At 46.2% G+C, this 56,693-nt stretch carries 60 protein-coding genes, 7 pseudogenes, 3 riboswitches and 1 other annotated feature (1 of these 71 running past the window's edge); of the genes and pseudogenes, 45 read left to right on the forward strand and 22 right to left on the reverse strand.

The genetic code is table 11. The annotated features are described in order from the left end of the window. The 16 genes from AXI59_RS20010 to AXI59_RS10675 form a co-directional block, all read left to right on the forward strand. A partial coding sequence (locus AXI59_RS20010; protein ID WP_476693141.1) for a lysozyme family protein occupies positions 1–459 on the forward strand: 459 nt, incomplete at its 5' end. Beyond that, on the forward strand, positions 452–1,111 hold the full coding sequence (locus AXI59_RS10605) for a LysM peptidoglycan-binding domain-containing protein (RefSeq protein ID WP_061523456.1): 660 nt from the start codon (positions 452–454) through the stop codon (positions 1,109–1,111). The genes AXI59_RS20010 and AXI59_RS10605, both read left to right, overlap by 8 nt. 14 nt (positions 1,112–1,125) lie before the next feature. Next, positions 1,126–2,103, forward strand: coding sequence for an XkdQ/YqbQ family protein (locus tag AXI59_RS10610; protein WP_061528161.1), 978 nt, complete (start codon positions 1,126–1,128; stop codon positions 2,101–2,103). Beyond that, positions 2,103–2,369, forward strand: coding sequence for a DUF2577 family protein (locus AXI59_RS10615; protein WP_061528162.1), 267 nt, complete (start codon positions 2,103–2,105; stop codon positions 2,367–2,369). The genes AXI59_RS10610 and AXI59_RS10615 overlap by 1 nt, the downstream gene beginning before the upstream one ends. A 38-nt stretch (positions 2,370–2,407) precedes the next feature. Further along, the gene (locus tag AXI59_RS10620; protein ID WP_061528163.1) at positions 2,408–2,785 is read left to right on the forward strand and encodes a VOC family protein; all 378 of its coding nucleotides are present in this window, start codon (positions 2,408–2,410) and stop codon (positions 2,783–2,785) included. A gap of 75 nt (positions 2,786–2,860) precedes the next feature. After that, the gene (locus AXI59_RS10625) at positions 2,861–3,286 is read left to right on the forward strand and encodes a DUF2634 domain-containing protein (RefSeq protein WP_061523459.1); all 426 of its coding nucleotides are present in this window, start codon (positions 2,861–2,863) and stop codon (positions 3,284–3,286) included. Next, a complete protein-coding gene (locus tag AXI59_RS10630) occupies positions 3,279–4,325 on the forward strand; it encodes a baseplate J/gp47 family protein (RefSeq protein WP_061528164.1) in 1,047 nt (348 codons plus the stop codon). Before AXI59_RS10625 ends, AXI59_RS10630 begins: the two co-directional genes overlap by 8 nt. Beyond that, positions 4,309–4,887 (forward strand): YmfQ family protein, encoded by a 579-nt coding sequence (locus AXI59_RS10635; protein WP_061528165.1) that lies wholly within the window; start codon positions 4,309–4,311, stop codon positions 4,885–4,887. Before AXI59_RS10630 ends, AXI59_RS10635 begins: the two co-directional genes overlap by 17 nt. Next, positions 4,884–5,156, forward strand: coding sequence for a hypothetical protein (locus tag AXI59_RS10640; RefSeq protein WP_061523462.1), 273 nt, complete (start codon positions 4,884–4,886; stop codon positions 5,154–5,156). The genes AXI59_RS10635 and AXI59_RS10640 overlap by 4 nt, the downstream gene beginning before the upstream one ends. A gap of 2 nt (positions 5,157–5,158) precedes the next feature. Further along, complete coding sequence (locus AXI59_RS20880) at positions 5,159–6,922, forward strand: hypothetical protein (RefSeq protein ID WP_061528166.1); 1,764 nt, start codon at positions 5,159–5,161, stop codon at positions 6,920–6,922. Between the two features lie 14 nt (positions 6,923–6,936). Then, positions 6,937–7,263, forward strand: coding sequence for an XkdW family protein (locus AXI59_RS10650; RefSeq protein ID WP_061528167.1), 327 nt, complete (start codon positions 6,937–6,939; stop codon positions 7,261–7,263). Continuing rightward, a complete protein-coding gene (locus AXI59_RS10655; protein WP_061528168.1) occupies positions 7,263–7,427 on the forward strand; it encodes an XkdX family protein in 165 nt (54 codons plus the stop codon). The genes AXI59_RS10650 and AXI59_RS10655 overlap by 1 nt, the downstream gene beginning before the upstream one ends. Positions 7,428–7,481: 54 nt before the next feature. Further along, complete coding sequence (gene xepA / locus AXI59_RS10660) at positions 7,482–8,282, forward strand: phage-like element PBSX protein XepA (RefSeq protein ID WP_061528169.1); 801 nt, start codon at positions 7,482–7,484, stop codon at positions 8,280–8,282. A gap of 54 nt (positions 8,283–8,336) precedes the next feature. Further along, positions 8,337–8,600 carry a hemolysin XhlA family protein gene (locus tag AXI59_RS10665; protein WP_061523467.1) on the forward strand — a complete coding sequence of 88 codons (264 nt, stop codon included), beginning with the start codon at positions 8,337–8,339 and terminating at the stop codon, positions 8,598–8,600. Between the two features lie 14 nt (positions 8,601–8,614). Beyond that, complete coding sequence (locus tag AXI59_RS10670) at positions 8,615–8,878, forward strand: phage holin (RefSeq protein WP_061528170.1); 264 nt, start codon at positions 8,615–8,617, stop codon at positions 8,876–8,878. Positions 8,879–8,890: 12 nt separating this feature from the next. Continuing rightward, positions 8,891–9,772: an N-acetylmuramoyl-L-alanine amidase gene (locus AXI59_RS10675; protein WP_061523469.1), complete on the forward strand. Its 882-nt coding sequence runs from the start codon at positions 8,891–8,893 to the stop codon at positions 9,770–9,772. Positions 9,773–9,803: 31 nt separating this feature from the next. On the opposite strand, the gene AXI59_RS20725 is transcribed toward AXI59_RS10675, so the two are convergent. The 6 genes from AXI59_RS20725 to AXI59_RS10705 form a co-directional block, all read right to left on the reverse strand. Next, positions 9,804–9,926 (reverse strand): hypothetical protein, encoded by a 123-nt coding sequence (locus AXI59_RS20725; RefSeq protein WP_240491510.1) that lies wholly within the window; start codon positions 9,924–9,926, stop codon positions 9,804–9,806. A 97-nt stretch (positions 9,927–10,023) separates the two neighbouring features. After that, positions 10,024–10,194, reverse strand: coding sequence for a type II toxin-antitoxin system SpoIISB family antitoxin (locus AXI59_RS10685; RefSeq protein WP_061523471.1), 171 nt, complete (start codon positions 10,192–10,194; stop codon positions 10,024–10,026). Next, positions 10,194–10,940 carry a type II toxin-antitoxin system SpoIISA family toxin gene (locus tag AXI59_RS10690; protein ID WP_061523472.1) on the reverse strand — a complete coding sequence of 249 codons (747 nt, stop codon included), beginning with the start codon at positions 10,938–10,940 and terminating at the stop codon, positions 10,194–10,196. The genes AXI59_RS10685 and AXI59_RS10690 overlap by 1 nt, the downstream gene beginning before the upstream one ends. Positions 10,941–11,045: 105 nt before the next feature. After that, positions 11,046–12,044 carry an inorganic phosphate transporter gene (locus tag AXI59_RS10695; RefSeq protein WP_061523473.1) on the reverse strand — a complete coding sequence of 333 codons (999 nt, stop codon included), beginning with the start codon at positions 12,042–12,044 and terminating at the stop codon, positions 11,046–11,048. A 12-nt stretch (positions 12,045–12,056) separates the two neighbouring features. Next, entirely contained in the window at positions 12,057–12,674 is a 618-nt protein-coding gene (locus AXI59_RS10700; RefSeq protein ID WP_003154804.1) for a DUF47 domain-containing protein, read from the reverse strand. 289 nt (positions 12,675–12,963) lie between these two features. Next, positions 12,964–14,274 carry an APC family permease gene (locus tag AXI59_RS10705; protein WP_061523474.1) on the reverse strand — a complete coding sequence of 437 codons (1,311 nt, stop codon included), beginning with the start codon at positions 14,272–14,274 and terminating at the stop codon, positions 12,964–12,966. 326 nt (positions 14,275–14,600) lie between these two features. On the opposite strand from AXI59_RS10705, the gene AXI59_RS10710 reads away from it, so the two are divergent. The 3 genes from AXI59_RS10710 (at position 14,601) to AXI59_RS10720 (ending at position 18,908) form a co-directional block, all read left to right on the forward strand. Next, the gene (locus tag AXI59_RS10710) at positions 14,601–15,551 is read left to right on the forward strand and encodes a ring-cleaving dioxygenase (protein WP_061528172.1); all 951 of its coding nucleotides are present in this window, start codon (positions 14,601–14,603) and stop codon (positions 15,549–15,551) included. Between the two features lie 213 nt (positions 15,552–15,764). Then, positions 15,765–17,921, forward strand: coding sequence for a glycosyltransferase family 39 protein (locus AXI59_RS10715; RefSeq protein ID WP_061528173.1), 2,157 nt, complete (start codon positions 15,765–15,767; stop codon positions 17,919–17,921). Between the two features lie 15 nt (positions 17,922–17,936). After that, positions 17,937–18,908 (forward strand): glycosyltransferase family 2 protein, encoded by a 972-nt coding sequence (locus AXI59_RS10720; RefSeq protein WP_061528174.1) that lies wholly within the window; start codon positions 17,937–17,939, stop codon positions 18,906–18,908. 147 nt (positions 18,909–19,055) lie between these two features. Here the strand turns inward: AXI59_RS10720 and AXI59_RS20015 are convergent, their stop codons facing one another. After that, positions 19,056–19,232, reverse strand: a complete 177-nt coding sequence (locus AXI59_RS20015) for a hypothetical protein (RefSeq protein ID WP_167348372.1) — start codon at positions 19,230–19,232, stop codon at positions 19,056–19,058. Between the two features lie 107 nt (positions 19,233–19,339). Further along, a complete protein-coding gene (gene htrA, locus AXI59_RS10725; RefSeq protein ID WP_061523478.1) occupies positions 19,340–20,707 on the reverse strand; it encodes a serine protease HtrA in 1,368 nt (455 codons plus the stop codon). A 179-nt stretch (positions 20,708–20,886) separates the two neighbouring features. On the opposite strand from htrA, the gene proG reads away from it, so the two are divergent. The 10 genes from proG (at position 20,887) to AXI59_RS10775 (ending at position 31,219) form a co-directional block, all read left to right on the forward strand. Continuing rightward, the gene (gene proG / locus AXI59_RS10730; RefSeq protein ID WP_061528175.1) at positions 20,887–21,705 is read left to right on the forward strand and encodes a pyrroline-5-carboxylate reductase ProG; all 819 of its coding nucleotides are present in this window, start codon (positions 20,887–20,889) and stop codon (positions 21,703–21,705) included. A 136-nt stretch (positions 21,706–21,841) separates the two neighbouring features. Next, a complete protein-coding gene (locus tag AXI59_RS10735; protein WP_061523480.1) occupies positions 21,842–22,666 on the forward strand; it encodes a M55 family metallopeptidase in 825 nt (274 codons plus the stop codon). 14 nt (positions 22,667–22,680) lie between these two features. Further along, the gene (locus AXI59_RS10740) at positions 22,681–23,607 is read left to right on the forward strand and encodes an ABC transporter permease (RefSeq protein WP_061523481.1); all 927 of its coding nucleotides are present in this window, start codon (positions 22,681–22,683) and stop codon (positions 23,605–23,607) included. A gap of 5 nt (positions 23,608–23,612) precedes the next feature. Further along, on the forward strand, positions 23,613–24,563 hold the full coding sequence (locus AXI59_RS10745; protein WP_061528176.1) for an ABC transporter permease: 951 nt from the start codon (positions 23,613–23,615) through the stop codon (positions 24,561–24,563). A 2-nt stretch (positions 24,564–24,565) separates the two neighbouring features. Next, complete coding sequence (locus AXI59_RS10750; protein ID WP_061528177.1) at positions 24,566–25,570, forward strand: ABC transporter ATP-binding protein; 1,005 nt, start codon at positions 24,566–24,568, stop codon at positions 25,568–25,570. After that, positions 25,567–27,219, forward strand: a complete 1,653-nt coding sequence (locus tag AXI59_RS10755) for a peptide ABC transporter substrate-binding protein (protein ID WP_156476267.1) — start codon at positions 25,567–25,569, stop codon at positions 27,217–27,219. Before AXI59_RS10750 ends, AXI59_RS10755 begins: the two co-directional genes overlap by 4 nt. Positions 27,220–27,310: 91 nt before the next feature. After that, positions 27,311–28,237, forward strand: coding sequence for a S66 peptidase family protein (locus AXI59_RS10760; RefSeq protein ID WP_061528194.1), 927 nt, complete (start codon positions 27,311–27,313; stop codon positions 28,235–28,237). Between the two features lie 14 nt (positions 28,238–28,251). After that, on the forward strand, positions 28,252–29,349 hold the full coding sequence (gene ykfB, locus AXI59_RS10765) for an L-Ala-D/L-Glu epimerase (RefSeq protein WP_061528179.1): 1,098 nt from the start codon (positions 28,252–28,254) through the stop codon (positions 29,347–29,349). Further along, entirely contained in the window at positions 29,346–30,251 is a 906-nt protein-coding gene (locus tag AXI59_RS10770; RefSeq protein WP_061528180.1) for a C40 family peptidase, read from the forward strand. The genes ykfB and AXI59_RS10770 overlap by 4 nt, the downstream gene beginning before the upstream one ends. Beyond that, positions 30,248–31,219 carry an ABC transporter ATP-binding protein gene (locus tag AXI59_RS10775; protein ID WP_061528181.1) on the forward strand — a complete coding sequence of 324 codons (972 nt, stop codon included), beginning with the start codon at positions 30,248–30,250 and terminating at the stop codon, positions 31,217–31,219. Before AXI59_RS10770 ends, AXI59_RS10775 begins: the two co-directional genes overlap by 4 nt. Positions 31,220–31,243: 24 nt before the next feature. Here AXI59_RS10775 and AXI59_RS10780 read toward each other — a convergent pair whose 3' ends face one another. Together AXI59_RS10780 and AXI59_RS10785 are read right to left on the reverse strand one after the other, a co-directional pair. Continuing rightward, positions 31,244–32,293: a lactonase family protein gene (locus AXI59_RS10780; RefSeq protein WP_061528182.1), complete on the reverse strand. Its 1,050-nt coding sequence runs from the start codon at positions 32,291–32,293 to the stop codon at positions 31,244–31,246. A gap of 71 nt (positions 32,294–32,364) precedes the next feature. Beyond that, positions 32,365–33,211, reverse strand: a pseudogene (locus AXI59_RS10785) (dimethylarginine dimethylaminohydrolase family protein). 186 nt (positions 33,212–33,397) lie between these two features. Here AXI59_RS10785 and AXI59_RS10790 point away from each other — a divergent pair. The 8 genes from AXI59_RS10790 (at position 33,398) to AXI59_RS10825 (ending at position 39,643) form a co-directional block, all read left to right on the forward strand. Beyond that, positions 33,398–33,916 (forward strand): acyl-CoA thioesterase, encoded by a 519-nt coding sequence (locus AXI59_RS10790; RefSeq protein ID WP_061523489.1) that lies wholly within the window; start codon positions 33,398–33,400, stop codon positions 33,914–33,916. A gap of 97 nt (positions 33,917–34,013) precedes the next feature. Next, on the forward strand, positions 34,014–34,541 hold the full coding sequence (locus AXI59_RS10795; protein WP_061528183.1) for a GNAT family N-acetyltransferase: 528 nt from the start codon (positions 34,014–34,016) through the stop codon (positions 34,539–34,541). A 31-nt stretch (positions 34,542–34,572) separates the two neighbouring features. Continuing rightward, a riboswitch (guanidine-I (ykkC/yxkD leader) is annotated at positions 34,573–34,681 on the forward strand. A gap of 67 nt (positions 34,682–34,748) precedes the next feature. Then, positions 34,749–35,087, forward strand: coding sequence for a DMT family transporter (locus AXI59_RS10800; protein ID WP_061528184.1), 339 nt, complete (start codon positions 34,749–34,751; stop codon positions 35,085–35,087). Continuing rightward, positions 35,084–35,401, forward strand: coding sequence for a DMT family transporter (locus tag AXI59_RS10805; protein WP_156476264.1), 318 nt, complete (start codon positions 35,084–35,086; stop codon positions 35,399–35,401). Before AXI59_RS10800 ends, AXI59_RS10805 begins: the two co-directional genes overlap by 4 nt. A 71-nt stretch (positions 35,402–35,472) precedes the next feature. After that, complete coding sequence (gene purU, locus AXI59_RS10810) at positions 35,473–36,375, forward strand: formyltetrahydrofolate deformylase (protein WP_061523492.1); 903 nt, start codon at positions 35,473–35,475, stop codon at positions 36,373–36,375. 89 nt (positions 36,376–36,464) lie between these two features. Next, positions 36,465–36,677: a binding site (T-box leader), on the forward strand. 66 nt (positions 36,678–36,743) lie between these two features. Then, on the forward strand, positions 36,744–37,856 hold the full coding sequence (gene proB / locus AXI59_RS10815; protein ID WP_061523493.1) for a glutamate 5-kinase: 1,113 nt from the start codon (positions 36,744–36,746) through the stop codon (positions 37,854–37,856). Further along, the gene (gene proA / locus AXI59_RS10820) at positions 37,853–39,100 is read left to right on the forward strand and encodes a glutamate-5-semialdehyde dehydrogenase (RefSeq protein ID WP_061528185.1); all 1,248 of its coding nucleotides are present in this window, start codon (positions 37,853–37,855) and stop codon (positions 39,098–39,100) included. The genes proB and proA overlap by 4 nt, the downstream gene beginning before the upstream one ends. Before the next feature lie 117 nt (positions 39,101–39,217). Then, positions 39,218–39,643, forward strand: a complete 426-nt coding sequence (locus tag AXI59_RS10825) for an organic hydroperoxide resistance protein (protein WP_061528186.1) — start codon at positions 39,218–39,220, stop codon at positions 39,641–39,643. 30 nt (positions 39,644–39,673) lie between these two features. Here AXI59_RS10825 and AXI59_RS10830 read toward each other — a convergent pair whose 3' ends face one another. Then, positions 39,674–40,120, reverse strand: coding sequence for a MarR family winged helix-turn-helix transcriptional regulator (locus tag AXI59_RS10830; RefSeq protein WP_061528187.1), 447 nt, complete (start codon positions 40,118–40,120; stop codon positions 39,674–39,676). 131 nt (positions 40,121–40,251) lie between these two features. Between AXI59_RS10830 and ohrB the strand changes: the two are divergent. The 4 genes and pseudogenes from ohrB to AXI59_RS10850 all read left to right on the forward strand — a co-directional run. Next, positions 40,252–40,661, forward strand: a pseudogene (ohrB, locus tag AXI59_RS10835) (organic hydroperoxide resistance protein OhrB). A 129-nt stretch (positions 40,662–40,790) separates the two neighbouring features. Further along, the gene (locus tag AXI59_RS10840) at positions 40,791–41,309 is read left to right on the forward strand and encodes an alpha-helical endospore appendage domain-containing protein (RefSeq protein WP_061528188.1); all 519 of its coding nucleotides are present in this window, start codon (positions 40,791–40,793) and stop codon (positions 41,307–41,309) included. A 22-nt stretch (positions 41,310–41,331) separates the two neighbouring features. Then, complete coding sequence (locus tag AXI59_RS10845) at positions 41,332–41,805, forward strand: hypothetical protein (protein ID WP_061528189.1); 474 nt, start codon at positions 41,332–41,334, stop codon at positions 41,803–41,805. Between the two features lie 4 nt (positions 41,806–41,809). After that, positions 41,810–42,933, forward strand: a pseudogene (locus tag AXI59_RS10850) (glycosyltransferase); the annotation flags it as partial. 11 nt (positions 42,934–42,944) lie between these two features. Here the strand turns inward: AXI59_RS10850 and AXI59_RS20630 are convergent. The 4 genes and pseudogenes from AXI59_RS20630 to AXI59_RS10865 all read right to left on the reverse strand — a co-directional run bounded on the left by AXI59_RS20630 (position 42,945) and on the right by AXI59_RS10865 (position 45,090). Beyond that, positions 42,945–43,714, reverse strand: a pseudogene (locus AXI59_RS20630) (BclA C-terminal domain-containing protein). A gap of 133 nt (positions 43,715–43,847) precedes the next feature. Then, a pseudogene (locus AXI59_RS20160) lies at positions 43,848–44,195 on the reverse strand (deaminase); the annotation flags it as partial. Between the two features lie 177 nt (positions 44,196–44,372). Next, entirely contained in the window at positions 44,373–44,741 is a 369-nt protein-coding gene (locus tag AXI59_RS20730; protein WP_061523500.1) for an S-Ena type endospore appendage, read from the reverse strand. 25 nt (positions 44,742–44,766) lie between these two features. Next, on the reverse strand, positions 44,767–45,090 hold the full coding sequence (locus tag AXI59_RS10865; RefSeq protein ID WP_061523501.1) for an S-Ena type endospore appendage: 324 nt from the start codon (positions 45,088–45,090) through the stop codon (positions 44,767–44,769). A gap of 207 nt (positions 45,091–45,297) precedes the next feature. Here AXI59_RS10865 and AXI59_RS10870 point away from each other — a divergent pair, with 207 nt between their 5' ends. Then, positions 45,298–46,122, forward strand: coding sequence for a CotY/CotZ family spore coat protein (locus AXI59_RS10870; RefSeq protein ID WP_061523502.1), 825 nt, complete (start codon positions 45,298–45,300; stop codon positions 46,120–46,122). A gap of 270 nt (positions 46,123–46,392) precedes the next feature. On the opposite strand, the gene AXI59_RS10875 is transcribed toward AXI59_RS10870, so the two are convergent. Together AXI59_RS10875 and guaD are read right to left on the reverse strand one after the other, a co-directional pair. Then, positions 46,393–46,740 (reverse strand): S-Ena type endospore appendage, encoded by a 348-nt coding sequence (locus AXI59_RS10875; protein ID WP_061528190.1) that lies wholly within the window; start codon positions 46,738–46,740, stop codon positions 46,393–46,395. A gap of 420 nt (positions 46,741–47,160) precedes the next feature. Then, positions 47,161–47,343, reverse strand: a pseudogene (guaD, locus tag AXI59_RS10880) (guanine deaminase); the annotation flags it as partial. Between the two features lie 134 nt (positions 47,344–47,477). Between guaD and AXI59_RS10885 the strand changes: the two are divergent. Further along, the gene (locus AXI59_RS10885; protein ID WP_061523504.1) at positions 47,478–48,104 is read left to right on the forward strand and encodes a histidine phosphatase family protein; all 627 of its coding nucleotides are present in this window, start codon (positions 47,478–47,480) and stop codon (positions 48,102–48,104) included. Between the two features lie 40 nt (positions 48,105–48,144). Here AXI59_RS10885 and metE read toward each other — a convergent pair whose 3' ends face one another. Both metE and AXI59_RS10895 read right to left on the reverse strand, forming a co-directional pair. Beyond that, the gene (gene metE, locus AXI59_RS10890) at positions 48,145–50,433 is read right to left on the reverse strand and encodes a 5-methyltetrahydropteroyltriglutamate--homocysteine S-methyltransferase (RefSeq protein ID WP_061528191.1); all 2,289 of its coding nucleotides are present in this window, start codon (positions 50,431–50,433) and stop codon (positions 48,145–48,147) included. Positions 50,434–50,516: 83 nt separating this feature from the next. Next, positions 50,517–50,673, reverse strand: a riboswitch (SAM riboswitch). Positions 50,674–50,812: 139 nt separating this feature from the next. Continuing rightward, on the reverse strand, positions 50,813–51,772 hold the full coding sequence (locus AXI59_RS10895) for a S8 family peptidase (RefSeq protein WP_061523506.1): 960 nt from the start codon (positions 51,770–51,772) through the stop codon (positions 50,813–50,815). 219 nt (positions 51,773–51,991) lie between these two features. Here AXI59_RS10895 and AXI59_RS10905 point away from each other — a divergent pair, with 219 nt between their 5' ends. Then, on the forward strand, positions 51,992–52,825 hold the full coding sequence (locus AXI59_RS10905; protein WP_061523508.1) for an STAS domain-containing protein: 834 nt from the start codon (positions 51,992–51,994) through the stop codon (positions 52,823–52,825). A gap of 53 nt (positions 52,826–52,878) precedes the next feature. Here the strand turns inward: AXI59_RS10905 and AXI59_RS10910 are convergent, their stop codons facing one another. Genes AXI59_RS10910 through AXI59_RS10920 form a run of 3 tightly spaced genes read right to left on the reverse strand, consistent with a single transcriptional unit; the run spans position 52,879 to position 55,838 of the window. Beyond that, a complete protein-coding gene (locus tag AXI59_RS10910) occupies positions 52,879–53,640 on the reverse strand; it encodes an energy-coupling factor transporter transmembrane component T family protein (protein ID WP_061528192.1) in 762 nt (253 codons plus the stop codon). Then, positions 53,615–55,252, reverse strand: coding sequence for an ABC transporter ATP-binding protein (locus AXI59_RS10915; RefSeq protein WP_061528193.1), 1,638 nt, complete (start codon positions 55,250–55,252; stop codon positions 53,615–53,617). Before AXI59_RS10915 ends, AXI59_RS10910 begins: the two co-directional genes overlap by 26 nt. Then, positions 55,239–55,838: an ECF transporter S component gene (locus AXI59_RS10920; protein WP_061523511.1), complete on the reverse strand. Its 600-nt coding sequence runs from the start codon at positions 55,836–55,838 to the stop codon at positions 55,239–55,241. The genes AXI59_RS10915 and AXI59_RS10920 overlap by 14 nt, the downstream gene beginning before the upstream one ends. Before the next feature lie 184 nt (positions 55,839–56,022). Then, positions 56,023–56,134: riboswitch (TPP riboswitch) on the reverse strand. A gap of 161 nt (positions 56,135–56,295) precedes the next feature. Here AXI59_RS10920 and AXI59_RS10925 point away from each other — a divergent pair. Further along, positions 56,296–56,693: pseudogene (locus tag AXI59_RS10925) on the forward strand (glycosyl hydrolase family 18 protein); it runs 867 nt beyond the window's last position.

Here is a 56,693-nt window from a genome sequence, read left to right on the forward strand (position 1 = left end):
AGCCGCTATGGCTCGATCAACAACGTGCCGGGCATTAAAAGCATGAATCACGGCGGACCGTACGTTGGCTACGCCAACGGCGGTTTGATTACGAAGGAACAAATCGCCCGTGTCGGCGAAGGAAATAAACGGGAGTGGATTATCCCTGAAGAACGGGGCATCCGAGGCCGTTATCTCCTTCAACAAGCGGCTCAAGCGCTGGGGATGGAAGTATCTGAACCGTCTCAAGCCGACCCGGCGGCGCTTTCTGCGGGCACAGTTTCTGCTGCAGTCACAGGAAGCCGACAAACCGCACAAAAAGCGGGAACAAATGAAATTAAAATTGAATTCAGCGGCGATCAGCATTTCCATAACGGACAAGACGCCGACAGCCTGGCGGCCAAAATCAAACAGGCGCTGATCGACGAATTGCAAAAAGACATCTACACCGGAGCGAAGGGAGCCGTTGCTTTTGACTAAATCCGTTTATGAATTTTGGATATCACAGGGAAAGGACAAGCTACGGCTTCCCGTTCTTCCTGAAGCCATTGATATCGCAAATAGTGTGCAGAATGATTCAGTGAAGGTCACCGGACTCGGAGATGTGACATTTATTGAAGAACCGGGAGCGAAAGAAATATCGTTCTCTTCTTTTTTTCCGAAGAGATACAGCCCGATTGCTGAATATAAAAGCATCCCTTCACCAGAAAATGCAATCGCCAAAATTGAAAAATGGATGAAGGCGAAAAAGCCCGTTCAGTTTTTGATTACGGGCACAAAAATCAATGTCACTTGCAGCATTGAAAGCCTCAATTATAGTGAAGGCGACAATGAAATCGGTGATCGAAATTATGATATTGTGCTGAAAGAATATAAAACCGCATCGCCGAGAAAAATCAAACAAAAGAAAAAAACGAAAGCGAAGCGTCCGTCAAAAGCTTCTCCCAAAACGTACACGGTGAAAAAAGGAGACACGCTGTGGGACATTGCCGGGAAGTTTTACGGAAGCCACACTGAGTGGCGGAAAATTTGGAACGCGAATAAAACCGCCATGATTAAGCGCAGCAAACGGAACATCCGGCAGCCGGGGCATTGGATTTTCCCGGGGCAGAAGCTGAAGATACCGCAATGAAACGGGTGAAATAAATGATAGAACTATTTGTCATTAAAGAAACGGAGTGGCTTGAGCTGGTGACAGAAAGCGTATCACTTGAAGGCCGCAGATACCAGGCGCCGCGCTCGATTGAAGCAACGATTGTGGTCAAGCAGGGCAGCCAGACGTATTACAGTGTGTCAGAGGGTGATACGGTTTTGTTTAAATGGAACGGTAAAGAGCTGTTCCGCGGCATTGTCTTTGCGAGAACCCCGGACGAGCATACCGTCGCCTTCACTGCGTATGACATGCTTCAGTATCTTGTGAAAAACCAAGATGTCTATGTGTTTTCTAATCAGCGCGCCGATCAAATCATTAAGAGAATCGCCAGCGATTTTCAAATTCCCGTCACGTCGATTGCCAATACGGGTCATACCATCAAATCTCTCGTTTTTAAAAATGATACAAGTCTTTACGACATCATTCTGAAGGCGTTAAAGCAGACGAAAAGCCAGACGGGGTGCAATTATCAGCTTTATTCAGAAAAGGGCAGGCTGGGATTGCGTGAGTGGCCGGAGCCGTCGGAGGTTTGGGCGCTGGAAACAGGCGTCAATATCACGGGATATCAATACAGCACCTCAATCGACGATACCGCAACCCGTGTCGTCCTGCGCCTTCAAAAAGACAACAAAACGGTAAAAGCAACAGCCAAAGACAGCTCCGGCATGAAAACTTTCGGCATCTTGCAGTATACGGAAACGGTTTCTGACGATATTAACGAAGCACAGCTGAAGCAGCGGGCAAAGGTTAAGCAGGCCGAGAAAAAGGGCGTTAAAAAAGAGCTGAAAAACATCCAGGCCATCGGCATTCCGGGACTGGAAAGCGGCCTGCCGGTGTATATTTCAATCCCGGAAATCGGGCTGAAAAAAACCTATTACGTTGATACGGACCGCCATGAATTCCAAGGAACGAAACACACGATGACGATTGATGTCACAGAGAAAAACTCCATGCCGGAGGGGACTTCCTGATGAAACTGAGTGATGCCATTAAACATTTAGCCGTCGGCGCGGTTGATGCTGGGGTCCCGGTAGAATTGATCCCGGCCGAAGTCACAGCCGTTTCGCCGCTTGAATTAAAATTAAAAGATCACGATAAGCTCATCATTCCAGCAGATGCCGTCATTGTACCGAAACGGATGAGAACCGGGGAAGACGATCAGCTCCAAGCCGGAGAGCGGGTAATGACCGCGGCTTTAACCGGCGGGCAAACGTTTTTTATACTGGACAAAATTTAACCGCATTCCTCTATAATTGGAAAAAAGGGGGGATGTGCATGCAAATTGAGAGACTGGATCATTTGGTGCTGACTGTCGCCAGTATCGAGCGGACGGTGCAATTTTACAGCCGGGTGCTCGGCATGAAAGCTGTTACCTTCGGGGCCGGGAGAACCGCGCTTTTGTTCGGTGATCAGAAAATAAATCTGCATGAAGCCAATAAAGAGTTCGAGCCGAAAGCACAGGATCCGACGCCGGGTTCAGCTGATCTTTGCTTCATTACGGAAACTGCCATTCCGGACGTCATCCGCCATGTGACGAAGAGCGGATTGACGATAGAGGAAGGGCCGGTGAAACGTACGGGAGCGATAGGAGACATTTTATCCGTCTACCTCAGAGATCCGGACGGGAATTTAATAGAAATTTCAGCCTATTAAACGGCTCAGGAAAAGACCGCTTCATCTGATGAAGGGGCCTTTTTTTATTGAACAAATGATAAAGGAGCGGGTGCAATGGCCCTGACACCGGAAATCGCATTTGATGATTTGGAGGATTCAAGTGAGGCCATTGAAACCTCACAAACCTACCGAATTGATTTTGAAAAGAACCGGATTACAAATGAACTGATAAGCGGGCTTGAAGCAATCAGGCAATTTGTCTATATCGCCCTCCATACAGAACGTTATTCGTATTCCGTTTTCAGTCATGATATCGGGAATGAGCTGCAGGAGGTTCTTTCTGACAATGAAACGACCGATGCTTATAAAAAAATGGAGATTCCAAGGCTCATTGAAGAAGCCTTACTGTATGATGACCGCATTTCCGCTGTGACCGATTTTGAGATTGAGAAACAAGATGATGCATTCCATGTCTCTTTCACAGTGGAAACCGATGAAGGCATGCTTGAAATTGAGGAGGTGATGGGTGAGGATGTTTGAAGCGCAGACATTTGAAGACATTATGGACAGAATGCTGTCACGCATAACGGCTGACATTGATACGAGGGAAGGCAGTGTCATCTACAATGCACTCGCACCTGCGGCTGCCGAACTCGCAAAATCTTATATTTGGCTTGATACCGTGCTGGAGCTCGTCTTTTCCGATACAGCGCAGGGAGAATTTCTGGACAGGCGGGCCGCGGAAGCCGGAATTGAAAGAACCGCTGCGACAAAAGCGGTCAGAGCCGGAGAATTCACATCAGGAGTCACCATTCCCGCCGGCTCCCGTTTTTTTGTCGATAACCTGTATTTTCAATATACGGCTGACGGAACGCTCCAATGTGAAACGGCCGGTGAAGCAGGCAATGCCAATATTTCAGGGCAAAACCTGCTGCCGCTTGATACGATACCGGGGCTTGAGAAGGCGGTCATTCGTGATATTCTAATCCCGGGCCGTGAGGAAGAAGATGACGACAGCTTGCGGGAGCGCTACTTTACCCGTGTCCGCCGCGAGGCAGTCAGTGCAAATAAGCAGCATTATAAGCAGTGGGCCGAAGAAGTGGCCGGTGTCGGAAGAGCGAAAATTTTTCCGCTTTGGAACGGAGAAGGAACGGTGAAGATCGTCATAACGAATGCGAATCTGGAGCCGGCATCAGCCATTTTGATTAAGAAAGTAAAGGACTATATTGATCCGAATGAAGGACAGGGAGAAGGACAGGCCCCAATCGGAGCGACTGTAACGGTAGAAAGCGCCGTATGGAAGGAAATCGAGATATCCGCCGCAGTGCTTCCTGAGCTAAACAGCTCGATTGATGAAGTGAAAGCCGAAATCGAAAAGGGTGTCCTGAATTTATTTAAGAAAATGGCATTTGAAGAAAATACCGTTCGCTTATCACAAATTAACAATATCGTATATAACTCGGCGTCCGTCAGTGACTACGCCGATATCAGGATCAACGGAGCAGCGGAAAATCTCGTGCTGAGCGACGTTGAAATTCCGACTCTCAGGCAGGTGACCATTATTGAGCAGACTCGATGATATGACGGCCTGCCTCCCGCTGTTTTTGACCCGTTTAAAAGAAATGACAGAAATTCTAAAAGCGGAAGCCCCGGAGTTTGATCAGCAGAATAACGGCATTTTCGATCTGACCGACCAGCTGTTTATCACGACGGCGACGTGGGGGCTTGACCGCTGGGAAAAGATATTGAAAATACCGCGAGAATCAGGCGACACGGTTGACATGAGGCGATTACGGCTCATATCAAAGATGTCCAACATTCCGCCGATGACACATCAAGCCATCGAACAGGCGTTAAACCGCTTTTTGAAACATCCGTCCGCTCATGTCCGCCTGCTGCCGGGAGAATATCGTTTTAATGTCGATATCGAGCTTGACGATCTGCAGCACATGAGCGAATTGATCGAGATGCTGGAAAACATTAAGCCCGCCCATTTGGCTTATACACTAAGGGCCGGATTAAACGAAACGCTGGAGATTAAAGACCGTGTCATTCTCAACCATCGCAGATACCGGACAGCCAGTGAGCTGAAGGTCGGTTATTCCGTCACACTCAACAATAACGAGGTGGTTTTACCATGATATCAACCGCATACAGACAGCGCACAGCAGCAGATCTGAAAAGCAGAATCACAAAAGTGCTGTTAAACGGCAAAGAAACGCCTATTACAGAAATATCCGTAAATGACGCCGCCGTTACCGTCCTGACACGCCGGGAAGAAGACATCAAGCACATTGAAACCGTGCAGATGATCGATGAAACAGGCAGCGTTATCACAGAGAGAAAAACAAATATAGACGTAAGCAGCAACAGAACGCTTGACTTAAGATTTACTTTTGAGGTGGTGTAACGATGGCATACGAAGAGAAAACAGACTGGCTCCCGGACGACCCCATTAACGAAGATGACGTCAATCGCTGGGAAAAAGGAATAAAAGACGCCCACACGGACCTGGCAGCCCATAAAAACGAAATGAACAACCCGCATAAAACGACAAAGGCGCAAGTCGGGCTCGGAAACGTGGACAATGTACAGCAGGCGGCAAAAAAGGATTTCGATCAGCACAATCAAGATCAGGACCGGCATGTGTTGAAGGAAGAGCGTCAGAAGTGGAATAACGGGCAGCTGTCAAAAATCACAAAAGATAACGGCTCTGCTTTTATCAATATCTCCGACGGACAGGATTTTCATCAGACAGCTGCCAGCCAAAATAAAACCTTCACTTTCTCTGCAGCAACGACAGGAATAAATACTCCGCCGCAGCCGGCAGACGGCATTTATCTTTATTCTTCAAAGAATAACGGGGAGGCGGCTGCTTTCTCAAATGACGGGGGATTTTGGAGAAAAACGCTGAAAAACGGCAGCTGGACTGAATGGATACCGTTTGAAACGGCTGCCGGAGCGCAAGCAAAAGTAAACGCGCATGCCGATAAAACAGATCTTCATGTAACCAAGTCTGACAAAGAAAAATGGAATGCAGGACAGTTGATGAAGTTGACTGCTGATAATGGAGCGCCAACTATTTCTTTGGTAAGCGGAAGCGATATAAATCTGCTGGACGCCATTCAGAGTAAAGGCACTTCTATTGGAACCTTTTATGCCCATGGCACGAATCCGGGAGCCCCTGCTGAAGGGAAGGCTATACGCGGATTATGGCAAATGACTAACCAAGATTCATCCGGTAAAGCTGTCTTTGGCTGGATTTACGCGATTGACTACGAGAACAATTTCTATACCAATTATTTAAATAATACTTGGCTTGGATGGCAAATGCTCGGAACAGAAAGAGGTGCCCAAAATAAAGCTGACCAAGCTCTATTAAATGCGAAAAATTACGCGGATACTAATTTTTCAATTGATAAATTGACTTGTTATCGTGATGGGGATGAAAGAACAATTGTTGATGCCAGAACACCTGGAACTGATTATCCTGAGGGAATCACTTTTATGGGTATTTATGAGGGAAACAGTACCGGTTACCCTCTTGGATATGGCTTTGTAAAAAATGAAAATTTAAATAAATGGCGCTTCGTTCAATATTTTTACGGCAATGGTGATGAGAGAAACGGGAAGAATAGTCAAACCGGTACTTGGATTCGTCAATGGTGGGATACTACCGGATGGACATCGTGGGAAAAAATAGCAGGGTTTGCACATGCTAACATTGGTACTACAGGACGGCAGGAGCTGAAAAAAGGTGAGGTTAATAAAATTCTTTTTAACCGAAAAATAAAAGATAGTGATAACTTATTTGATGTAAAAAATAGTAGATTTATCGCAAAGCACTCCGGAATGTACCTAATCGGCAGCAGTATATATATAGAAAATACACAGCAATATTCCAACTTTGAATTGTACGTATATGTGAATGGAGAACAATACAAATTAATGGATCATTTTAGAATGCCTTCTCCGAAAGACAATACAGATTTAAATGAGTTTAATGCGACACTGACCGGAACAGTGACAGTACCGCTTGATGCCGGTGATTATGCAGAAATATATGCTTATATCGGTTATACTGGCACCGCCACACGTTATGTGAAAGATACAGATGGAAAGAAAAATTATTTTGATATTTTGGAAATTGGGGGAAAAAATTACTTGGAAGTATAGATGGGGGGATTTAAATGATTTTATTTGATGCAATTATGTATAAATATCCTGAGACAGTCCCGTTAAAAGACTTTATATTGAGAAATGACGGGAATGAATCTTATATTGAAAAATGGAACATCAACGCTCCCATTCCCACAAAAGAGCAGCTGCAGGCATGGTGGGAAGAATCACAAAAAAATCCGCCATACGAGCCGCCGGATCAAGTTGAGCTGCTCGCACAAGAGCTGTCTCGGGAAAAACTCGCGCGCAAGCAGCTGGAAGAGCTGAACAGCATGCTGGGGAATGAGCTGTCAGACGTTAAGCTTACACTTTTGTCATTGAAAGGAGAAAATGCATAATGAATTTTTGGGTGCTTGCCCTTCATTATCAGTGGGCGACGGCAGATATGGTTAAACAGGCTCTGCAATATAAAGACTGTTCGATAGAGGATATGAAAGAAGGCGTTCATCAGGCCCTGATAACGCCAGACCAATATGAAGCGATCACCGGAGAAGCCATGTAAGGCTTTTTTATTTTGGCTTTTTTAAGAAAACAAGTAGAAAGCAGGAGGATGAAAATGGCGAAATATCAATATGAATTTCCCGCAGACCGAACCGGAAAAGCAGGTGCGGTAAAGCCGTACAGAGGAGAAAAAACAGATTTTGTAACACCTGTATCCCATTTGTCGGGCGTGGCCGAGCTGTTAACTAACTCCGTTCTGAAAGCGACAGAGGTCTACAGTCAATACGGACAGGATAGGTTAGGCGCCGTGCTTATTTCTAAAGTGAAAGGTTTTGCTTATGCCGATCGCGGCGGCACGCTGTTTATTGAAGAAAGTGACAATAACCTTTCATGGTCAACCACCGCCGCAGTTGATGTAGCGCCTAGTGCGTTTTCAGCGTCTGAATGGGTGTATCTCACTAAAAGGTATTATCGTTTCCGCTATGTGAATGGGAATTTGCAGCAATCCGAATTTATCCTTTATCAATCACTTGGTGCGGGAGAAATCGATATTCATTTGCAAGAGACAAAGCCTTTACCGGTCGCTCTTCATCCAAGTCAGACCGATTTTGTTTTTCATGAACAGGCAGAAAGCGCAGGTGAGGGAGCGGTCTTATCTGTAAACGGTGAGAAAAAACTCCTCGTCGAAATCACCGGAACAGCCGAATCAAGCAATGTTGCTTTCTGGGGCAGATCCTTCTCCGGAGAAAACCTGCCGATCAGAGGGGTTAAAACAGATGACGGGACTTCGTCTTGCGGTACGTCAGGAACACATGAAGCGTGGTCATTTGATATTGCCGGCTTTAAAGAAATTGTCATGGAAATCACGAAAATCTCAGGCGGGAGCCTTTCTGTGAAAGGGACGGCTGTGTCCTAAGGAAAAACAGGCTTCCGAAGGGAGGTGAGACCAATGTAAAAGGGGGTTTTATTATTGCTGCTTGATGAACATACGGTGCAAAAAGAATTCGCGGGAATCAAAGGCGAACAGAAGGTGTTGGAACAGCGGGTTGCCTCATTAGAGCGGGTGTCAGACCGCCAGGACCAGCAAATTATGACACTGAATGAGAAGCTGAACAAAATTGAGGAAAATACGACATGGATTAAGCGGACCATTACAGGAGCCATCGTGACGGCAATATGCACGGGCATTATTGGCGGCGCCATCGCCATCATGTACAATCTGCTGCAAAAATGAGGAGGAACACAGATATGAAATACGCGGACAAAGGCACGGTCATCAGGACGGTGCTTCTTTTGCTTGCTCTATTGAACCAAACCTTGCTGATGTTCGGCAAGTCTCCATTAGATATTCAGGAAGACCAAGTCAATCAGCTTGCGGACACGCTATATGCCGCCGGTTCAGCCATTTTTACGATAGGAACGACAGCGGCTGCCTGGTTCAAGAACAATTATGTAACAGAAAAAGGGAAAAAACAGAAGGCTTTATTGAAAATAAACAATTTAACGAAGTAAGGGGAGATAAGAATGGTAAACATTATCCAAGATTTTATTCCGGTTGGTGCTAATAACCGCCCCGGCTATGCAATGACGCCCATCTACATTACGGTTCATAATACGGCGAATACATCCGTCGGCGCTAATGCGAAAATGCACGCGCGTTATGTGAAAAATCCCGATACGCCCACAAGCTGGCATTTCACAGTCGATGATACGGAAATTTATCAGCATCTTCCGTTAAATGAAAACGGCTGGCATGCGGGGGACGGCAACGGAGACGGAAACCGTAAATCAATCGGCATTGAAATCTGTGAAAACGCGGACGGCGATTTTCCAAAAGCGGTCGCAAACGCCCAATGGCTCATCCGCACATTAATGGCATCGCACAGTATCCCGCTTGCAAATGTCGTCGAGCATAAGCATTGGTCTGGCAAGCTTTGCCCGAGAAGGCTTTTGGATACATGGGACGAATTTAAAGCAGGGATCGGTTCTGACAGCAGGCAGACTTATACTGTGCAAAAAGGGGATACGTTGTCGGCAATCGCGCGAAAATTCGGCGTCAGCGTGGCTGACTTGCAGAAATGGAACAACATTGCCGACCCGAATCTGATTCAAGTCGGACAAGTGCTGTTTGTCAGCGCACCCGTACAGGTAGCATATCCTCTTCCGGATGAGGTGATTCAGCTGACAACACCGTATACATCCGGCGAAAAGGTATACCAGGTGCAAAACGCGCTTGCCGCGCTTTATTTTTACCCTGAAAAAGGAGCTGTCAATAATGGCATTGACGGCGTCTATGGTCCGAAAACAGCGAACGCCGTAGCCCGCTTCCAATCTGTGAACGGCTTAACGTCTGACGGCATCTACGGCCCGGCTGTTAAAGCAAAGATCGTTATGCAGCTCTCATAAAAAAAGGCCGAGTCCCGGATGATTCCGGGATTCAGCTTTTCTTCTTTAATCGATTCAGCAGCCCGAGATTCCTCACCTTCATCTTCAGCGAATAAGCGGAAAGCCCGAACCGTCCGTAATCCACAAACTTCACACGCCGTACAATTTTTTTCACATGATCACCTGTCGCATCTGCTGTAGTTGGTTTATTATATGTAAAATAAGGAGAAAAGGAATAGGACAAGAGCCGCATCTCCTGTCCTTTAGTGTAATCAAGCTTTTTTTCGTTTATACTTATCAATCAGCCGCTCGTTTTCTTTGAAAATTCTTGCGGTATGAGGGCTGACTTGATAACTCCCGATACTGGTCATTGAGCGTTTTTTGAGAATTTTAAACGGCTTTGCCGACCGTTCCGGCTGTCCGTTTTGAAAAGCCTGCTCCATTATCCGTCACCTTCCTCTTCTATTGGCAGCATTAAATCATAAATGCTCGTTAACGATGTGAAAAGCAAATAATCGAATTCCGTCAACAGGTGTTCTGATGTCAGTTTGATCACATAATGGCGGGTCTGAACCGAAAACGGAATAAGCACAAGCCTTCCTTTTTGATCATAGTAGACGTCTTTTCGGTTAAGACGTGATTGAACATCCGCCGCATCAGGCATATGCTCGGTTAAGCGATCCTTATCCGTCTGTGCGGAATAATCGAACAGCGAGACCGTGATGTTCATTTTTTCAGCATAGGTGGTTAACAGCCTTCTGATTCCTTCTGCATAAGCTTCTATACTTCCATAATAAACATGAATCGGTTCATTTTTCAACAGATATTGATAGGTTTTCAGTTTTTCAAGATAGGAGTGCAGCATTTCGTTATTTTCTTCTAAAATTTCTCGCGTATCCGTTTCTAATTCATTGCCGGCGAGCTTTTTAATATAAGCGCTCAAAAAGATGAACGCATCTATAAGGGCAAAGCTGACGGCAGCGATTAAATACTGATTCCACTGGGTAAAAAGGGACTCAGGGTCATATGTCCAGTAGACCATGGCGCCTACTACAAATAGTAAATACCACGTTTTGCGTATAGCAAACATCTTCTCTTTTACTTTTGCCTCAAACCGCCAGGATGCATAAACATATAAAACAAGCGCGGCCGCCATGAACCACACCATAATTTGAAAAAATAAAAGCATGAGCACCCCTCACATTCGAAAATTGTCTGCTTAATTTCATTCTATGTCATGGCATCATTTTCCTGTCACAAAAAAAACCGCTTCTGTTAAGAAGCGGGTGCTGTATCAGAAAAAGATATCTAAGATAAAAAAAGCAATGGCGCCGAGTGTTCCTGAGATCGGCAATGTGATAACCCATGTAATGAGCATCCGTTTGGCGGTTCCCCAGTTTACGCCCTTTACGCGGTGAGAAGCGCCCACGCCCAGAATGGAAGATGAGATGACGTGTGTCGTGCTGACCGGCAGATGGATAAATGTCGCGCCGAAAATAATCGCCGCACCGGTTAAGTCGGCAGAAACGCCGTTTACCGGACGGATTTTCATAATTTTGCCGCCGACGGTTTTAATGATTTTCCAGCCGCCGATTGACGTGCCGAGACCCATCGCGATCGCACATGAAAGCTGCACCCAGAAAGGGATCGCATCACTATTATGTAAGTTTGCAGTCATAAGTGCCATCGTAATGATACCCATCGCTTTTTGCGCGTCGTTTGTTCCGTGTGTATAGGACTGAATCGCAGCCGTTAAAATCTGCACTCTGCGAAACCGTTTGTTCGTTTTCGCCAAGTTGCTGTCTTTAAATATCAGCTTTACGATCGAATAAACGATAAAGCCGAGGACAAAGGCGATGATCGGTGATAAAATAAGTGCTTCGATAATTTTTATAAACCCTTTATAGTTCAGCGTTGCAAAACCTGACGCCGCAATGGCCGCACCGGCAATCGCCCCGATAATCGCATGAGAAGAACTGCTCGGGATGCCGAAATACCAAGTGATTAAGTTCCAGGCGATCGCCGCGAGCAAGGCTGCGAGAATCACAATCGAACCGTTGTCTAATGTATAAGGATTCACAATATCCTTCGTGATGGTTTTGGCTACGCCTGTAAACGTCATAGCTCCGAGAAAGTTCATGATGGCGGCCATGATAATTGCGTGCCGCGGCTTCAGTGCTTTAGTCGAAACTGAGGTGGCGATTGCGTTTGCGGTATCGTGAAATCCGTTAATGAAATCAAATACCAAAGCGCAAATGACAATTAAGATCGTTAAAATTAATAATGTATTCATTATAACCCCTCGTTACGCGTTTTTCATAATAATGGTTTCAAGGTTATTGGCAACGCTTTGGCAAGAGTCGGCAATTTCCTCAAGCGTTTCGTAAATCTCGCGGTATTGAATGACTTTAATCGGATCGGTTTCTGTACCGAACAGATTTTTTAAAGATTTACGGTGCAGGTTATCGCAGCTGTGCTCGTATTCTTTAATTTTAATGGCGTGAGGGTGAATGTCCTTCAATCGGTTTTCTGCCAGCAATTCAATTGTGATTAAAATTTCCTTCGCACACTCTCTGATGTAACCGCTGAACTTATCGATATGTTCGTCGGAAGAGGTGATTGAGAAAATCTCCATCATTGCTGAAAAATGTTCGATTCCGTCAAGCACGTCATCGAGGCTGTTTGTCAGCTCAAGGATGTCTTCACGTTCAATGGGAGTGATAAAAGCTTTGTTCAGCTCTTTAATCATGACATGAACATGATTATCTCCTTTCGTTTCAAACTCTTTTAACGTATCGGCAAATTCCTTCAGAGTCGTTTGGTTCGTGACTTTGAAATTCACAAAATATTCTGCGGTTTCGTCTATATTTTTTGCGATTTCTGTTAAAAGGAGTGAGAACTTATCTTTTTTTCTTTTTATCATTAAAAACCCTCCATTGTTTGAATGAGACAATGCACACATCAAATTATTATATAGCCTTTTGTCGAAAAAAAACAGGTAAAGTCGAAAAAAACGCCTCTTGATTTTTTCGGAAAAACGTGTCTATCCCGTTCTTCTTATGTTATCCCACTTCGCCAAAAAAACGTAACACACTTCGAATTCAGACATCTTGCTTAAAAAGTATAACAAAAGATGTGAATTTCCTGTCAACATTTGCGCGTGATTTTTAATGAAAAAAACGGCTCCCATAAAAAGGAACCGTTTTTTTAGTTTAATTTGCTTTTTTTATCCAAAAATAAAGCGGCAATCCGGCAAGACCGATCAAAATGGACAGCCCGCAGCTTAAGGTGTCAGTGATGACCGTGCTGACTAAAACAAACAGCGAACCCGCGATGGCCAAAACAGGGACGATCGGGTACAAAGGGACGCTGTAGGCGCGTTTTTTGCCGGCGTTCTTTTTTCGCAGAATAAATACGGCGAAAAAGGCCATGACGTAAAAAATATAAATCATAAAAATGGAGACCTCAGACAGCTTATCCGGATTGCTGACGATCATAAAAATAACGGCGAGCGCAATCTGGAATGATACCGCGATCCACGGCGTGCGGAACGTCGGATGCACGCGTGAAAGCTGTTTGGCAAATGGAAGCTGTTTTCGTTCCGCCATTGCAAATGAGATACGCGGAAAAGCGAGAATTTTTCCGTTTAAACAGCCGAAAATGCTGACGATGATTCCGACGCTGATCAGTTTTCCGCCGAGGGCGCCAAACAGCATTTCAGCCGCCGTGCTTGTCGCATTTTCACCGAGTTTGACGATGTCTGTTGCAGAAAGAATGTGCAAAAGGGCAAAGTTAATGAAAAGATAGATGGCGGTCACGACTAACAGCCCGCCCGTCATCGCTTTCGGCAGCAGCTTTTCTGGATTTTTCATTTCTCCTCCGAGAGCGGAAAGCAAAATCCAGCCGTCGTAGGCAAACAGTGTCGCCAAAATCGCAGCGCCGAAGTTCATGTCGGAGATGCTGCTGGTGACGGCGCTGAATATATGCTGATCGCCTTTCCAAAGGCCGAAGAAAATCATGCAGATGATCGGAATCAGTTTTCCGACGGTCGTAATTCCCTGAACGATTCCGCCGTATTTCGTTCCGATGATATTAATGATGCTTAAAAATAACACGGCTAAAATTCCGATCACCTTTGACCAGCCTGAATCCCAGCTGAAAAGATGAGCCATTAAGGAACCGAAATATAACCCGATCGCTCCGATAATGGCCGGGCCGTAAATGATAATTTGAACCCAGCCGCACAAAAAGCCCCAAAACTCGCCGTACACTTCCTCAAGATATGTATACAGCCCGCCCGTTTTCGGAATCTGCGTGCCGATTTCCGCAACGGTCAAGCCCCCTGCAAGCGTCAATATTCCTCCTAACAGCCATGCTAAAAGCGCAGTTTTCGAATCACCGGAGTAGGCAAGAACGGCGCCGGGCTTCATAAATACGCCGGAACCGATAATGGTGCCGATAACAAGAGAGAGGGCAATTGTAATGCCGATCTCTTTTTTTAATCCATTTTCTTCAGTCTGCATATCCTGTCCCTCCAATGTAAAAGCTTCTTGTTGAAAAAACTATTTTACATATTGTAAACCCTATTTGCTAAAACACGAATTAAATAAATTTTCTGATTTTGTTCATTTCCTTATAAATACAGGCTTTTCTTCTTGGGAACGGAAACATTTTGTCTGGAATAACGAATATTATTTATTTCAGTAGTGAAATAGTTCGTGGTTTTTTTCGGAAGACAGACAGAAGACCCGGATGCGGAGCAGATGGATTGACTTTGCGGTCCGAATAAAATAGGTTGTATATATAGAAAATATCTCGAAATCGAGATAATTAAATGGAGGATAAAAAAATGAAGGTTAAAGGAATTCACCATGTGTCGGCTTTAACGGCTGACGCACAAAAAAATTTAGATTTCTATTGTAAGGTCATGGGATTGAAACTTGTGAAGAAGTCCGTCAATCAGGATGAGCCGACAATGTATCATTTATTTTACGGAGACGAAGCTGCCAATCCGGGTTCTGAGCTGACGTTTTTTGAAATCCCACGAATCGCTCCGTTTCATGCGGGGACAAACAGCATTTCTTCTATCGGTCTGCGCGTGCCGGACACACAAGCTCTTCAATATTGGAAAAAACGATTCGAGGAGCATCAGGTCGCTCACGGTGACATCATAAAAACAGCCGGAAGAGACACTCTCGCTTTTCAAGATCATGAAGGACAGCGGCTTGTATTGACGGCAGATGAAAAAGGCAGAAACATCGGTGAAGCCGTGAAGCAAAGCGGCATCCCAGAAGAATATTCATTCCGCGGCCTCGGCCCGGTTGAATTGACCGTTCCGTACGCTGAACCGACCCGGCGTGTATTAACTGACATATTGGGATTCACGGAAATCGGAAAAGAAACACATGAAGACCGGGGAACCGTTACGGTGTTAGAATCCGGAGACGGCGGAGCGGCGACAGAAATCCATCTGATCGAAAGAAGTGATCTTCCGCGTGAGCGCCAAGGAAAAGGAAGCGTTCATCATGTCGCATTCCGCGTTAATGATGAGGAGGAGCTCGCCGCCTGGCACGGCGTCATCAGCAAAGAGGGTTTCAGCAACTCCGGCATTGTGGAGCGTTATTATTTCAAAGCGCTGTACTTCAGAGAGCCGAACGGAATCCTTTTTGAATTATCGACAGACGGTCCGGGATTTATGGTGGATGAAGCGCCAGAGGAGCTCGGTAAGACGATCGCGCTGCCGCCGTATCTTGAGCACCGCCGTTCTGAAATAGAAGCGCGCCTGAAACCGATTCAGTAATAACAAATGACAACAGATGCCCTCCGGCTTTTACGGAGGCATCTTTTTTTTGTTTTTTAGAAAGGAAAGGGAAGGTTTATTCACTTGGTATTTCCCGTTTTGTCATTCTTTTTACCTATTTGCAAATGGCAAAATAAATGCCTTTGTTTATTAATAATTTTTTCACATTTGGTTGTTACACTGTATCAAAGTTAAAAAGGAGTGAAAACACAGGTGAAAATGAAAAAACGCGAGATTGACGCAGTCTTAATTCTCATTTTACTCGCTTCTGCATTCTTGAATATGTACAACATCTGGAATGACGATACGGTGAACCCTTATTACACCGCAGCAGTAACGAGTATGCTTCAAAGCTTTCATAATTTCTTTTACGCTTCATTTGACGCGGCCGGTTTTATCACGGTGGATAAACCGCCCGTTACATTCTGGCTTCAGACGATCAGCGCTCTTATCTTCGGGATGCACGGCTGGAGTGTTATCCTTCCGCAGGCATTGGCGGGAGTCGGTTCTGTTTTCTTCATGTATCTGTTAATCAAACCGACATTCGGAAAAACGGCGGCCCGCATAGCTTCCTTTGTGATGGCGTGCACACCGATTGCGGTGGCTGTAGCCCGGACAAACAATGTCGATGCATTACTTGCCTTTTTCTTATTCTTTGCGACTTGGCTTTTGTTTAAAGCAGTCAAAAAAGGAAAGCTCATTTGGCTGTTAGCGGCATTTTTCGTCGTCGGTGTCGGCTTTAACACGAAAATGCTTCAGGCTTACATGATTTTACCGGCATTTTTATTGTTTTATATGATTGCAGCAAATACCACAATCAAGAAAAAAATCATCTCGTTAATCAGCGCTGTTGTTGTCATGCTTGCTGTTTCAGTATCCTGGGCCCTTGTGGTAGACAGCACTTCTTCAAGTGACAGGCCGTATATCGGCAGCAGCCAGACCAACTCAGTATTGGAGCTTGCATTCGGTTACAACGGGATTGAACGGCTGACGGGCCAAGGGTCGACGTCAGGCGGAGGAGGAGCGCCGGGCCGCAGCGCTTCAAAAGAGATGTCTTCTGGCAATCAGTATTCATCAGCCGTTCAAGCGCCTCCGGGAAATTCTTCAAGCGGCAGTATATCAAAATCTCAGCAATCCGGAAGCTCAATGGCCGGACCTCCAAGCGGCGGTGAAATGCCGGGCGGCGACGGCCAAGGCTGCCCTCCGAGCGGCGGCTTTGGCGGAAAGGGAAGCGGGCACGGATCAAAAATGCAATCGGGAACAGGGATGTTCGGAACGGGAACACCGGGACCGCTGCGCCTGTTCCAAACGGAATTATCCGATCAAATCAGCTGGCTTCTCCCATTTGCGCTTTTTGGCATCGCCGGGCTTTTGATCGCCGGAGCAAAAGAGAGAAGAAGATTATCTGTACAGCAAAAAGAAACGGTTTTCTGGGTCGCATGGCTCGTACCGATCGCCGGATTCTTCAGTGTTGCAGAATTTTTCCACCACTATTATCTCATTATGCTGGCACCGCCGATTGCGGCGCTTGTCGGAGCCGGTTGGGTATCTCTTGCCAGCCTGTATCGAAATCAAACGGGCTGGAAGACATGGCTGCTGCCGGCGGCAATCCTTGCCACAACAGCATTTGAATTATTTATCTTACGCAATAATATTGACGAAATCGGTTACGGATGGAGCATTGGCGTCGGGATCATCGGAGCGCTTTCTGCAATCGTGCTTCTTATTATGAAACAGCGCCAGAAACCAATGACATATTACGTATCGCTTGCCGGACTCCTCGTTTTACTCGTCGTACCGATTTATTGGGCGAGCACACCGCTCCTTTACGGAGGTAACAGTGCGCTTCCGGAAACAGGACCGCAGCTTGCTTCAAGCGGTTCCGGAATGGGAACGGCAGATGGCAGTGTAAACGAAAAGCTCATTTCGTACTTAGAAAAAAATAACACCGGCTCTGAATACTTATTCGCTACGACAGATGCCGTGTCCGCTGCGCCGTACATTATTAAAACGAAAAAAGCGGTAATGGCCATCGGAGGCTACGGCGGCTCTGATCCGGCGATTACATTGGCTCAGTTCAAAAAGCTGGTCAAAGAAGGAAAAGTGAAATACTTCCTTGCCTCAGACAGAGGAAAAGGCGGAAATAGCGACATTTTAAATTGGGTCGAGAAAAACGGCAAAAAAATCTCAAGCAGTAAATGGCAATCAACAACCGCCCAAAACACATCTTCTCAACAGCGGGGACAAAAAGCTTCAGGAGCCGCTTCAACCGGCCAAGCACAAAGCGGAAGCGCCAAATCCGGCCAAATCGGCGGCGGCCCCGGCGGAATGGGCCAGTCAGCTGTTTTATATGAACTCACAGCGAAATAGAAAGGAGAGCTAACCATGAACAGACACACTCAATATTCAATTGTCGTCCCGGTTTATAACGAAGAACTCGTCATTCAGACAACCTATCAGCGTCTGAAAGAAGTGATGGATCAAACGAAAGAACACTATGAATTGATTTTTGTGAACGATGGAAGCCGAGACCGCAGTATTGAGATTTTAAGAGAACTCAGCCTTATGGACCCGAGAGTGAAAATTCTCGATTTTTCCAGAAACTTCGGGCACCAAATCGCGATTACCGCAGGCATGGATTACGCAGAGGGGAATGCAATCGTCGTCATTGACGCCGATTTGCAGGACCCTCCCGAATTAATCCTGGAGATGATTGAACAGTGGAAGGAAGGCTACGATGTGGTGTATGCCATCCGGACAAAACGAAAAGGCGAGACCTTTTTTAAGAAAAAGACGGCTTCTCTGTTTTATCGGCTGCTGCGGAGCGTGACTGATATTGACATCCCGATTGATACCGGTGATTTCCGCCTGATGGACAGAAAAGTCTGTGATGAAATGAAAAAATTAAAAGAGAAAAATCCTTTTGTCAGAGGTCTCGTCAGCTGGGTCGGCTTTAAACAGACGTCTGTCCAATACGAACGTGACGAAAGGCTGGCGGGAGAAACGAAATACCCGCTTAAAAAGATGCTGAAGCTCTCAATGGACGGCATTACAACGTTCTCCCATAAACCGCTCAAGGCTGCAAGCTATGCGGGAATGCTCATGTCAGGCGCAGGTTTTCTCTATATGTTTATCGTTTTATATATGAAACTGTTTACAGACAGCACGATTACAGGCTGGTCATCCCTGATTGTGATACAGCTATTATTCAGCGGCATCGTCCTTCTGATTTTAGGAATGATCGGTGAATACATCGGAAGAATTTATGACGAAGCAAAAGACCGCCCGCTTTATATCGTTCAAAAAGCGTACGGCATTAAAAATCAAAACATCTGCCGCGGCCAGCATATGTCGTGAGCCAAACACCCTGTCCGTTAGCGCACGGGGTGTTTTTTCGTTACGAAACACACTTGCCGTGAAGGAAAGGTGAGTTGAAAACCGATGCCGCTTCATACAGGCGAGCACTCATTGCCATTCAAAGAAGAAGCGGGTTTAACGCTCCATTCAATTGCGTCTTGCCGGTGCTTTAAGCGAACGCATCAGCAAGACAGTTCCTGTCATGTTTAATAAAATACTGGCAGCCAGTGTCATTCCCCAAGCAAAATCCTGCCGGGGGAGGTGAAGGCTGATCTGCAAAAATATGATGCCGGCCAATACCGGCAAAAGACCCTTGCTCTTCATCAGTATGTACCCTCCTTCATCGTTCAGAATGTTATACGGGGATGACAGGCTGAAAGTTTCGTTTTCTATAAAAAACCCAAGGCCGTCACAGCAGCCTTGGGTTCGTGTTAAGAAGGTGTTTCTTCTTTTTGATTCAGTTTGATTTTTTTCGTCATTTCTTTGCCGTTTCTGAGAATTTTCACTTCAACGGTGCTGCCGACCTTTGTATCCTTGTAAAGAATGTTGCGAAGCTCGCTTCCTGTGTCGGTTTCTTTGCCTTTTAAGCTGATGATGATGTCTTCTGCTTTCAGTCCGGCTTTTGCGGCAGGCGAGCCTTGTGCGACTTCACGGATATAAACGCCTTTATCCAGCTGTTTGCCGAAGAGGCCGAGTGTGCCTTCCTGATAGTTTTGCGGCACTTGCTCCAAGTCTATCATGCTGACGCCGATATATGGCCGTTCTACCTGTCCTTTGGAAAGAAGCTCTTCGGCGATCGGTTTTACGTCGTTGCTTGGGATTGCAAAACCGATGCCTTCTACATCGTCCTCGCTGATTTTCATGCTGTTGATGCCGATGATTTTGCCGTCTGTATTCAATAGCGGCCCGCCGCTGTTGCCGGGATTGATAGCCGCGTCGGTTTGGATGACGTTAATGCTGGATTCTCCGGCTGATGTAGAAATGGAAACGGTTCTGTTTAAGCCGCTCACAATTCCTTGTGTCACGGTGCGCGAAAGGTCTTTTCCGAGCGGATCACCGATGGCGATGACCGATTCACCCGTTCTGAGAGCGGATGAGTTTCCGAAGCTCGCCACTTTTTTCACGTGTTTATCACTGATTTCTAAAACGGCTAAGTCCGTTAAAGAGTCTCTGCCGACAAGTTTGGCTGTTACATCTGTGCCGTCGTACAATGACACTTTAAGAGAAGAGGCGCCTTCAACCACATGGTTGTTCGTAATGATATACGCTTTTCCGTTTGCTTTTTTGAAAATGACCCCCGAGCCTGAGCCTGTTTCGGTATCATCACTTGATGAGCCGGAGCTTGAGTCAGAACCTGACCCGAAGCCGAACAGGGAATCAGAGCTGCTTTGCTGCTTTTGCAGGTTTGTGATGCCGACGATTGCCGGTGAGATGTCTTCTACCATATTCGAAATTTTTGCTGAATCTTTTGACGAGCTGTCTGACGCCGTTGTGTTTTTGGCGGAATCAGAAGACGTCTGTTTTGCGGTTACCGATGATGTTTCCTGCGCCGGCGCCGTACTTGCTGTGTCTTGAGATTGATGATCGCCAAGCGGCGTAAATGTATAAATTCCAAGGGCGAGCCCTCCGCCGATAACCCCGCCGAGGAGCGGCCTGAACCAGCCGAAGCTGCGTCTTTTCTTCTCCTCATCCTGTACGGTGTATCTGGCCGGATGCGGGTGCTGTTCAGGATTTTCTTTCACTAAAAGGACTTCCTGTTCTTTTTGGTCTGTCCGCTTTTCATCACGATAGTTATCCATCATGTTCACTCCGTTTCTCTATTTCATCATAGCATGATTTGCCGATTATGACTGACTCCATCTTAAACAAAAAGTGTGGGATAATAATGAAAAGATTATGGGAAATTGTGAAAAAATGCGGAGATTCACAAAAAGGGGTACACTGCTAAAGGAAGCTATGAACAGAAAGGAATGATGAGATGGCCCGCATCGGTTTGGTAGGGTATGGCAGCATGGCGGAAATGATCGCTCTCCGTCTGCTGAGAGATCAACAGATTACGGAACATGATCTTTTTATTGATACGAGAACGAGAGGGGAGCGTCTGCAGGCGCTGCTTTCTGAATATCCTTCGGTACATGTTGATTCCCTTGAGGAGTGGGCTGAAACCTGCAGCCTGATTTTCATCTGCGTACCTCCGCTGTATGTGCTGGAAACGAAGCAGCGCTTAGATTCATTCATAAATGAAAAGACGCATATTGTCTCCATTGCGGCCGGCGTGCCGTTACAGGCGCTTGAGGAAGGATCAGACACAGCCGTCAGCAGATATATTCCCGCATTGACGTCAGAAGTAAAAGCGGGCGTGTCGCTGATCGTTCACGGCGGCACGGTATCTTCGACCCAGAAAAACCATTTGAATGAGCGATTGTCAGCCTTTGGAACTGTAAGAGAAATTGAAGAGGACAATCTGGATGCCGCCAGTAATTTAACAAGCTCAGCACCGGGGTTGATCGCCGCCTTATTTGAGGAATTCGCACTGTCTGCCGTTAAAAACAGCCATTTATCAAAAGAGGAAGCTTTTGAATTTCTCGTACACTCGCTGTACGGCACTGGAAAGCTTTTGCTGGAAAAGCAAATCACATTTCAGGAAACGTTAACGCGCGTAGCGACAAAAGGAGGCATAACAGGAGAAGGGGCTGATGTCATCCGCTCCGCTGCCCCGGCTATGTTTGATGAGGTATTTGAGAAAACGCTGGAAAAATACCGGAACCTTTCAGAAAACGTTAAATCCCGCATGTAAACATATGAGGGATTCTTTTTGACAATAGTGAACGATAATCTACTGCTGATATTGCATGTTTCGTTCTTTTTTAATATAATTTGTTAGAATATTCATAATTTAATACCGGAATTTTAGATAAAAAAGGAGGCATTATATGAAACTGTATGTATCTGCAGACATGGAAGGGATTTCCGGCCTGCCGGACGAAACGTTTGTTAATTCCCGGATGCATAACTATGAGCGCGGCCGGGCCATCATGACGGAAGAAGCAAACTATTGCATTACAGCAGCGTTCAATAACGGCTGTACGGAAGTGCTTGTAAATGACAGCCATTCAAAAATGAATAATTTGCTCGCCGATAAGCTTCACCCCGAGGCTGAATTGATTACCGGGGATGTGAAGCCGTTTTCGATGATGCAGGGGCTTGATGAATCATATACGGGCGCGATATTTATCGGCTATCATGCAAGAGCCTCGACACCCGGGGTCATGTCGCACAGTATGATTTTCGGCGTACGCCACTTTTACATAAACGATACGCCTGTCGGTGAACTGGGACTGAATGCCTATCTTGCCGGATATTACGATGTGCCGGTGATTATGGTTGCCGGAGATGACCGTGCCGCGAATGAAGCAGAGGATTTGATCCCTAATGTAACGACAGCCGCCGTGAAACAAACGATTTCAAGAACAGCGGTAAAATGTCTGTCACCTGTAAAGGCGGGGCAGCTCCTGACGGAGAAAACAGCCTATGCGCTGAAACATAAGGATAAGGTCAAACCGCTTACGCCGCCGGACAGGCCCGTTTTAGGCATTGAGTTTGCCAACTATGGACAGGCTGAATGGGCGAATTTGATGCCGGGGGCTGAAATTGTTCCGGGCACCACAACCGTTCAATTTCAGGCAAAAGATATGCCGGAAGCCTACCAGGCCATGCTGGTCATGACAGAACTCGCCATGAGAACATCATTCTGTTAAAGGGGTGAACGGCTTTGGTACGGTATATCATCAAACGTTTTATAGCAATGGCCATGACCGTTTTGGTCATCACCACCTTGACATTTGTCATGATGAAGGTGATACCCGGCTCGCCTTTTAACGAAGAGCGCGGCACAAACGAAGCGGTTCAGCGAAATCTCGAATCCTACTATCATCTGAACGAACCTCTCATTATCCAATACACCATCTATCTAAAATCCATTCTCACATTTGATTTCGGTCCTTCTATCAAAAAACCGTCAGACAGTGTAAACGATATGCTCGAACGCGGATTTCCCGTCTCCTTTGAGCTTGGCATGACCGCAATTGTCATTGCCGTTATTTCGGGGCTCGCGCTCGGCATTACCGCCGCGCTCCGGCGAAACGGCTTTCTCGACTATGCGGCGATGAGCCTGGCTGTGCTCGGAATTTCGATTCCCAACTTTATTATGGCAACGCTGTTAATCCAGCAATTTGCGGTCAATCTGAAATGGTTTCCCGCGGCTACCTGGACGAGTCCGATTCATATGGTGCTGCCGACCTTGGCGCTTGCCGTCGGCCCGATGGCGATTATCGCGAGGCTGACAAGGTCAAGCATGGCAGAGGTGCTTACCCAGGATTATATCCGGACCGCCAAAGCAAAAGGTCTTTCTCCTATGAAAATCATTATAAAACACGCATTGAAAAACGCGCTCATGCCCGTGATTACCGTGCTTGGCACGCTTGTTGCCAGTATTTTAACGGGGAGTTTCGTTATAGAAAAAATCTTTGCCATTCCTGGAATGGGAAAATACTTCGTGGAAAGCATTAATCAGCGGGATTATCCCGTCATTATGGGAACGACTGTTTTTTACAGCCTGATTCTGATTGTCATGCTGTTTTTAGTAGATTTGGCATACGGTCTGTTAGATCCGCGCATAAAACTTCATAAGAAAGGGTGAACGCTATGACTCTCTCCGCAGAAACAGGGAAGCGCGCAGAAGTGCCTGATGAATGGTTTCAGCCGGCCGGTGAAACAAACGGAGAGGCTGAGTCCGTCAAACGTCCGAGTCTGTCATACACTCAGGATGCGTGGCGGCGGCTCAAAAAAAATAAATTAGCGATGGCCGGGCTTTTTATCCTGCTGTTTCTGTTTGTAATGGCGATTTTCGGCCCGCTGATTTCACCGCACAGTGTAACCCGCCAAACGCTTGCTGAGCAAAATCTCCCGCCGTCTTCGTCTCACTGGTTCGGAACTGACGAGCTTGGCCGGGACGTGTTTACAAGAACATGGTACGGGGCGCGGATTTCTTTATTTGTAGGTGTGATGGCCGCTCTGATTGATTTTTTGATCGGCGTCATTTACGGAGGCATCGCCGGCTACAAAGGAGGCCGGACCGACAGCGTCATGATGCGTATCATTGAGGTTCTCTACGGACTGCCTTATCTGCTCGTTGTGATTCTGTTAATGGTGCTGATGGGCCCAGGCATCGGTTCGATTATTGTCGCTTTAACCGTCACCGGATGGGTCGGCATGGCGCGGATCGTCAGGGGGCAGGTGCTTAAGATGAAGCATGATGAGCATGTTCTCGCCTCAAAAACCTTCGGCGCGAAAACGTTTCGGATTATTAAGAAAAATCTTTTGCCGAATACGATGGGGGCCATTATCGTGCAGATGACACTCACTGTTCCGGCGGCGATTTTTGCGGAATCATTTTTAAGTTTTCTCGGGCTCGGCATTCAGGCGCCGTTTGCCAGCTGGGGTGTGATGGCAAATGACGGCTTGCCGACGATTTTATCCGGCCATTGGTGGCGGCTGTTTTTTCCGGCCTTTTTCATTTCTTTGACGATGTACGCCTTTAACGTGCTTGGCGACGGCTTGCAGGACGCGTTAGACCCTAAGCTGAGGAGGCAGTAGTGATGGCACATAAAGTCCTTTCCGTTCAAGACCTGCATGTTACTTTTTCGACGTACGGCGGCACCGTTAAGGCCGTGAGGGGCGTCAGCTTTGATTTGTATAAAGGTGAAACGTTTGCGATCGTCGGCGAATCGGGCTGCGGAAAAAGTGTGACATCACAAACGGTGATGGGCCTTCTTCCAAAACATTCAGCAAAGATTGAATCCGGAAGCATACAGTTTAAACAGAAAGACCTTTGCAAATTGCCGGAACGGGAAATGCGGGGGATACGGGGGCGTGATATCTCGATGATCTTTCAAGATCCGATGACGGCGCTGAATCCCACCTTAACCGTAGGAGACCAGCTTTCAGAAGCGCTTCTGGAGCACCGGGCCATGACAAAAAAACAAGCCGAAGCCGAGGTGCTCTCCATGCTGGGACTGGTCGGCATTCCTGATTCGAAGGCGCGGCTCAAGCAATATCCCCACCAGTTAAGCGGGGGCATGCGGCAGCGGATTGTCATCGCGATGGCTCTTATTTGCGAGCCGGAAATTATGATCGCCGATGAACCGACAACAGCCCTTGATGTTACGATTCAAGCACAAATACTGGAATTGTTCAAGGAGATTCAAAGAAAAACAGGTGTATCTATTATTCTGATTACCCATGATCTCGGCGTTGTCGCCCAGGTTGCTGACAGGGTAGCGGTCATGTATGCGGGAAAAATGGCTGAAATCGGCACGAGGCACGATATCTTCTATCATCCGACGCATCCTTACACAAAAGGGCTGCTCCATTCTGTGCCGCGGCTGGATATGGAGGGTGATGAGCTTATGCCGATTGACGGCACGCCGCCTGATTTGTTCGATCCTCCGGCGGGATGTCCGTTCGCGGCCCGCTGTCCGGACAGGATGATCGTCTGTGAGAAAGTATATCCGGAAACAACCGTCAAATCGAAAAGCCACACGGTAAATTGCTGGCTTCAGGACGAACGCGCAGATCGGCGCGTGCAAAAACAATTGACATAAGCAGAGGAAAAAGGGGGATTCAGATGAAAAAGAGATGGGCGTTAGGAGTTGCGGCAGCGCTTTCGTTTGCCTTGATGGGCTGTACGGCGAATGAGCAGGCGGGGACGGAAGCTGGCGGAGGCAAAGCGAAGGAGCAGGGGAGTGAAACCGTGCTCCGGCTGAATAATGAAAATGAGCCGACCTCATTCGATCCTCCGATCGGATTTAATAATGTGTCGTGGCAGCCGCTGAACAACATTATGGAGGGGTTAACAAGGCTCGGAAAAGATAATAAGCCTGAACCTGCCATGGCAAAAAGCTGGAAGGTGTCTGATGATAAGCTGACATATACCTTTACGATACGGGATGACGCCAAATGGACGAACGGCGATCCGGTCACAGCCGGCGACTTCGTGTATGCCTGGAAACGGATGCTTGATCCGAAAACGGGTGCACCCTCCGCTTTTCTCGGCTACATGATAAAAGGCGGAGAAGAATTTAACAGCGGAAAAGGCAAAAAAGAAGATGTAAAAGTCACCGCTAAAGATAAGAAAACGCTTGTCGTGACGCTGGCGGCCCCGCAAGATTATTTTCTGAGCGTGGTTTCCAATCCGGCGTATTTTCCGATTAATGAAAAGGTCGCCAAGGCTGACCCGAAATGGTTCACTGAAGCGAAGACCTTCGTCGGGAACGGGCCGTTTAAATTGACGGAATGGAAGCATGACGACAGTATCACAATGGAAAAAAACGATACGTACTGGGATAAAAAGACTGTCAAGCTTGATAAAGTCACGTGGGCGATGGTCAGTGACCGAAATACAGACTATCAGATGTTCCAGTCAGGAGAACTGGATACGTCATATGTTCCGGCCGAGCTGAGCGAGCAGCTGATGGGCCGGAAAAATGTCCGTACGTGGGATCAGGCCGGCCTGTATTTTTACCGTTTTAATGTGAAAATGGCGCCGTTTCAAAATGAAAAGATCAGAAAAGCGTTTGCGATGGCCATCGATCAAAAAGAAATCACCGACTATGTGACCAAAAACGGCGAAAAGCCGGCACATGCCTTTGTATCTCCGGGATTTACACAGCCTGACGGCAAAGATTTCCGCGAAGCGGGCGGAAGCTTATTAACTGCAAACGAAGGAGAGGCAAAGAAACTCTTGGAAAAGGGCATGGCAGAAGAGCATTATGACAAGCTGCCTGCCATTACACTGACATACAGCACAAAACCGGAGCATAAGAAAATAGCGGAAGCGATTCAGCAAAAGCTGAAAGGTGTGCTCGGTGTTGACGTCAAGCTTGCCAATATGGAATGGAACGTCTTTTTAGAGGAGCAGAAAGGGCTGAAATTCCAATTTTCACAAAGCTCATTTTTACCTGATTACGCAGATCCGATCAGCTTTCTCGAAGCATTCCAGACAGGAAATTCAATGAACCGCACAGGCTGGGGAAGCGCAGCTTACGACAGCTATATCAAACAGGTCCAACATGAAGCCGATGCGAAAAAACGCTTTGCGCTTATGCATAAGGCGGAAAAGCTGCTGATTAATGAAGCGCCTATCATTCCGATTTATTTTTACAACCAAGTCCATTTGCAGAACGAAAATGTGAAGGGCATTGTCCGCCATCCCGTCGGCTACATTGATTTAAAATGGGCGGAAAAGTCCTGATGTTGAATTGAAACCATACTGCTCTTTTGCCGGCAAAGGAGCGGTATTTTTTCACTTTCTCGAAAGTGACGGAAAGGAGAATGGGGAAGCCATGAAACATAAACCGAAAGCTCTTCAAAAAGGTGACACGGTTGGTGTGATTGCGCCCGCAAGCCCGCCTGACGGTGAAGCGTTAAAAACGGCGCTGCCTTTTTTAGAAACGGAGCTCGGCCTTCAAGTGAAACTCGGCCGGGCGCTGAAGAACAGGCATGGCTATTTGGCGGGGGAGGACCGCGTGCGGCTGGATGATTTACATGACATGTTCGCTGATAAGGACGTTAAAGCGGTTTTATGTGCGTGCGGAGGATTTGGCACAGGCCGCATCGCCGCTGACATTGATTACGGCTTAATCCGCAGCAATCCGAAGATTTTTTGGGGATACAGCGACATCACATTTTTACATACAGCCATTCATCAAAATACGGGGCTCGTCACCTTTCACGGGCCGATGCTGAGCTCTGATATCGGCCTTGAAGTTGTCGATCCCCTTACGAAAGCATCGTATCAGCAGCTCTTCTCAGAAACGGAATTCACTTATACAGAAGACATTTCTCCGCTTACGGCGCTGACGGAGGGGAGAGCCGAAGGAGAGCTCGCGGGAGGCAATCTGTCACTCATCACTTCAACACTCGGCACGCCCTTTGAAATTGATACGAAAGGCAAATTGCTGTTTATAGAAGATATCGATGAGGAGCCGTATCAAATAGACAGAATGCTGAATCAATTAAAAATGGCCGGCAAGCTGTCAGATGCAGCGGGAATACTCGTTTGTGATTTCCATCAATGTGAGCCGCAGAAAAAAGAAAAGTCGCTCACTTTAGAGCAGGTTTTGGAAGATTATATTGTCAAATCAGGAAAACCTGCGCTTAAGGGCTTTAAAATCGGCCACTGTTCACCGAGCTTTGCCATTCCGATCGGTGTGCGCGCAGTCATGGATACAGCGGCAAAAACGGTAACGATTGAACCGGGTGTTTCTTAAAGGAGTGACCGAATATGAGAATAACTGATATTTATACGAGCCGAATCTCCGTGCCGCTGAAAAAACCGTTCAAAACCGCTTTACGGACGGTATACAAAGCGGAATCGGCCGTTGTGAAAATTACCTATGACAACGGCCTGGCTGGCTGGGGGGAAGCGCCCCCGACGGTTGTCATTACAGGTGACAGCATGGCGGGCATCGAAAGCGCCATTCATGACGTGTTGAAGCCTGTTTTGCTGGGGCGGAGCCTTCATAGCCCGGAAGCGATTTTTTATGACATCAGCCGGCTTTTGGAGAGAAACGAGAGCGCTAAAGCGGCGATTGATATGGCCGTTTATGACGGCTGGGCGCAAATGAACGGGCTGCCGCTTTACCAGCTGCTAGGGGGTTATCGCAACACCCTCGAGACTGACTTTACCGTCAGCGTAAATTCTCCTGAGGAGATGGCCGAAGACGCTGTCGGTTATCTGAAAGAGGGTTTTCATACGCTGAAAATAAAAGTGGGCAAGGATGATGCAGCAGACGATATTGAACGGATCCGGGCGATCAGAGCGCGCGTCGGCGCCAACGTGAAGCTGAGGCTGGACGCCAATCAGGGCTGGACGCCGAAAGAGGCAGTGACCGCCATTCGCAAAATGGAGGATGCCGGACTTGCGATCGAGCTTGTCGAGCAGCCCGTCCATAAAGATGACCTCGCCGGCCTGAAGCAGGTCACTGATGCGACTGAGACACCGATTATGGCTGATGAAAGCGTCTTTTCCCCGCAGCAGGCATTTCACGTGCTGCAAACCAGAAGCGCCGACATGATTAATATTAAGCTGATGAAAGCAGGCGGCATCAAGCGGGCGGAGACCATCAATGCGATGGCGGAAACGTGCGGGGTGGAATGTATGGTCGGCAGCATGATTGAGACGAAACTCGGCATTACCGCGGCTGCCCACTTTGCGGCAAGCAAACGAAACGTAACAAGATTTGATTTTGATGCGCCGCTTATGCTGAAAACAGATGTCATCCAAGGCGGCATATCTTACAGCGGCAGTCAGATTACCATTCCTGACGACCCTGGGCTCGGGATTACCGGTGTCTTGGCGGCAGAGGAGGCGGAGAGATGAAAGCAGTCGTTACAGCTGCTGTAGCCAATATATGGACGTCCCAGTCTTCCCCGCGCCCGGCTGATGCGCCGATGCTTAGAAATCCGGTGAACATCAGAAAATGGCTGGCGCACATAGGATATGAGGAGCGGCTTCAATTATGCACGGACAATCTTGTCCAAACACAGGTGCTCTTCGGTGAAGAAGTCATTGTGCTCAAAGAGGAGGGAGATTGGGCTTTTGTCGTCATTCCGAGCCAGCCTTCAAAAAAGGATGCACGCGGCTATCCGGGGTGGGTGAAAACATGCCAGCTTTCTAAAAGCAGCTTCGGTCCATCTCCTCATACCGTATGCATCACCAAGCCGACAGCTTTTTTATATACCAAAAACGGTGAACGGGAATCGGAACTGAGTTTCTTAACGCGTCTTCCTGCCGCTGGTCAGCAGGATGGATTTATCCGGGTGCTGACTCCGTTCGGGGAACGATTTCTGAAAGAAACAGACGCCCGGGTGCTGCGGCACACGCAGGGAAGGGCGCATGACATCATCGAAACGGGAATGGCGTTTCTCGGGCTGCCTTATTTGTGGGGCGGCCTGAGCGGCTTCGGTTATGATTGCTCGGGATTTATGTTTTCGATTTTTAAAGCAAACGGCTATGCGCTGCCCCGTGATGCCGCAGACCAGGCAAATACCGGGCGCGGCGTGCCAGTAAGCGAAATGCAGCCGGGCGACCTTTTGTTTTTTGCCTATGAAAAAGGGAGAGGTGCCGTTCACCACGTGGGTTTGGCGATAGGCGGCGGGAAGATGCTGCACTCGCCGAAAACGGGAAAAACAATTGAAGTGCTTCCGTTAGAAGGAACGATCTATGAACAAGAATTGTGTACAGTACGCCGCTGTTTCAGCGGAAAGGGGGAAAGGAAATGACGGCATCTCCGCTCCTTGAAGTCAGCGGGCTTAAAATGCATTTTGACGCGGGCAGAAAGAAAACGGTTAAAGCGGTAGACGGTGTAAGCTTTCATATTCAAAAAGGGGAGACGTTCGGACTTGTCGGAGAGTCAGGCTGCGGGAAATCGACGCTCGGCAGAGTCATTCTTCGCCTGTATCAGCCGACGGCCGGATCGGTGTCATACGAAGGAACGGACATTCACAATATAAGCGCAGAAAAGCGGGCCGGCTTCTTTCGCAAGCTCCAGATGATCTTTCAGGATCCTTATGCTTCCTTGAATCCGCGTCTGACGGTAAGAGAAATCATTATGGAGCCGATGGACATCCACAAGATGTATCATACGAGAAAAGCCCGCCTGATGGTAGCGGATGAGCTGCTTGAAGCGGTAGGGCTTCATGCGGACTTCGGCAGCCGCTATCCGCATGAATTCAGCGGAGGCCAGAGGCAGAGGATCGGCATTGCCAGAGCGCTCTCTTTGCATCCTGAGTTTATTGTAGCGGATGAACCGATTTCGGCCCTAGATGTGTCTGTGCAGGCGCAGGTCGTCAATCTGCTCAAGAGGCTGCAAAAGGAAAAGGGGCTGACTTTTTTGTTTATTGCCCACGATTTATCGATGGTCAAGCATATCAGCGATAGGATCGGTGTCATGTATTTAGGGCGCATGATGGAAATTACGGAAAGCGGGGCGCTTTATCGCGAACCGCTTCACCCTTATACAAAGGCGCTTTTATCCTCGATACCGATTCCTGACCCTAAGCTGGAGGACAAGCGTGAACGGATTATTTTAAAAGGGGAGCTGCCAAGCCCGGTTAATCCGCCTAGCGGCTGCGTCTTTAGGACGAGGTGCCCTGAAGCGATGGATGTGTGCGCCAAAGCTGCGCCTGAACTAGAAGAAGTAAAGACAGGGCGGTTTGTCGCCTGTCACTTATACAAAAAAGAAAGCTGACTGATAAGCCAGCTTTCTTTTTGATTAGGATTGATGCAAAAATGAAACGCAGACCGGGTACGGAACGGATACGTCCGATTGCAGCAATGCCAGCCTGCCTGTTTCTTGATCACGTTCAAACAGGACGAGGTTTCCCGTCTCCTCATTTGAGGCGACGACGAATGCTTCAGACGGATCAAGAGCGAAATCCCGCGGCCAGTTTCCTTCTGTCGACACCCATTCCACAAGTGACAATTCACCGGAATATTGGTTGATCTTAAAGATGGCTATGCTGTCGTGTCCGCGGTTTGCGGCATAAAGGAATCTGCCGTCTTTTGAAATTCGAATCGCGCTTCCTTGGGATTTGTCAGTAAAGCCCTCCGGTAAAGTTGAAATGACCTGCAGCTCTCTGAATTCTCCCAATGTCGGGTTATATTCAAGAGCGATGACTTCATTGCTGATTTCAGTCATCACATAGGCGTATTTTTCAGCCGGATGGAAAACGATGTGGCGCGGTCCTGAACCAGGGGCAAAGGAATGGCTTTTCACTTCTTTCAGCGCGCCTTCTTTCAATTGGTACGTATACAGTTTATCCGTTCCTAAATCAACGGCGGCGATGTAGTTGTGCTCAGGTGTAAAGCCTGCGAAATGTGTATGCGGTTTTTCCTGTCTCTCATGAGGGCCTGTCCCGGTATGAACGGCTTCAGCTGCAGCTGCCTGAAGACTGCCGTCTTCACCGATCGGAAAGGCGTGAACTTTTCCGCTGTGATAATTAGCGGTTAAGACAAATTCATGTTTATCATCAACGCTGACATGGCACGGAGAAGGACCGTCAATCAGCTGATGGTTCACAAATGTTAATTCCCCGCTGCTGCTATTGATTTGATAGGCAGCGACGCCGCCTTTTCCGTCTGTTTTTTCAATGGAATAAAGCATGCTGTTATCTGAATTCGGTATAACATAAGTCGGGTTGCCGAGCTTTGCGGCCAGCTTCGGCCGGCTGATCCGTTTTGCTTCTGTATCGAGTTCAAAACGATAAATGCCTTCACTTCCGCCTTTTGTATATGTTCCTGCGTATCCTATGTACTTAGCCATACGGTTTCCCCCTCTAAAGTAATGTCTTCTCTATATTACCGCATCTTAGGGGAATCCGCCTTTTAAAATGTTTATGATTTCCTGACTAGCGGCAAGGTGCAGCATCGGAAGGAACCCCCGGATTTAATTATTTCGGAAAGGTCGGTTTCAATGACGCGATACCCTCTTTTCTTCAGCTCGCCATTCGTATGGCTATGCTGAGGCAGGCTGATGATCGTTTTATGACCGATAGAAAGCACATTCGGTCCGAGCGTAAAATGTTCTTCCTCAGGAACTTCAATCAGCTTAAAACGTTTTGCAAGAAGGTCAATTTCTTTCTGGCGCAAGCCTTTACGGCAGTATAGCGCTTCAGTGTCCGATATAATATTAAACACACAGCCCAAATGCAAAAAATCCTCCTGCAAGGGGATCGGCACAACAGTGTATGCCGGCAGGGCCGCAACAGCCGCTTTTTCCGTCCGGTCGCTCAGCCCGACATAAACGGTATCACCTGCGATCATGACGTCGCCGCCTTCAATATTCGCTTCTTTCATGCGGATAAAGGGCACGTTCTCGTCCTCAAGGAGCTTTTGAAGCGCCTTTTCCTCTCCCAGCCGGACAGAGGCCGCCATATTGGAAATAAAGGCGGTTCCGCCTAAAACAAATCCGATATCCCGGGTAAATACTTGTTCCGGCAATTCGCGATTCTCTGGAAGCATGATGACGTCAATATGATGTTCTTTTAATATGCTGGAAATCGCTGTGCTGTTTTTTGGCTAAATTGACGTCAATATTTTCATGTTCAAAATATTTTTGGGTTTCATTTATAATATCTTTAATTGCCATATGTTCTGGCTGGCATAAAATGACCGTTTGTAAAGCATCATATTCACTGCGGCATGCCGGTTTCTGCTTGAATTTCGGAATGGATACGTCCATGTAAAATCCTCCTGTCCGTGATCATGTGCGTATATTATTCCCTTAAGTGAAGAATAATGAAACATTTCTGGCAGAACATCTAACCAACTTAACATTTAAAATTTTAGACAAAGCGGCAAAAGTATTGTTTAATAGGTGATACAAATGGCTCAATTTGAGCAGACACCAAAGGGGAGTTTGAATGACATGAAATTACCTGAATCGAGATTTTGCAAAGAAACAAGGGTCGTCAAAACAAGCCGGGTTTTTCCGCTTGATACGAATAATCACAACACGCTGTTTGGCGGGAAGCTGATGAGTTATATTGACGATATTGCCTCTATTTCGGCGGCCCGGCACTGCCGATGTGAAACAGTCACAGCGTCAATGGATTCTGTGGACTTTTTGCGGCCGATCGGCCAAGATAATTCCGTCTGCCTTGAATCCTATGTCACTTGGGTAGGCACATCGTCTATGGAAGTGTTCGTCAAAGTGATTAAGGAGCATTTGATGACGGGAGAACGGGAGCTTGCGGCAACATCATTTCTGACGTTTGTCGCTCTTGATGCAAACGGCAAATCCGTACCCGTCCCGAGAATCGTGCCGGAAACAGAAGAAGAAATCATGCTTCACAATACTGCCGTCCAGCGGGCCGCCGAACGAAAAAACCGCCTAAAGCACAGCAAGGCCCTGGCAGACGAGCTTGGTACTGATAAGCCTTGGTAACCGTCAGAACCGCTTTTTAAAAGCGGTTTTTTCAGGCTGAAAAAGGACTTTTCCTTTCGTATAGATAATCTATACAGGGAAAGGAGCCGTGGCGCGTATGGGGAAAAACAAGCTTTCTGATACCATCCTGACAACCGGGCGGATCCGCCTGCGGGCAATGCAGGATAGTGATGAGCAGAATTTGTATAAGCTGTTTACAGACGCAGAGGTCATGAAATATTATCCCTCTCTTAAAAGTAAACGGGAAACGAAGGAATGGATTGCTTGGAACAAACGATTGGCAAAAGGGTACGGCGTCAGTCTCTGGATAGCGGAAGATAAGGAGACTGGCGGGTTTCTGGGCCAATGCGGGATCGTGCCGCAGACGGTAAACGGGAGCACGGTGATGGAAATCGGTTATATGTTTGCCCGCTGTCATTGGGGGCGCGGCTACGCGACAGAAGCCGCCAAAGCCTGTCTGGAATACGGCTTCGGCAAGCTGCATTACTGGCGGATGGCGGCGCTTATTGATCCGAATAACCTCGCATCCGTTCGTGTGGCAGAAAAGATCGGCATGGTCACCGGCCAAACCGTAGAAAAATGGGGCAGACAGCTTGCGGTTTACGAAATAAAATCTGACAATTGAACGTTTTATCAAGATGTAGTATCATACAATCAGACATGTTTTCTAGGGTTCCGCATGCGTCACATGGTCTGGTCCGAGAGAAAACACATATGCGGACATATCCCCGCATATGCACACGGAGGGAAAAAAGCCCGGGAGAGTCAATCTCATGAGAGACGACTGCCCGGGCTTTTTTGTATGGTCCCGGAAACAGAAAGGGTGAAGAAGATGAAATGGGGTTTAGTTATATTTGCAGCCGTATTTGAAGTCGTATGGGTCACCGGGCTGAAACATGCAGATTCAGCTCTGGCGTGGAGCGGCACGGCCGCGGGAATCGTCATCAGCTTTTATTTATTAATAAAGGCAACAAGCAGCCTGCCCGTAGGCACGGTATACGCGGTATTTACAGGGATCGGCACGGCCGGAACGGTGCTTTGTGAAATCATTCTGTTTAAGGAAGAGGTGGCTCCTGTAAAAATCGTGCTGATCGGTGTTTTGCTGATCGGCGTCATTGGCTTAAAACTGGTAACGCAGGATAATCCGGAAACGAAGGAGGAGGGTGAATGATGCATTGGATCAGCTTAATTGCCGCGGGTCTTTTTGAAATGCTCGGTGTCATTCTGATAAATCAATATCAAAAAGAGAAAACGTTCAAGTGGATTCTTTTTATTATCGTTGGCTTCGGGGCTTCTTTTTCCCTTCTTTCTTATGCGATGGAAACGATTGCGATGGGAACGGCATATGCAGTATGGACCGGTATCGGAACGGCCGGCGGCGCTTTGGCCGGTATTCTTTTCTACGGCGAGCAGAAGGATGCAAAGCGTATCTTTTTTATTGCGTTAATTTTATGCGCCGCTGTCGGGCTGAAAATCCTTTCGTAAATTGATTTTTATCAAATCTTCAGTATAATGGATAATTAGTTTACGAATTACAAAGATAAGAGGGATTAAACATGAATTCATATATGACCCAGCGGCTGAAGGAATACCGTGAAGGTAATGAAGAAAAAGGGCGCCTGCTTGTCAGTTGTCCCGACCAGCCGGGAATTGTATCGGCTGTATCTGCATTTTTGTTTGATCACGGCGCAAATATTATTGAATCAAACCAATATACAACAGACCCTGAAGGCGGACGGTTTTTCCTGAGAATCGAATTTGACTGCCGGGGCATTCGTGAGAAAAAAGAGGAATTACAGCAGGCGTTCGCCTCAATCGCTGACACATTCAGCATGACGTGGAGCCTGACTTTGGCAAGCGAACTGAAGCGGGTGGCGATTTTTGTCTCGAAGGAGCTGCATTGCCTTCATGAACTGATATGGGAATGGCAAAGCGGAAATATGATGGCTGAAATTGCGGTCGTCATCAGCAACCATGAGAATGCAAAAGAATTGGTTGAGCCGCTGAATATTCCGTTCCACTATATGAAGGCAAACAAAGACATTAGGGCGGAAGCGGAGCGTCACCAGCTTGAATTGCTGAAGCAATATGACATTGACGTCATTGTTCTGGCCCGCTACATGCAGATTTTGACGCCTGACTTTGTATCGGCCCATCCGAATCGGATTATCAACATCCATCATTCATTCCTGCCTGCTTTTATCGGTGCGAATCCGTATAAACGGGCATACGAGCGGGGAGTCAAATTAATCGGCGCAACCTCTCATTATGTTACGAACGACCTTGATGAAGGCCCGATTATCGAGCAGGATATCGAACGCGTGGATCACAGAGATAACGCCGACGACCTGAAAAATATCGGCAGAACGATTGAGCGCAGCGTATTGGCGAGAGCCGTAAAATGGCACTTGGAAGACCGCGTGATCGTTCACGAAAACAAAACAATCGTATTTAATTAATTGACGGTCCGCCTTTAGGAGGCGGGCTGTTTTTCATGGAAAAAAATATCTTGACAAGATACTTTTTTCTTTGCATAATATAAAAAAATCACTGAGCGTTGAAGAGGATTAGTACGCAGGATTTTCTGTGACAGAGAGCAAAATGGCCCGCTGAAACATTTTGCCGCATGAAACCTGCCGAACCTGCCTTGGAGTCTTGAGGGGAAAACTCAAGCGCGATACCTGGCGTTACAGGAAAGCGGAACGCGTGAAAAACGCGTTCAATCAAGGTGGTACCACGGAAAGCCCATTTCGTCCTTATATGAAGGATGAAATGGGCTTTTTTTATGAAAAGTCGGTTTGGATTGATTGCCACGGAGGAGAAAACAATGAAAAAGCAAAGAATCGTTGTGAAAATCGGGAGCAGTTCGCTCACCAACAGTAACGGTAGTATTGATGAAGCAAAAATAAAGGAGCATGTTGAAGCCATCGCTTTGTTAAAGCAGGAAGGCCATGAAATGATCCTCATTACGTCCGGCGCCGTAGCTGCGGGCTTTTCTGCCCTCGGCTACCCGTCGCGCCCCGTTACGATTAAAGGGAAGCAAGCCGCGGCTGCGGTCGGTCAAACACTTTTAATGCAGCAATATATGAGCCAATTAAAAAGGTACGGCCTTACTCCGGCACAAATCCTATTGACGAGAATTGATTTCTCAAAAAGAGAGCGGTATCGAAATGCGTATGCGACGATCATGGAATTATTGGAGCGGGGAGTTGTGCCGATCATTAATGAGAATGATTCCACTTCAGTTGAAGAGCTGACCTTCGGCGATAATGACATGCTGTCAGCGCTTGTGAGCGGATTGATACATGCGGACCAATTGATGATTCTTACTGACATTAACGGGCTTTACGATGCCAATCCGAATGAACATCCGGACGCAAAACGGTTTGATTATTTGGATGAGATTACGCCTGAATTGCTCGGTTACGCCGGCTCGGCCGGGTCAAAGGTCGGCACGGGGGGCATGAAATCAAAACTTCTCGCTGCCCAGACCGCATTGTCCCTCGGGGTTAAGGTGTTTATCGGAACCGGGAGCGGAAGAGAAAAGCTAAGCGCCATTTTAAACGGAAATGGAGACGGCACATATATCGGCGACAAAGAGTTATCCTCAGTGAATAATACGCGGCAATGGATCATGTTTCATTCTCCGATATCCGGGGAAATCATTATTGATGGAGGAGCGGAGCAGGCGATGCTTCATAATGGCAGCAGCCTCCTTCCGGCCGGCGTCGCCGATGTCCGCGGCCATTTCCCGAAAGGGGCCGTGGTGGAAGTCAGAGGGCCCGGCGGCATCATCGGCAAAGGACAGACGCATTACTCATCCGATCAGATTATGAAAGTAAGAGGGAAGCGAAGCGATCAGCTTAATGAGATGAAACAAGTTGAAGTGATTCATAGAGACGACTGGGTGAATTTATTTGACGAGGGGGAAAATACATGAGTGAAGTATTGCAAAAAGCGGCTTTGGCAAAAGAAGCGGCCGCTGAAATGGTCATGAAAACGACGGCTGAAAAAAACGAAGCGCTGCAATTCATTGCAGACGGACTCAGAAACGAACGCCAATTGATTTTAACAGAAAATCAAAAAGATATTGAAGAAGGGAAAAAGAAAGGGCTGACACCTGACATTATCGACAGGCTGACCCTTGATGAGAAACGCCTTCTCGACATAGCGGACGCGGTGGAATTATTAATCGGGCTTAAAGACCCCGTCGGCGAATCATTGGAAACCATTCAAAAAGAGAACGGCTTATCCATCGAAAAAATCCGCGTGCCGCTCGGAGTCGTAGGCATGATTTATGAAGCCAGACCTAACGTAACCGTCGATGCGGCCACACTTTGCTTAAAAACAGGAAACGCGGTTGTGCTGCGGGGGAGTTCGTCAGCTATCCACAGCAACAAGGCGCTTGTCAGTGTGATGAAACGGGCGCTCGGGCTTTCAAAGCTTCCGATCGATGCGATTCAGCTTATCGAAGATACAAGCAAAGAAACAGCGAAACAGCTTTTTACATTAAATGACGGATTGGATGTATTAATCCCGCGCGGCGGCAAAAATCTGATTGATCTGGTGGTCAGAGAATCAACGGTGCCCGTGTTAGAAACCGGAGCGGGGAACTGCCACGTATACATAGATGAATCAGCAGATCCAAAAATGGCAAGTGAGGTCGTGATCAACGCCAAAACACAGAGGCCATCCGTTTGTAATGCGATTGAATCTCTTTTGATTCATGAAAACTGGGCGAAAGAGCACGGTTTAGAGCTATTGGACCAGCTTGTAAAAGCAGGAGTGGAGCTTCGGGGAGATCACGTCATATGCGAATTGCAGTCGGAAGCGAAACAAGCCGAAGAGGCCGATTGGGGAGCGGAGTATCTGGCGCCGATTCTCAGTGTGAAAACAGTGCCGGACGTCCGGGAGGCAGTCCGCCATATCCAGCAATACGGCACAAACCATTCAGAAGCCATTCTGACTGAAAATAACGAAAACGCGGCCTATTTCCAGACGGCCGTCGATGCTGCCGCTGTATATCACAATGCATCTACCCGATTTACAGACGGCTTTGAATTCGGATACGGAGCCGAAATCGGCATCAGCACGCAAAAACTCCATGCGAGAGGACCGATGGGGCTGCCTGCGTTAACTTCAACAAAGATCATCATAAAAGGAAACGGACAAATCCGTGTGTAACCGTTTAAAGCTTATCCCTCTTAAGGGGTAAGCTTTTTTTCATCATACGGAAAGATTGACGGCTCTATTTTAATTGTGAACAATTTAATGGTATAAAATATATTAGGGGTGAATCTTATGACAAAACCATTATTTACTGCAACAGTATCAGCCGCCGGCGGAAGAGAAGGAAAAGTAATGTCATCTGACGGAGTGCTGAATCTTGATGTCGCAATGCCGGGAACGCCGCGTGCGAAACAGCTGGAACATGCCACAAACCCTGAACAGCTGTTTGCTGCCGGATATTCGGCCTGCTTTGACAGTGCCCTTCAGCTTGTAGCCAGAAAAGAGCGCCTGAAGATTGAAACAGAAGTCACAGCCCGCGTAAGTTTATTAAAAGATGAAGCGGATCAAGGCTATAAACTCGGCGTCACCCTGGAGGTCAAAGCATCCGGTATTGATAAAGAGGATCTGGAAACACCTATCCAAAAAGCCCACGGTGTCTGCCCATATTCAAAAGCGACAGCCGGGAATATCGAAGTGAAGCTTCAAGCAGCAGAATAAAAAAATGAGGATGCCTGACGGAGGGCATCCTCATTTTATGCGGTGCAATGTTTTCAGCAGCTCATAAAGGGAGCACTTTAACTGCTTTAATTCCTCTTCAGAACGTCCCGTCTGCTCCAGCATAACAACGGGAATATCTGCCGCAGTTGCTTGTAAAGCTCGTCCTTCATCCGTCAGCCGGATGGTGACGGAGCGTTCATCCTCTGCCGATCTTTTTCTCATAATGATTCCGCGCTGCTCCATCCGCTTGAGCATGGGAGTGAGGGTTCCGGAATCCAAATACAGGAGCTCACCCATCCGTTTTACATTCAGCTCCTCATGTTCCCATAATAAAAGCAGGGCCAAATATTGCGGATAGGTCACATTCAGCTTATCAAGAAGGGGTTTATACCTTTTCGTCATTTCCCTTGAGCTTGCATACAGCAAAAAACAAAGCTGATTCTCCAGTTTCATATGTTCGAATTCTTTTTCTGCCATGATTTCACCAACTCTTTGTTAACGTTACTCCTATTGTATCCGAAAAATGGCCTATTTCCTATTCCTATCATGTTTAAAAATATATACATGGGTAATATAAACAATAAGTACAATGAGGAGGCTGATAACAAATGGCACTATTTACTTCAAAAGCGACCGCAGTCGGCGGACGGGCAGGACATATCAAATCAGATGACGGCGTGCTTGATTTTAATGTCGTCATGCCGAATGAAAAAAAAGACGGAGATACCGGAACAAACCCTGAACAGCTTTTCGCAGCGGGGTATGCCGCTTGTTTCGGAGGAGCGCTTGAGCTCGCCGCCAAAAAACATAAAATCGACATGAAATCCGAAATCGAAGGACAAGTCAGCCTCATGAAGGATGAAAGCGACGGCGGATTTAAAATCGGTGTAACGCTCGTCATTGACACAAAAGGGCTGGATAAAGAAACAGCACAGAAACTTGTCCAGGCTGCTCACGAGTTCTGCCCATACTCAAAGGCAACAAGGGAAATATCGATGTCAAACTTGAGCTGAAATAAAACTGACAAACATCCCGGATCAGATGTCCGGGATGTTTTTTAATGACGAAAACATCAGTAATGATCTCTTCTCTCGCGGAATAAGAATAATATATAGCTCATACACCATGAGAAACGAGGGAGAAATCGATGTCTCTTCCAAACATACCGAACATCACCCCCGACGTTACACTCACAAGATGTGAAACCCTGAATCTCCTACTTTCATCCGTGGCAATGGAAGAAATCGGACTATCCCATATTTTGCAGGCGGAAGCGGAAAAAATCCAAATATATCTCGACGCTTCCGATGATCCTCCATTCCGGGAATTGTTAGTGTTAAATAGAAGCACAGAACGGCTCTTGCGCACTGTCATGAAATCACAGCTCTTTTTGCAGACAAAGCTGGAGGATATTATCTATTTGCAGGACTCGGAGATCTGTATGGATCCCCATGATCCTGATGACCCGGGCGAACCCGATGATCCCTGTGATCCGGACGATCCGCGGGATCCTGAAGAACCCTGTGATCCAGACGATCCTGAAGACCCGTACTTTCCGAATCCGCCGCCTGATGCTGGTCCGTGCGACGGGCTGTTTTACGGCCGCATTGATTGCTGTGAGTGTGAGGATTGCGGCAGTGAAGAGGACAGAGGGGAGCGTTCATAAAATGAGAGGCGGGTGAAACCAGATGCCGTATCAAGAAATGGAAATGGCCCGCAAGACATCGTTCGAAGCGATGCATTGTCTCACAATCGCTTTGTTAAATATATTAACCATCACAGTCAATAAGAGGGAAAATTCAAACTATAAAGAAGAGATCAGGTTATTTTCCGCATTATGCCGCTGGCAGATGGAAACGGGCGGGCGGCTGTATTTAATGATCAGCATGGAAAGGGAGCAGAAGCATATGTATGAGAGGCACTTTCATGAAATGAAAGCAGTTGCGGCCCGCACGAAAAAATTCATTTCTGAAAGCCCTAGGGAATTTCAGGCGCATCCCATTACGAAACAGGCGATAAGGCTGCTTCAGCAATGGCAGGAACATGAAATAGAAACACCTGCTGCACCCGCCGTCAGATGGGTCCGCCCGACAGTCATCACGATGAACGGAACGCCTGGACGGCCTTGGTTCAATCAACAACTCCAAAAACGAGAAAGGTGAGAAAATGAGCGGAAATCCGGAGCGAAAGCTGACTCTTTGCATGATTGTGAAAAACGAAGAACGCCATATTTCCCGTTGTTTATCAAGTGTACAAGACATCACGGATGATATCGTTATCGTAGAAACGGGGTCACAGGACCATACAAAAGCCATTTGCAGAAGCTTTAATGCCAAAGTGTTTGACTTTGAATGGGAGAATGACTTTTCAAAGGCGAGAAATTATGGCCTGCAGCATGCCGAGGGAGATTGGATTTTAATGTTAGACGCTGACGAGGAGCTCGATCAGGAGACGGGCAGCTTTTTAACCTCGCTGCTGCATGACGAATTGCCAAGCCGCGGCCTCTTAAAAATCGTAAATTATACGGGGAAGCAATTAGACGACAACGAAGCGTTTGAAACCATGCAGCCAAGGCTGTTCAGGAATGGCCAAGGCCTTTATTATCAAGGCAGAATACACGAAATATCACATCAGCCAATGAGGAAGATAACAAAGCTTTTTTTACCCTGCCTTGTGCGGTTCATCACTATGGCTACTTGGAGCAAGAAGAAAAAGTGAAGTAAAAACATAAACGGAACATCAGCATCTTAAATGAAGAGCTTTCGCAGGAAAATCCCGATCCTTGGCTTGTCTATCATTTGGCAAGTGAATGCTATAGAATAAAAGATTATGAAAAAGCGCTGCACCTTGTCAACGGCTCGATTTTTCAGTTTTTAAGTGAAAAACGGATGCCCCCATCTCTCTTATATTATTTAAAATATACGATTTTACTTGAGCTGAAAAGATATGAAGAGGCGGAGCAGGGAATTGATAAAGTGCTGAGGCTGTATCCTGATTACAGTAATATTCACTATTATAAAGGCCTTGTTTTATTCCATCTTAAAAAGTACCGGGCAGCGATAAAAGCATTTGAAAGCGGAACACAGATTCAAGAAGCAAACGCGGGACACCTTATTTTAAAAGGAGCAGCTGATTTCAGGGCTTTTTATTATATCGCAATGTGTCATGCTGAATTAAATCATGAGATGACGGCCATCGCTTACGCCAAAAAATCTGTAAAAGCCAATCCGCAATTCAAACCGGCGCAAGCGCTATTGTCTCAATTAAAAAAGGATCAGCGGACAAACGCCTGCATCTTCCGTCAGGACAAACGGATAATGTTTAAAGCCGCCCCGGCACTGCCTCCGAGCAGCGTCGCTGCACCCAATAATCCGAACAGCTGCAGCTGAATTGTACTTCCGGCAGTCAAGGTAACAATAAAGGAGTTATTAAAGTTTGCCAAAGATGCGACTGGAGCAATAATTGAACTTGTAAATGCTGTGCCGTTAATTAAAACGCGTGAGCTTACAAGTAAGCCGGCTGTTAAATTGATCTGGTAAGAGATATAATATCTCCCTGCCGGTCCGACAGTAAATACAGTGTTTGCAGCATTAACTGTAATATCAGCAGAAAGGTTCTGGTCATTTGGCAAGGAAAGGGTTGTGCCTCCGACAACAACTGCGACGATACCGCCTCCCGTGTTACTTGCAAAAGCAGAAGTTGCGTTTAGAATGGCTCCTGTGATGCCGGTCGGTCCAGTGACCCCTGTGGCTCCTGTGATCCCTGTATCGCCCGTCGGCCCAGCCAGTGTAGGAATATTTGAGATACTGTCCAATTTCGATCCGAGAAGCAGCTCCTGTTTCATTAAGCTGTCAAGCGTATCGCGGACGTTCTCATTCAAGTTGAGAATATCGGCAAGGCTGGATGTCGGTCCCGTTAATCCGGGAAGAGTTCCGAGCGCGTATTGTATTTTTTCCCCTTCTGGGCCATTCCCAGCTCTTCCATAGCGATAGATGAAAGCAGAAGATTAATGGTATCGTCTCTTGAAAGTGTAACGACAGGAGTGATATTAGGCAAATTAGGCTGTGACACAATGTCCCTCCTTATAAATTAATATGGGATCACTCAAGTTTCGTAGAGTTAAAAAGGATACCGATCAAGCAAAAAAAATCAGTACTGTATAAGTATATTCATTTGTTCTGTCCATGTTTCTGGATTTATTACCTTAATTAACCGATTTTACATTTTGAAAAACCTGCCGTTTCAGCAGTTTTCTAGAGTCAATATACTTTTTTTCGGCAAACGATTTCCAAGCGGTAACAGGAGCTGAATGTTCAGAAAGGCTCACTTGATAAAAAGGATCATTCATTCTGATGTCTGTTTTTCTATTTCATCGTATATAAAAGAGTCATCAAAGCCTGCATCAGCGGCTGAAGGCATAATAAACCGCATTGGACCTTGCCAAATAAATAGTGCCTAAACACATAGGGCAAGGTTCGCAGCTCGTGTAAATCACACAATCGTCAAGCTGATAAGAGACAAGCGCCCTGCATGCATTTCGGATCGCCGTAACTCATCTAAATGAGTTTTTTTATCATAAGAGCCCTATCTTCTTTCCAAAATTAAATAGTTTTGTTAAAGTATAATTTGCTATTGCCACTACACAGCACTGTTCCTACCTAAAGAGAAACAAACACAAAAACAGTTTTTATCGTGATTATAATTCTGTTATGTTATAGGAATCTTATTATCAAGCAAAAATGCTCTTGTATAAATTGATACAGAATGTCCCACTAGTTCCTAATGGTACGCTAATAATTGTAAGAGAAGCAGGGTTATTTACTGATACAGAAATGGAATTTCCCGGTGTTGCAACTATTGGGAATATAGTGCCGGAAGTGTCAATAACTTCTGCGCTGATAGTACCAGCAGGGCCCGCATTAAAAATTTCAAATGTTCCCTGAAAGTAATCATTCACAGCAGGAGCTACCCATGCTACAAAGCTAGTAGTTCCTGAGACTGGAAGAGGTCCTGTTAAGTTCCCACAAATTTTTTCTTGAAACACTACTCTATTGGGACAGCAACAACAATCCAAATTAGATCCTTGAGACCCACACATTATACATTTCTCCTTTATATAATTTTTATCCAAATACTCTTTTATATAGTGTGATACACCATTTTCCAGTTGATCCAGTAGATACAATGCCCAAGACAGTCGGATTATTAACCGATATGGTTTGACTATTTCCGGCAGGAACGGTAAAATTCGGACCGCCATTTTGGACGGCAAAAGCTACCGGATTTGGCCCAGCATTAAAAACCTCAAAAGTACCTTGAATATAGTCATTCACTGCAGGTGCCGTCCAAACCACTTGATCTATATCTCCAAAATTCCCGCAGAGTTCTTCTTGGAAAATCATTGCATTTGGGCAACAGCAACAGCCGTTTCCTTTACTACCGCACATATACTTCACTCCTGATGATAAGATTTTTATTTATACTTTTATATTTAATGCAGTCTGTATTTATTTGTACATGTTAAGCGCTGAATTTTAAATAAATGGGCTCTCTTTTTCCTTGCCTAATTTTAATTGGACAACTTCTCAACACAAAATTATAGACATACGCATATGGTATAAAAGCCGAAATATATGAAAGGGGTTATAAAGTCAGTGAGTTGCAATCACAATTCCACCCAGTGTATTTGTAAAACGTTAAAAGAAATAGCCAAAGCTCAATCCCTCACAAATGAGGTGCATCAGATACATTGTCAGAATCTTAATTCACCATTGGAGATGGGGGCTAATTTTAATACCATTCCAATTATGCTTATATGCCAGAGTACTTGTGACTTTTTTATTGGTTCTGGTGTTTTTGAGTCTAACGAAGCTTTCGAATGTTTTAAAACACCGGTATTTCGTGTTTCGAAAGTCATAGAAGAGCATGATGATCAATGCTGTGTAGAATTAGAGCTATTACAACCTCATTGTGAGACATGGAGTAATCCTTCTTACCACGATCATGATGTCTGTAGCTTTTTTTCAGGAAAAAAGGTTAAAAAATTTATAAGAACAGGAATTTGTCTAAGGGTCGATGTAAGTTGTTTCTGTGGCATCGAATGTCTTCCGGCAGTAAAAGCTCACCATGAAAAACCTGTATCACCCCCTCCTCATAAAAAGGTTAAGATTTTTCAAGAGGAGATTTGCGGTAACTTTGGCCCCGGAACACAGACCGTATGGGAAGCAATATCGGTTGATAATATACAAGGAACATTTCAAATTTTTAACTCTGCACAAAGCACTTCATCAGTAGAGGGTTTTGTTGAAGCAAGTAAACCTATAATCTTCCCAACTGTCCCACCCGGTTCAACCATTACCAGGTCGACAACTTTCCCCACCTCATTTACCATTAATGCCCCTAAAGGAACGAACGGAAAATATTGCATCATTTTAACAAAATTAATTCCGGTGAATCCTCATCATATGGGTTGTGAGTAAATGGAGAAAAAAATAATTAAATAGGTTTTTAGCTAATAGAGAAAGTTTCCTTTTTTCACTATTAGCTTTTTATTTGGATGTCCTGTTTAAAAAAAGATTTTTTCATGGTAAATCACAGGCTGTTACTTTAATAATGCTAAGTTTTTTCTTATTAAAGACTGAAAATAATATTAGGGGACCGTATATAGACAAGGACCTTTAGACATAATAGTTAAATTAGATTAGGATTCGTCTAGTAAACTGACAATTTCTAGAGAAATAATAAAGTTTTTATTCAAATATCCTTTTATATAATGTGATACACCATTTTCCAGTTGATCCGTTATACACTTCGCCAAAAATAGTTTGAACTGCGAAGCGTGTCGGATTATTAAATGATACAGCTATACTGTTTTCTGGTGGAACATGAAAAAGGTTAAGAACACCATTGGAAGTGACAGAGAAGTCTACTGTCCCTGGTCCAGCATTAAATACCTCAAAAGTGCCTTGAATATAGTCATTCACTGTTGGTGCTGTCCACACTGCTGCATCAATTGCTCCAAAATTCCCACAAAGTTCTTCTTGGAAAATCATTGCATTTGGGCAACAGCAACAGTCGTTTCCTTTACTACCGCACATATACTTCACTCCTGATAATAAGATTTTTATTTATACTTTTATATTTAATGCAGCCTTTATATATTTGTACATGTTAAGCGCTGAATTTTAAATAAACAGGCTCTCTTTTTTCTTGCCTAATTTTAATTGGACAAATTTTCTCCCCATACAAAATTAAAGAGATACGCCTATGGTAAGAGTTAATTGCCATTAGGGATATTGAAAAGGTGAAAGTAATTAGAAAGATCTCTCATTTCCCCTTAAAAAAAGCAAGAAATTGACGTGACCATTCTGACATAGTTAAAATGATCATATCAATTTCTTGCAAATAAGCTTACTAACACAAGTTAGAGAAGTTAAGCACCCCACATGTGTAATGGAAACAAATTTTCTTGTAATCTTGTCATTAATCTTAGCCCCAAAACCTCATCTACTTATGATACGGATCGCCGTAACTTCAGCATGAGCGGTCGGATCGTTGCTTGTCGTCACATTATTTTGGCCTTCGGCGATAATAGTGCCATTCTTAACGATAACCGCGCCAAACGGACCCCCTGCGCCTCGATTGACTCCCTCAACAGCAAGTGTGACAGCCCGTTTTAAAAATTGAGTATGATGATTCATCTAAGCTCCCCCCAGTTGGTCGAATGCTTTAAGTATAGCTGAATATGAAAATGAAAAACATTTACAAATTAATAAAAAAAACAGCGGAAATTTAGATCGTTTATTAAAATAGAAGACAGAAAAGGGGGAGAAGCATGCTTTATTTATATATCGTCAGACACGGGCAAACCGTTTGGAACACGGAAAAAAGAATGCAGGGCTTACAAGATTCAAAGGTGACCGAAAAAGGCCTCCGTCATGCAAGGGCGCTTGGGGAAAGAGTAAAAGATATTGATTTTGAGAGAATTTATATAAGCACGAGCAAACGGACGGAGGACACGGCAAAAGCGATAGCGGGAACACGCGATATTCCGATCGTGAAAGACGCTCTATTTTGCGAAATGGCGCTTGGTGAATGGGAAGGAAAAAAACAAGAGGAGATTGAAAAAGCGGAACAGGAACGGCTGCATGCCTATTTTCATCAGCCTGCCGCATATGAGCCTGCGGCAGGGGAAAGCTTTGCCGAGCTTGAAACGAGAGCCAAGGAGGCGCTTCACATGTTAATCAGGCGCCATTCATCCGGACATATCCTTGTCGTCTCTCATTCTGTCTTTATCCTAATGCTTTTGAACATTGTGAAACAGCGGGAGCTTACCGAGCTTTGGAATTCTTCCTATATTCATGATACATCTCTGACTGTACTGGCAGTTGATGAAAACGGGAATATCACCATTGAGAAAGAAGGAGACGGCTCACACCGCGATATGATCGCTTCATTATAATAGAAAAAACCATCCGCGGAAAACGGATGGTTTTTTTCGTTTATACGAGCTGAGCCTGCTTCTTTCTTGCCTGCTTCGCTGCTTCGACCATATTTTTTAAAGCTGCAACGGTTTCTTCCTGCTGTCTTGTTTTAAGCCCGCAGTCCGGGTTCACCCAGAATCGGTCAGTCGGGCATACCGCAAGCGCGTCATCGATAATTTGATAGATTTCTTCAGTAGCCGGAACACGCGGACTGTGAATGTCATAAACGCCGAGTCCGAGGCCTTTTACGTAAGGATGCTCTTTCAAATATTCTAAAAATCCTCCGTGGCTTCTGCTGTGTTCAATCGTGATCACATCTGCGTCAAGGTCGTTAATCGTATCAACGATATCTTCAAAGTTGCTGTAACACATATGTGTATGAATTTGCGTCTCATTTTTCACAGAAGATGTTGTTAATCTGAATGCTTCTGCGGCCCATGTTAAATACTCATCCCAATCCTGTGTTTTTAACGGCAGCCCTTCGCGAAGCGCTGGTTCATCCACTTGGATAATCTGAATACCGGCATCCTCAAGCGCTTTTACCTCTTTTCTGAGAGCAAGGCCGATTTGGAAGGCGATTTCTTTTCTTGAAATATCCGCGCGCGGGAATGACCAGTTTAAAATGGTAACAGGGCCCGTCAGCATGCCTTTCATATGCTTTTCTGTCAGCGATTGGGCGTAAACCGTATCCTTTACCGTCATCGGTTCGATAAATTCGACATCTCCGAAAATGACCGGAGGACGCACGCAGCGTGAACCGTAAGACTGTACCCAAGCATATTTTGTAAAGGCGAAACCGGCGAGTTTTTCACCGAAATATTCAACCATGTCCGTCCGTTCGAACTCTCCGTGAACGAGCACGTCGAGGCCGATTTCTTCCTGGATGTCAATCCAGCGTTTTGTTTCTGCATTAATAAATGCTTGGTACTGTTCATCAGTCCATTCTTTTTTCCGCCATTTTTGACGTGCGCTGCGCACTTCAGCAGACTGCGGGAAGCTCCCGATCGTCGTTGTCGGCAGAAGGGGAAGGCCGAGCGAATCATTTTGAAGCGTGAGACGATCTTCAAACGGCACAGGACGGGAAAAATCTTGTTCTGTCAATTGATCAAGCTCTTCTTTTTGATCGGAGTTTGCTCCTGTTGCGAAAGCCTTCAAAGTATCCAGAGCGGCTTTGGATTGCTCAATCTGTTCGCTGATCGCGGCTTTTCCCGACAGAAGCCCTTCCTTCAAGACGCCCAGTTCAGCTAATTTTTCTGTTGCGTACGACAGTCCGTTCAGCAAATCCTTTTCCAGATGCTCATCAGGATGTTTTGCTACCGGGACGTGCAGCAGGCTGCTGGAAGGCTGAATCCACAGCTCTTCAATATCTGCGTGGCTCAGAATGTCAAGAACCGCATCAAGGCGTTCCTCAGCATCGATCTTCCAAATGTTGCGTCCGTCGATCACACCTGCTGCCAGCACTTTATCTTTCGGGAAGCCGTGCGTTTTCAGCTGCTCAAGGTTTCTGCCTTTATCATGCACGAAATCAAGCCCGATGCCTTGTACCGGATAAGAAATCAGCTCTTCGTAAGCATCAACGGAGTCAAAATACGTTTGTAAAAGAACATTCAAGCCTGACAGCTCTTTTGTGATCCCTTCATAGAGTTCTTTTGCGGAACGGACATCCTCAGAAGAAGCTGTCACGAGCGCAGGCTCATCAATTTGAACCCATTTGACGCCTTCTGCTTCAAGCTCTTTCAAAAGCTGGACGTAAAGAGGGACGAGGCGTTTTTGAATGGCTTTCGCTTCTGATTCTTCATAACCTTTGGCAAGCGTGACAAAGGTGTACGGACCGACGATGACAGGTTTTGTTTCCGCTCCGAATTCTTCTTTGATCCGGCGGTAATCGTCAAGCTGCTTGTTTCTTGTTAAGCGGAATTCGAGGCTTTCGTCATATTCAGGAACGATGTAATGGTAGTTGGTATTAAACCATTTTGTCATTTCACTTGAAACGGCATCTTTTACGCCGCGGGCAATGGCGAAATATGTATCAACGGGATCGGTAATGCTGCGAAATCTTTCCGGAATCCAGTTAAAGCTGACGGCTGTATCGAGCACATGGTCATAATGGGTGAAATCTGACACCGGCACAATATCGATATTTTGATCAAGCTGTGTTTTGACCGCGGATAAAAATAATCCGTCAAGCTCCTTAAGAAACGTTTCTTTGTCGGTATTTCCTTTCCAATACGCTTCAAGCGCTTTTTTCCATTCTCTGTTCAAGCCGATTCTCGGAAAGCCCAGATTCGAAGTTTTAATTGTTGTCATTATGTCTCCTCCTTTAAGTGAGATGTAACATAAAAAGCCTCTTTCTCATGAGAGAAAGAGGCTTTAACATCAAAAGTCAGCCTCTCTTATCTCTCAGATCACGTCTGATGGAATTAGCACCGTGCCTTAAGAGACAATTTTGTCTCGGCGCAAATATCACGCGCCCCATCTCACAATGGTATTACGGTCGGTTGCTGTTGGGGTCAAAAGGCCAATCCCTCGCCCAACTCTCGATAAGAGAAAGTATTTGAATTTTTTTGAAAAGTTACATCATTTGTTGGTAATCTTAACAGCTTATGAAGAACACTGTCAATAGAAAATCTCATATTTTAAAAACTGAATATCTGACAAATGAAGATAACATGATATGAAAAACATATTATAGAGACAGCAGCTGTGACTGTTCGGCTTTTTCCATCAGCACGTCCGGCGCATCTAAATAAAGAAATCCGTTCCCCGCTAATGTTTTGGCAATATCAAGCGGAAGTGTCCGGCGCACAAGCTGGGCATAAACCTCAGCTTCGGACAGGGTTCGCTGAAATGAATCCTGCTCAAGCCCTTTAATCAAGGCGAGCGCTCCGCTCACATGCGGGGCGGCCATTGAAGTGCCCGTCAGCTTTCCGTATTTATGATTAGGGAGGGTGGAGAGAATATTTTCTCCGGGAGCGACAAGGTCAATTTCTTTATTTGCGTTTGAAAATTCAGAAGATTTACGAGCTACAGAAACCGATCCGACTGCAATGACTTCGTTGTAAGCAGCGGGGTAGGAAAGCTCTTCTGTCCGCGCGTCTCCGTCACCTTCATTTCCTGCTGCGCAGACGACCAGCACGCCGTTTTTTACGGCATTTGTGACGGCTTCTTTCAGCTCGGGCACGTCGCTCGGCCCGCCGAGTGACATGGAAATAATATCAGCCTTTTGTTCAACCGCATAATTGATGCCGTTAATAATCCATTCATACTTTCCGCTGCCGTTTTTACCGCCGAGTACCTTGACGATTAACAGGCTTGCCTCTGGCGCAACCCCGGAAATTCCGCCGTTTGAATCATTGGCGGCAATCGTTCCGGAAACATGGGTGCCGTGTCCGTTATAATCCGAAATCGCATCCTCTTTGCCTCCGTCATCATCGGTAAAGTTTTTACCGCCGATAATCCGATCTTTTAAATCGGGATGAGTTGTATCGCAGCCTGTATCAAGAACCGCGATTTTAATATCTTTGCCTTTAAACCCTTTTGCCCACAATTCTGGCGCCTTAATCACTTTAATACCCTCAGGAAGCTCGTTCACATCCATGATCTGCTCATTCGTGACATACGGGATCAAGCGCATTTCACCATTCATAAAAAAGCCCTCCTTTTTTATGTTTGCAAGTGGATACAAGGGTGTTGCTACTATTTTATGGCAGAAAGCGCCGTTCGGAAAGAGTCATTTGAAGCATTTTGACAAAACAGGCGCAATCCATTGCACTAATTATTTTCAAATAAATGGATGGATTAACAGCTTTCACTGTGAATCGGCACTCACTGACGCTATAATTGGAAATGGGAAAGGAGAAGAGGTATGAAACTTAATGAAGCATTATACGAATATTTTTCAGGACAGGTTGACCAAATTGCGAAAGATTGGATTGACACAATGGAAGACTCAGACCCCAATTCGATCTATTCTTTGACAAATCCGGTTATGACAGAAGAACTGATTGAGCAGGATAAAGAATTTTACCGGCATATTAATAACATGTATATCAAACCGGAAAAAGAATTTCTGGAAGAGTTCGAACGGTGGGTGATCGAGCTTGCGAAGGATCAGAAGCATTTAGACACACCCGTTCAATATGTGGTTCGCGAATTTATGAGAAACCGGACGCTGTACAAAAGCTATTATGATGCGTTTGCCGATTCTCACGAGTCTTCGTTTGCACAGGGAGAAAGGAAGAAATGGGAGGATTTAATCGTTCAAGTATTTGATTTTACTATCTATACGTTTGTTGATCATGCCGAACATAATTCGAAAATGCAGCTGAACGCACAGCGGGAAATGATATTAGAATTAAGCTCGCCGGTCATCACACTCAGCAAACGCACGGCCCTTTTGCCCCTTGTCGGCGATATCGACACTGAGCGGGCTAAATTTATTTTGGAAAACACGTTAAGCACCTGTGCAGACAGGCTTGTCGAGCATTTGTTAATCGACTTGTCGGGCGTGGTGGTCGTGGATACGATGGTGGCGCACCAAATCTTTAAATTGATTGAGGCGCTTAATTTGATCGGAGTCAAATCGACCTTATCCGGAATCAGGCCGGAAATCGCCCAAACGGCCGTTCAGCTCGGCATTAATTTTTCCAATATCACAATTAAGTCAAACTTGGCTCAAGCGCTTAATTATAATCTGTAACAGAAGCGTACATAACAAAAACAGGCTGCCGAATCGTCTCCGGCAGCCTGTTTTTATAAAAAGAATAAAGAGACAGCATAACTGGCGCTAAATAATAAAAGGACGAGCAGGAAAAAGAACCAGTCGCCGCCGCGCATGGTCACGCTCCTGTAATACGTGCGGTTTCGGCTGCCTGTGAAACCTTTTGATTCCATTGCAATGGCCGTGCGTTCCGCTTTCCGGATTGCGCCTGCCAAAAGCGGAATGGTATAGCGCGTAAAGGCGGACAGCTTGCCCTTCAGACCGGATGCAGTCACAGCGCCTCTGATTCTGTGCGCCTGCCGGATGATCCGGATTTCGTCTTTCAGAAGAGGAAGAAATCGAAATCCGGCGATAATGCCGTACGCAAGCTTCGGCGGCAGCTTACACTGCTGAATGAGACTCAGCATAAACAGAATCGGATCGGTTGTGAAAATAAACATCATCGACAAAGCAGAAAAACATAAAATGCGAAAGCCGATCGAAACGCCGAGCGCCGCGTTGTCACTGTTTACGGAAATAGGCCCCAGCCGGAACAGCAGGTTGCCGGCGGTTGTCGGGACATTTCCGAAAACCGCCGCTGTCCATAAGCAGCCGAAGGCGAGAATGAAAAACGGTATCGTGAACAGAAGCCATTTTTTCAGCGGAATCCGGCCTGCCGTTATAACACCTGCCACGATGATGATGTAAAACAAAGCGGGTGTGTATGGATTATAAATAAACGACAGCATCACGACACAGCAAAGGACAGCCGCCGCTTTTACCGTCGGGTTAACAGTTTGCAGCCGGTGATTCATGTCTCTGCCTCCCATCCTGCTTCATCCATTCATACTTCAGCGGCAAAGCCAGTTTTGCCTGGTCAACGAGTCCGTGACGTTCCGAAAACAGTAAGTCTGGAGACCCATAATAAACCAGGTTCGTATCATGAAGCACCAGAATGCTATCAGCATATTCGGAGACAAGCTCCATATCGTGTGTCACCATAAGAACCGCCGTTCCTTCTGACTGAATCTCTTGAAGCATTTGCATACATTCACGCGCCGTTTTTGCGTCCTGGCCGAATGTCGGCTCATCAAGCAGCAGTATTTTTACATCGTGCATCAGCATTGTCGCGACGCTGAGCCTGCGTTTTTGTCCTTGGCTTAACGAAAACGGATGATGCGAGACATAGCGCCGGAGGCCGAACCGAGCTAACAGCTGAAGAGCTTTCTCCTTCACTGCCTCCTGACGTTCAAAGCCGAATAACAGTTCATCCATGACTGTGTCAGTGACAAACTGATGCTCAGGATTTTGAAATACAAATCCCATATGGCGCCGCAGCTCTTTTTCAGAATAGGAATCAATCGGTCTTCCGTCTATTTTAATTTGCCCGCCCTCTGGCCGGTTCAGCCGGGCCAGCACTGATAGAAGCGTGGACTTTCCTGTGCCGTTAGGCCCGGCAATCGCAGTGATTGAGCCATTTTTGACGGAAAAGCTCAGATCCTGAAAAATCGTTTCCGCTCCTCTTTTAAATGATAGATGATGAACGCTGAGCGCATCTTCTGCAGAAGGCTCGATCCCGCCGTTATTCGAAAGGGGAGGGAACGGTTCGTTAAAAAGGTTTTCTTTGCACAAAGTAAAAGGAATATGAAGATGTTTCTGCAAAGAAATGACGTGCGGAATGGGTATTCCGAGCCGTGTCAGCTCATCAAGCTGAAATTGAAAGATGTCTTTTGTCGGCCCGTCCATCACTTTCCGCCCCGATTCGTCAAGCACAATCGTTCTATCCATCCACGGTACCCAATGATCGAGTTGGTGTTCAATAACGAGAAGGCCGAACCCTTTTTTCTCTTGGAGCTCTCTGATCAGCTGTACGAATTCACGCGCGGAATAAGGATCAAGCTGAGCCGTCGGTTCATCCAAAATAATAAGATCAGGCCCCATCGCGATAATACAAGCGAGTGCGACTTTTTGCTTTAACCCGCCTGACAGGCCTGAAATCGTTCGCTTCTTTAGATGGGGAATTTCGAATTTTTCCAGCACATCATCAATGATCCTGTCCATGTCTTCTTTTGCATATTGCAGATTTTCCAGCCCGAAGGCGATTTCATCCTCAACCGTCAGCATGCAAAATTGCTGATCCGGATCTTGAAACACCGCGCCGATTGATTTGGCGGCAGGCTCTGACAGGTCAGAAAGGGGTTTCCCGTATAAGGCAACACAGCCTGTTTGGAACGCGTCGCACGCTTCCGGATAAAGGCCGTTTAAGCAAAGGGCAAGCGAGCTTTTGCCGCATCCGCTCGGACCGAGCAATAAGGCCCGTTCGCCTTTTTGCAGCTGAAATGACACGTTTTGAAAAATCGGTTTTTCATCCTCTTCATAAGAAAATGTCAGACCGTCAACCGTGAGAAGCGGATCAGATGCCTGCATTTTGGGTCACCTGTTTCTTTTTCTTCTTGAATTCCTTTCCGAGCGCCATTCCGTTCAGCACGCCTGTGTAGGCAAGTGAGTCGCTGATCACCTTTCCGAGAAGCCCAGCAAGAATCGCACCGGAAGCAAGACGGATGATAAACATAACCGCCAACAAACCCGGATTCAAAACAGAGTAGCCGGAAACAAATAAATCATAAATAAAACTTGTCACAGAAGAACCCATCCCCGCCAACAGCAAAACAGGCAGAGAATAGGCCCGCCATCGTGTGGCTAAAAAGACGGCTTCCGCTCCCAATCCCTGCGCAATTCCTATCAGAATGACCATCGGGCCTGACGGATTTCCGAGAAGGCACTCCACAAATGCGGCAATGATTTCAGAAATAAGCGCCGCTCCCGGTTTTTGAATGATGTATGCGGCAATAACCGATACGATAAACCAAATGCCATAAATCGGTTCATAGCTCATCCGGCCGAAAAAACCGGCCGCTATATTGCTTGCGTGAGTAGATAATAAATAAATGACAGCGAATACAACACTGATCACTGACATGACTACAATTTCTCTCATTTTCCAGTTCTTCATTTTTAATCTCCTGCTTTCTTGTCTATTGGATTTTCGGCTGCTGTTAAATGCTGCTTCGTCACAGGAAATGGCCATTCGGCTTCATCATTTTCGTTTCCCTCCCGTTATTAAATGAAAATAAAAAACTGCATATCCAAGGGAATATGCAGCAACAGAACGAAAACGCATAAAAAATAAACCGCGCTTCGGTCAATCTGCACTTCCCCACGCTGGTATTATCCAGATCGGGTTATAAGGGATCAAAACACGCCGCAGCATGTTTTATCTCAGCCATTACAGCACCCCTAGTGCGTTTCCTATACAGTTTTTTATGATGACATCATCATAGTTCATCAATTCTGATTTGTAAACAGCTTTTCCCGGTTGAAGAGAGGAATCGGACCGGACTATCATTCATAAAGATAGGAAGAGTGTTTATCGCGCCGCCTTTTTTATAAAAAGGAAATGGAGGACTCCTATGTTTGTTCATACAGTGCAGTCTGGCGACACATTATTTTCAATAAGCAGGAGATACGGACTCCCTGTTGACCGGATCAGGAGCGTCAACGGGCTTGAGGAAACGAATATTGTTCCGGGGCAAGCACTGCTTATTCCTCTTTATGAATATACGGTTCAGCCGAATGATACGTATGCCGTCATCGCGGTCAAGTCTTATGTTTCGCAAATGCAGCTGATGCAGGCCAATCCCTCGATTTTGCCAAACCGTTTACAGACGGGAATGAAGGTGAGGATACCTGACATCTCGAACTACCTTGCCGGCACTCTGCAATTTTATGTCATTCGGACACCTGAAGCAGACAGAGCGTTAATCAACGATTATGCACCTTATTCATCTGCGATCTCGCTGTTTGAATA

The organism is Bacillus nakamurai (genome assembly GCF_001584325.1).
Lineage (GTDB): Bacteria > Bacillota > Bacilli > Bacillales > Bacillaceae > Bacillus > Bacillus nakamurai.

Coding starts and splice junctions, on each gene's coding strand:
- AXI59_RS10610 (WP_061528161.1), top strand. CDS start 1,126: ATGATAGAACTATTTGTCATTAAAGAAACGGAGTGGCTTGAGCTGGTG.
- AXI59_RS10615 (WP_061528162.1), top strand. CDS start 2,103: ATGAAACTGAGTGATGCCATTAAACATTTAGCCGTCGGCGCGGTTGAT.
- AXI59_RS10620 (WP_061528163.1), top strand. CDS start 2,408: ATGCAAATTGAGAGACTGGATCATTTGGTGCTGACTGTCGCCAGTATC.
- AXI59_RS10625 (WP_061523459.1), top strand. CDS start 2,861: ATGGCCCTGACACCGGAAATCGCATTTGATGATTTGGAGGATTCAAGT.
- AXI59_RS10630 (WP_061528164.1), top strand. CDS start 3,279: ATGTTTGAAGCGCAGACATTTGAAGACATTATGGACAGAATGCTGTCA.
- AXI59_RS10640 (WP_061523462.1), top strand. CDS start 4,884: ATGATATCAACCGCATACAGACAGCGCACAGCAGCAGATCTGAAAAGC.
- AXI59_RS20880 (WP_061528166.1), top strand. CDS start 5,159: ATGGCATACGAAGAGAAAACAGACTGGCTCCCGGACGACCCCATTAAC.
- AXI59_RS10650 (WP_061528167.1), top strand. CDS start 6,937: ATGATTTTATTTGATGCAATTATGTATAAATATCCTGAGACAGTCCCG.
- AXI59_RS10655 (WP_061528168.1), top strand. CDS start 7,263: ATGAATTTTTGGGTGCTTGCCCTTCATTATCAGTGGGCGACGGCAGAT.
- xepA (WP_061528169.1), top strand. CDS start 7,482: ATGGCGAAATATCAATATGAATTTCCCGCAGACCGAACCGGAAAAGCA.
- AXI59_RS10670 (WP_061528170.1), top strand. CDS start 8,615: ATGAAATACGCGGACAAAGGCACGGTCATCAGGACGGTGCTTCTTTTG.
- AXI59_RS10675 (WP_061523469.1), top strand. CDS start 8,891: ATGGTAAACATTATCCAAGATTTTATTCCGGTTGGTGCTAATAACCGC.
- AXI59_RS10685 (WP_061523471.1), bottom strand. CDS start 10,194: ATGGAGCAGGCTTTTCAAAACGGACAGCCGGAACGGTCGGCAAAGCCG.
- AXI59_RS10690 (WP_061523472.1), bottom strand. CDS start 10,940: ATGCTTTTATTTTTTCAAATTATGGTGTGGTTCATGGCGGCCGCGCTT.
- AXI59_RS10695 (WP_061523473.1), bottom strand. CDS start 12,044: ATGAATACATTATTAATTTTAACGATCTTAATTGTCATTTGCGCTTTG.
- AXI59_RS10700 (WP_003154804.1), bottom strand. CDS start 12,674: ATGATAAAAAGAAAAAAAGATAAGTTCTCACTCCTTTTAACAGAAATC.
- AXI59_RS10705 (WP_061523474.1), bottom strand. CDS start 14,274: ATGCAGACTGAAGAAAATGGATTAAAAAAAGAGATCGGCATTACAATT.
- AXI59_RS10710 (WP_061528172.1), top strand. CDS start 14,601: ATGAAGGTTAAAGGAATTCACCATGTGTCGGCTTTAACGGCTGACGCA.
- AXI59_RS10720 (WP_061528174.1), top strand. CDS start 17,937: ATGAACAGACACACTCAATATTCAATTGTCGTCCCGGTTTATAACGAA.
- AXI59_RS20015 (WP_167348372.1), bottom strand. CDS start 19,232: ATGAAGAGCAAGGGTCTTTTGCCGGTATTGGCCGGCATCATATTTTTG.
- htrA (WP_061523478.1), bottom strand. CDS start 20,707: ATGGATAACTATCGTGATGAAAAGCGGACAGACCAAAAAGAACAGGAA.
- proG (WP_061528175.1), top strand. CDS start 20,887: ATGGCCCGCATCGGTTTGGTAGGGTATGGCAGCATGGCGGAAATGATC.
- AXI59_RS10735 (WP_061523480.1), top strand. CDS start 21,842: ATGAAACTGTATGTATCTGCAGACATGGAAGGGATTTCCGGCCTGCCG.
- AXI59_RS10745 (WP_061528176.1), top strand. CDS start 23,613: ATGACTCTCTCCGCAGAAACAGGGAAGCGCGCAGAAGTGCCTGATGAA.
- AXI59_RS10750 (WP_061528177.1), top strand. CDS start 24,566: ATGGCACATAAAGTCCTTTCCGTTCAAGACCTGCATGTTACTTTTTCG.
- AXI59_RS10760 (WP_061528194.1), top strand. CDS start 27,311: ATGAAACATAAACCGAAAGCTCTTCAAAAAGGTGACACGGTTGGTGTG.
- ykfB (WP_061528179.1), top strand. CDS start 28,252: ATGAGAATAACTGATATTTATACGAGCCGAATCTCCGTGCCGCTGAAA.
- AXI59_RS10770 (WP_061528180.1), top strand. CDS start 29,346: ATGAAAGCAGTCGTTACAGCTGCTGTAGCCAATATATGGACGTCCCAG.
- AXI59_RS10775 (WP_061528181.1), top strand. CDS start 30,248: ATGACGGCATCTCCGCTCCTTGAAGTCAGCGGGCTTAAAATGCATTTT.
- AXI59_RS10780 (WP_061528182.1), bottom strand. CDS start 32,293: ATGGCTAAGTACATAGGATACGCAGGAACATATACAAAAGGCGGAAGT.
- AXI59_RS10790 (WP_061523489.1), top strand. CDS start 33,398: ATGAAATTACCTGAATCGAGATTTTGCAAAGAAACAAGGGTCGTCAAA.
- AXI59_RS10795 (WP_061528183.1), top strand. CDS start 34,014: ATGGGGAAAAACAAGCTTTCTGATACCATCCTGACAACCGGGCGGATC.
- AXI59_RS10800 (WP_061528184.1), top strand. CDS start 34,749: ATGAAATGGGGTTTAGTTATATTTGCAGCCGTATTTGAAGTCGTATGG.
- AXI59_RS10805 (WP_156476264.1), top strand. CDS start 35,084: ATGATGCATTGGATCAGCTTAATTGCCGCGGGTCTTTTTGAAATGCTC.
- purU (WP_061523492.1), top strand. CDS start 35,473: ATGAATTCATATATGACCCAGCGGCTGAAGGAATACCGTGAAGGTAAT.
- proB (WP_061523493.1), top strand. CDS start 36,744: ATGAAAAAGCAAAGAATCGTTGTGAAAATCGGGAGCAGTTCGCTCACC.
- proA (WP_061528185.1), top strand. CDS start 37,853: ATGAGTGAAGTATTGCAAAAAGCGGCTTTGGCAAAAGAAGCGGCCGCT.
- AXI59_RS10825 (WP_061528186.1), top strand. CDS start 39,218: ATGACAAAACCATTATTTACTGCAACAGTATCAGCCGCCGGCGGAAGA.
- AXI59_RS10830 (WP_061528187.1), bottom strand. CDS start 40,120: ATGGCAGAAAAAGAATTCGAACATATGAAACTGGAGAATCAGCTTTGT.
- AXI59_RS10840 (WP_061528188.1), top strand. CDS start 40,791: ATGTCTCTTCCAAACATACCGAACATCACCCCCGACGTTACACTCACA.
- AXI59_RS10845 (WP_061528189.1), top strand. CDS start 41,332: ATGCCGTATCAAGAAATGGAAATGGCCCGCAAGACATCGTTCGAAGCG.
- AXI59_RS20730 (WP_061523500.1), bottom strand. CDS start 44,741: ATGTGTGGGTCTCAAGGATCTAATTTGGATTGTTGTTGCTGTCCCAAT.
- AXI59_RS10865 (WP_061523501.1), bottom strand. CDS start 45,090: ATGTGCGGTAGTAAAGGAAACGGCTGTTGCTGTTGCCCAAATGCAATG.
- AXI59_RS10875 (WP_061528190.1), bottom strand. CDS start 46,740: ATGTGCGGTAGTAAAGGAAACGACTGTTGCTGTTGCCCAAATGCAATG.
- AXI59_RS10885 (WP_061523504.1), top strand. CDS start 47,478: ATGCTTTATTTATATATCGTCAGACACGGGCAAACCGTTTGGAACACG.
- metE (WP_061528191.1), bottom strand. CDS start 50,433: ATGACAACAATTAAAACTTCGAATCTGGGCTTTCCGAGAATCGGCTTG.
- AXI59_RS10895 (WP_061523506.1), bottom strand. CDS start 51,772: ATGAATGGTGAAATGCGCTTGATCCCGTATGTCACGAATGAGCAGATC.
- AXI59_RS10905 (WP_061523508.1), top strand. CDS start 51,992: ATGAAACTTAATGAAGCATTATACGAATATTTTTCAGGACAGGTTGAC.
- AXI59_RS10910 (WP_061528192.1), bottom strand. CDS start 53,640: ATGAATCACCGGCTGCAAACTGTTAACCCGACGGTAAAAGCGGCGGCT.
- AXI59_RS10915 (WP_061528193.1), bottom strand. CDS start 55,252: ATGCAGGCATCTGATCCGCTTCTCACGGTTGACGGTCTGACATTTTCT.
- AXI59_RS10920 (WP_061523511.1), bottom strand. CDS start 55,838: ATGAAGAACTGGAAAATGAGAGAAATTGTAGTCATGTCAGTGATCAGT.